This window comes from Streptomyces sp. NPDC090108 (assembly GCF_044747185.1).
GTDB lineage: Bacteria > Actinomycetota > Actinomycetes > Streptomycetales > Streptomycetaceae > Streptomyces.
This window is the reverse complement of sequence record NZ_JBIVDQ010000001.1, coordinates 473,686-529,991: the sequence shown is the minus strand read 5'-3', so window position 1 is coordinate 529,991 and position 56,306 is coordinate 473,686. Positions and strand designations below refer to the sequence as shown.

At 71.2% G+C, this 56,306-nt stretch carries 49 protein-coding genes, 1 pseudogene and 1 riboswitch (2 of these 51 only partly in view); of the genes and pseudogenes, 23 read left to right on the top strand and 27 right to left on the bottom strand.

What is annotated here, in order from left to right:
• The 5 genes from ACIPRD_RS02260 to ACIPRD_RS02240 form a co-directional block, all read left to right on the top strand.
• Window positions 1–537 carry the 3' portion of a hypothetical protein gene (locus ACIPRD_RS02260; protein WP_356405724.1) on the top strand. Its footprint begins 444 nt before the window's first position, so 537 of the gene's 981 nt are visible here — the last part of the coding sequence; the start codon falls outside the window, past its left edge; its stop codon occupies window positions 535–537.
• Between the two features lie 170 nt (window positions 538–707).
• On the top strand, window positions 708–1,358 hold the full coding sequence (gene def, locus ACIPRD_RS02255; RefSeq protein WP_401559194.1) for a peptide deformylase: 651 nt from the start codon (window positions 708–710) through the stop codon (window positions 1,356–1,358).
• Between the two features lie 247 nt (window positions 1,359–1,605).
• Window positions 1,606–2,688 (top strand): epi-isozizaene synthase, encoded by a 1,083-nt coding sequence (gene cyc1, locus ACIPRD_RS02250; protein ID WP_401559191.1) that lies wholly within the window; start codon window positions 1,606–1,608, stop codon window positions 2,686–2,688.
• A complete protein-coding gene (locus ACIPRD_RS02245) occupies window positions 2,685–4,055 on the top strand; it encodes a cytochrome P450 (protein ID WP_356405594.1) in 1,371 nt (456 codons plus the stop codon). The genes cyc1 and ACIPRD_RS02245 overlap by 4 nt, the downstream gene beginning before the upstream one ends.
• Window positions 4,056–4,218: 163 nt before the next feature.
• Window positions 4,219–5,004 carry a hypothetical protein gene (locus ACIPRD_RS02240; protein ID WP_356405592.1) on the top strand — a complete coding sequence of 262 codons (786 nt, stop codon included), beginning with the start codon at window positions 4,219–4,221 and terminating at the stop codon, window positions 5,002–5,004.
• A 24-nt stretch (window positions 5,005–5,028) separates the two neighbouring features.
• Here ACIPRD_RS02240 and ACIPRD_RS02235 read toward each other — a convergent pair whose 3' ends face one another.
• From ACIPRD_RS02235 to ACIPRD_RS02215, 5 genes are all read right to left on the bottom strand, one after another.
• A complete protein-coding gene (locus tag ACIPRD_RS02235; protein ID WP_401559189.1) occupies window positions 5,029–6,042 on the bottom strand; it encodes a ribonucleotide-diphosphate reductase subunit beta in 1,014 nt (337 codons plus the stop codon).
• On the bottom strand, window positions 6,042–8,414 hold the full coding sequence (locus tag ACIPRD_RS02230) for a ribonucleoside-diphosphate reductase subunit alpha (protein WP_356405587.1): 2,373 nt from the start codon (window positions 8,412–8,414) through the stop codon (window positions 6,042–6,044). The genes ACIPRD_RS02235 and ACIPRD_RS02230 overlap by 1 nt, the downstream gene beginning before the upstream one ends.
• Before the next feature lie 124 nt (window positions 8,415–8,538).
• Window positions 8,539–8,725, bottom strand: a riboswitch (cobalamin riboswitch).
• A gap of 182 nt (window positions 8,726–8,907) precedes the next feature.
• On the bottom strand, window positions 8,908–10,536 hold the full coding sequence (mctP, locus tag ACIPRD_RS02225) for a monocarboxylate uptake permease MctP (protein WP_356405584.1): 1,629 nt from the start codon (window positions 10,534–10,536) through the stop codon (window positions 8,908–8,910).
• Window positions 10,533–10,799 (bottom strand): DUF3311 domain-containing protein, encoded by a 267-nt coding sequence (locus ACIPRD_RS02220; RefSeq protein ID WP_401559185.1) that lies wholly within the window; start codon window positions 10,797–10,799, stop codon window positions 10,533–10,535. Before ACIPRD_RS02220 ends, mctP begins: the two co-directional genes overlap by 4 nt.
• A gap of 170 nt (window positions 10,800–10,969) precedes the next feature.
• A complete protein-coding gene (locus ACIPRD_RS02215; RefSeq protein ID WP_356405580.1) occupies window positions 10,970–11,734 on the bottom strand; it encodes a GntR family transcriptional regulator in 765 nt (254 codons plus the stop codon).
• Between the two features lie 410 nt (window positions 11,735–12,144).
• On the opposite strand from ACIPRD_RS02215, the gene ACIPRD_RS02210 reads away from it, so the two are divergent.
• From ACIPRD_RS02210 to ACIPRD_RS02195, 4 genes are all read left to right on the top strand, one after another.
• The gene (locus ACIPRD_RS02210) at window positions 12,145–13,425 is read left to right on the top strand and encodes an extracellular solute-binding protein (RefSeq protein ID WP_356405578.1); all 1,281 of its coding nucleotides are present in this window, start codon (window positions 12,145–12,147) and stop codon (window positions 13,423–13,425) included.
• Window positions 13,426–13,498: 73 nt separating this feature from the next.
• Entirely contained in the window at window positions 13,499–14,485 is a 987-nt protein-coding gene (locus tag ACIPRD_RS02205) for a sugar ABC transporter permease (protein WP_356405576.1), read from the top strand.
• Window positions 14,486–14,490: 5 nt separating this feature from the next.
• Window positions 14,491–15,333 carry a carbohydrate ABC transporter permease gene (locus ACIPRD_RS02200; protein WP_356405573.1) on the top strand — a complete coding sequence of 281 codons (843 nt, stop codon included), beginning with the start codon at window positions 14,491–14,493 and terminating at the stop codon, window positions 15,331–15,333.
• A gap of 9 nt (window positions 15,334–15,342) precedes the next feature.
• Window positions 15,343–16,875 (top strand): glycoside hydrolase family 3 protein, encoded by a 1,533-nt coding sequence (locus tag ACIPRD_RS02195; RefSeq protein WP_401559180.1) that lies wholly within the window; start codon window positions 15,343–15,345, stop codon window positions 16,873–16,875.
• A 90-nt stretch (window positions 16,876–16,965) separates the two neighbouring features.
• Here the strand turns inward: ACIPRD_RS02195 and nagB are convergent, their stop codons facing one another.
• Window positions 16,966–17,751, bottom strand: a complete 786-nt coding sequence (gene nagB / locus ACIPRD_RS02190; RefSeq protein ID WP_401559177.1) for a glucosamine-6-phosphate deaminase — start codon at window positions 17,749–17,751, stop codon at window positions 16,966–16,968.
• Between the two features lie 583 nt (window positions 17,752–18,334).
• On the opposite strand from nagB, the gene ACIPRD_RS02185 reads away from it, so the two are divergent.
• Window positions 18,335–19,801 (top strand): PAS domain-containing sensor histidine kinase, encoded by a 1,467-nt coding sequence (locus ACIPRD_RS02185; RefSeq protein WP_356405722.1) that lies wholly within the window; start codon window positions 18,335–18,337, stop codon window positions 19,799–19,801.
• A 265-nt stretch (window positions 19,802–20,066) separates the two neighbouring features.
• On the opposite strand, the gene ACIPRD_RS02180 is transcribed toward ACIPRD_RS02185, so the two are convergent.
• Window positions 20,067–20,324 (bottom strand): WhiB family transcriptional regulator, encoded by a 258-nt coding sequence (locus ACIPRD_RS02180; protein WP_016639615.1) that lies wholly within the window; start codon window positions 20,322–20,324, stop codon window positions 20,067–20,069.
• 305 nt (window positions 20,325–20,629) lie between these two features.
• On the bottom strand, window positions 20,630–21,598 hold the full coding sequence (locus ACIPRD_RS02175) for a diacylglycerol kinase family protein (RefSeq protein ID WP_356405565.1): 969 nt from the start codon (window positions 21,596–21,598) through the stop codon (window positions 20,630–20,632).
• 252 nt (window positions 21,599–21,850) lie between these two features.
• Here ACIPRD_RS02175 and ACIPRD_RS02170 point away from each other — a divergent pair, with 252 nt between their 5' ends.
• Entirely contained in the window at window positions 21,851–22,300 is a 450-nt protein-coding gene (locus ACIPRD_RS02170) for a hypothetical protein (protein ID WP_356405563.1), read from the top strand.
• A gap of 42 nt (window positions 22,301–22,342) precedes the next feature.
• Here ACIPRD_RS02170 and ACIPRD_RS02165 read toward each other — a convergent pair whose 3' ends face one another.
• The 3 genes from ACIPRD_RS02165 to ACIPRD_RS02155 all read right to left on the bottom strand — a co-directional run bounded on the left by ACIPRD_RS02165 (window position 22,343) and on the right by ACIPRD_RS02155 (window position 24,407).
• On the bottom strand, window positions 22,343–23,416 hold the full coding sequence (locus ACIPRD_RS02165; protein WP_356405561.1) for an RNA polymerase sigma factor SigF: 1,074 nt from the start codon (window positions 23,414–23,416) through the stop codon (window positions 22,343–22,345).
• A 17-nt stretch (window positions 23,417–23,433) separates the two neighbouring features.
• Window positions 23,434–23,850, bottom strand: coding sequence for an anti-sigma regulatory factor (locus ACIPRD_RS02160; protein WP_356405559.1), 417 nt, complete (start codon window positions 23,848–23,850; stop codon window positions 23,434–23,436).
• A gap of 296 nt (window positions 23,851–24,146) precedes the next feature.
• The gene (locus ACIPRD_RS02155) at window positions 24,147–24,407 is read right to left on the bottom strand and encodes a UBP-type zinc finger domain-containing protein (RefSeq protein ID WP_356405557.1); all 261 of its coding nucleotides are present in this window, start codon (window positions 24,405–24,407) and stop codon (window positions 24,147–24,149) included.
• A gap of 62 nt (window positions 24,408–24,469) precedes the next feature.
• Here ACIPRD_RS02155 and ACIPRD_RS02150 point away from each other — a divergent pair, with 62 nt between their 5' ends.
• Window positions 24,470–26,065: a Na+/H+ antiporter gene (locus ACIPRD_RS02150; RefSeq protein WP_356405555.1), complete on the top strand. Its 1,596-nt coding sequence runs from the start codon at window positions 24,470–24,472 to the stop codon at window positions 26,063–26,065.
• Here the strand turns inward: ACIPRD_RS02150 and ACIPRD_RS02145 are convergent.
• Both ACIPRD_RS02145 and ACIPRD_RS02140 read right to left on the bottom strand, forming a co-directional pair.
• A complete protein-coding gene (locus ACIPRD_RS02145; RefSeq protein WP_401559171.1) occupies window positions 26,047–26,961 on the bottom strand; it encodes a 1-aminocyclopropane-1-carboxylate deaminase/D-cysteine desulfhydrase in 915 nt (304 codons plus the stop codon). The two genes, ACIPRD_RS02150 and ACIPRD_RS02145, sit on opposite strands and share 19 nt — an antisense overlap.
• Window positions 26,962–27,027: 66 nt before the next feature.
• A complete protein-coding gene (locus tag ACIPRD_RS02140) occupies window positions 27,028–27,621 on the bottom strand; it encodes an N-acetylmuramoyl-L-alanine amidase (protein ID WP_356405551.1) in 594 nt (197 codons plus the stop codon).
• A gap of 317 nt (window positions 27,622–27,938) precedes the next feature.
• Between ACIPRD_RS02140 and ACIPRD_RS02135 the strand changes: the two genes are divergently transcribed.
• The 4 genes from ACIPRD_RS02135 (at window position 27,939) to ACIPRD_RS02120 (ending at window position 31,546) form a co-directional block, all read left to right on the top strand.
• On the top strand, window positions 27,939–29,345 hold the full coding sequence (locus ACIPRD_RS02135; protein ID WP_356405548.1) for a family 2B encapsulin nanocompartment shell protein: 1,407 nt from the start codon (window positions 27,939–27,941) through the stop codon (window positions 29,343–29,345).
• A 112-nt stretch (window positions 29,346–29,457) separates the two neighbouring features.
• Window positions 29,458–30,621 (top strand): family 2 encapsulin nanocompartment cargo protein polyprenyl transferase, encoded by a 1,164-nt coding sequence (locus tag ACIPRD_RS02130; RefSeq protein WP_401559167.1) that lies wholly within the window; start codon window positions 29,458–29,460, stop codon window positions 30,619–30,621.
• Between the two features lie 217 nt (window positions 30,622–30,838).
• The gene (locus ACIPRD_RS02125; protein ID WP_401559164.1) at window positions 30,839–31,144 is read left to right on the top strand and encodes a hypothetical protein; all 306 of its coding nucleotides are present in this window, start codon (window positions 30,839–30,841) and stop codon (window positions 31,142–31,144) included.
• Between the two features lie 66 nt (window positions 31,145–31,210).
• Window positions 31,211–31,546, top strand: coding sequence for a DUF952 domain-containing protein (locus ACIPRD_RS02120; RefSeq protein WP_401559161.1), 336 nt, complete (start codon window positions 31,211–31,213; stop codon window positions 31,544–31,546).
• Window positions 31,547–31,567: 21 nt separating this feature from the next.
• On the opposite strand, the gene ACIPRD_RS02115 is transcribed toward ACIPRD_RS02120, so the two are convergent.
• Both ACIPRD_RS02115 and sodN read right to left on the bottom strand, forming a co-directional pair.
• A complete protein-coding gene (locus tag ACIPRD_RS02115; protein WP_401559158.1) occupies window positions 31,568–32,326 on the bottom strand; it encodes a VOC family protein in 759 nt (252 codons plus the stop codon).
• Window positions 32,327–32,544: 218 nt separating this feature from the next.
• Window positions 32,545–32,940, bottom strand: coding sequence for a superoxide dismutase, Ni (gene sodN / locus ACIPRD_RS02110; RefSeq protein WP_356405523.1), 396 nt, complete (start codon window positions 32,938–32,940; stop codon window positions 32,545–32,547).
• Window positions 32,941–33,084: 144 nt separating this feature from the next.
• Between sodN and sodX the strand changes: the two genes are divergently transcribed.
• The gene (gene sodX / locus ACIPRD_RS02105; RefSeq protein WP_356405521.1) at window positions 33,085–33,519 is read left to right on the top strand and encodes a nickel-type superoxide dismutase maturation protease; all 435 of its coding nucleotides are present in this window, start codon (window positions 33,085–33,087) and stop codon (window positions 33,517–33,519) included.
• Here the strand turns inward: sodX and ACIPRD_RS02100 are convergent.
• The gene (locus tag ACIPRD_RS02100; RefSeq protein ID WP_356405519.1) at window positions 33,423–34,052 is read right to left on the bottom strand and encodes a CGNR zinc finger domain-containing protein; all 630 of its coding nucleotides are present in this window, start codon (window positions 34,050–34,052) and stop codon (window positions 33,423–33,425) included. The genes sodX and ACIPRD_RS02100 overlap by 97 nt on opposite strands.
• A 99-nt stretch (window positions 34,053–34,151) precedes the next feature.
• On the opposite strand from ACIPRD_RS02100, the gene ACIPRD_RS02095 reads away from it, so the two are divergent.
• Window positions 34,152–34,976 carry a class I SAM-dependent methyltransferase gene (locus ACIPRD_RS02095; protein ID WP_401559154.1) on the top strand — a complete coding sequence of 275 codons (825 nt, stop codon included), beginning with the start codon at window positions 34,152–34,154 and terminating at the stop codon, window positions 34,974–34,976.
• 181 nt (window positions 34,977–35,157) lie between these two features.
• Here the strand turns inward: ACIPRD_RS02095 and ACIPRD_RS02090 are convergent, their stop codons facing one another.
• Genes ACIPRD_RS02090 through ACIPRD_RS02080 form a run of 3 tightly spaced genes read right to left on the bottom strand, consistent with a single transcriptional unit; the run spans window position 35,158 to window position 37,893 of the window.
• Complete coding sequence (locus ACIPRD_RS02090) at window positions 35,158–35,964, bottom strand: amino acid ABC transporter ATP-binding protein (RefSeq protein ID WP_356405515.1); 807 nt, start codon at window positions 35,962–35,964, stop codon at window positions 35,158–35,160.
• Window positions 35,961–36,896, bottom strand: coding sequence for an amino acid ABC transporter permease (locus tag ACIPRD_RS02085; protein WP_356405513.1), 936 nt, complete (start codon window positions 36,894–36,896; stop codon window positions 35,961–35,963). Before ACIPRD_RS02085 ends, ACIPRD_RS02090 begins: the two co-directional genes overlap by 4 nt.
• Before the next feature lie 37 nt (window positions 36,897–36,933).
• Window positions 36,934–37,893 carry an ABC transporter substrate-binding protein gene (locus ACIPRD_RS02080; protein WP_356405511.1) on the bottom strand — a complete coding sequence of 320 codons (960 nt, stop codon included), beginning with the start codon at window positions 37,891–37,893 and terminating at the stop codon, window positions 36,934–36,936.
• Between the two features lie 624 nt (window positions 37,894–38,517).
• On the opposite strand from ACIPRD_RS02080, the gene ACIPRD_RS02075 reads away from it, so the two are divergent.
• Both ACIPRD_RS02075 and ACIPRD_RS02070 read left to right on the top strand, forming a co-directional pair.
• Complete coding sequence (locus tag ACIPRD_RS02075; protein ID WP_356405509.1) at window positions 38,518–39,741, top strand: NADP-dependent malic enzyme; 1,224 nt, start codon at window positions 38,518–38,520, stop codon at window positions 39,739–39,741.
• A 250-nt stretch (window positions 39,742–39,991) separates the two neighbouring features.
• Entirely contained in the window at window positions 39,992–40,957 is a 966-nt protein-coding gene (locus ACIPRD_RS02070; RefSeq protein ID WP_356405507.1) for a zinc-binding dehydrogenase, read from the top strand.
• Between the two features lie 57 nt (window positions 40,958–41,014).
• Here ACIPRD_RS02070 and ACIPRD_RS02065 read toward each other — a convergent pair whose 3' ends face one another.
• Together ACIPRD_RS02065 and ACIPRD_RS02060 are read right to left on the bottom strand one after the other, a co-directional pair.
• Window positions 41,015–42,118, bottom strand: coding sequence for a helix-turn-helix transcriptional regulator (locus ACIPRD_RS02065; protein ID WP_401559149.1), 1,104 nt, complete (start codon window positions 42,116–42,118; stop codon window positions 41,015–41,017).
• Window position 42,119: 1 nt separating this feature from the next.
• Entirely contained in the window at window positions 42,120–43,091 is a 972-nt protein-coding gene (locus ACIPRD_RS02060) for a DUF4097 family beta strand repeat-containing protein (RefSeq protein ID WP_401559146.1), read from the bottom strand.
• A gap of 187 nt (window positions 43,092–43,278) precedes the next feature.
• On the opposite strand from ACIPRD_RS02060, the pseudogene ACIPRD_RS02055 reads away from it, so the two are divergent.
• Window positions 43,279–43,959: pseudogene (locus tag ACIPRD_RS02055) on the top strand (hypothetical protein); the annotation flags it as partial.
• A gap of 979 nt (window positions 43,960–44,938) precedes the next feature.
• On the opposite strand, the gene ACIPRD_RS02050 reads toward ACIPRD_RS02055, so the two are convergent.
• The 5 genes from ACIPRD_RS02050 to ACIPRD_RS02030 form a co-directional block, all read right to left on the bottom strand.
• The gene (locus ACIPRD_RS02050) at window positions 44,939–45,118 is read right to left on the bottom strand and encodes a DUF6104 family protein (RefSeq protein ID WP_330459774.1); all 180 of its coding nucleotides are present in this window, start codon (window positions 45,116–45,118) and stop codon (window positions 44,939–44,941) included.
• 406 nt (window positions 45,119–45,524) lie between these two features.
• A complete protein-coding gene (locus tag ACIPRD_RS02045; protein ID WP_401559144.1) occupies window positions 45,525–49,319 on the bottom strand; it encodes a multifunctional oxoglutarate decarboxylase/oxoglutarate dehydrogenase thiamine pyrophosphate-binding subunit/dihydrolipoyllysine-residue succinyltransferase subunit in 3,795 nt (1,264 codons plus the stop codon).
• A 302-nt stretch (window positions 49,320–49,621) separates the two neighbouring features.
• Window positions 49,622–50,734, bottom strand: a complete 1,113-nt coding sequence (locus ACIPRD_RS02040; RefSeq protein WP_356405498.1) for a HAMP domain-containing sensor histidine kinase — start codon at window positions 50,732–50,734, stop codon at window positions 49,622–49,624.
• Complete coding sequence (locus ACIPRD_RS02035; protein WP_356405496.1) at window positions 50,731–51,471, bottom strand: response regulator transcription factor; 741 nt, start codon at window positions 51,469–51,471, stop codon at window positions 50,731–50,733. The genes ACIPRD_RS02040 and ACIPRD_RS02035 overlap by 4 nt, the downstream gene beginning before the upstream one ends.
• A gap of 109 nt (window positions 51,472–51,580) precedes the next feature.
• Window positions 51,581–52,267, bottom strand: coding sequence for a spermidine synthase (locus ACIPRD_RS02030; RefSeq protein WP_356405494.1), 687 nt, complete (start codon window positions 52,265–52,267; stop codon window positions 51,581–51,583).
• A 310-nt stretch (window positions 52,268–52,577) separates the two neighbouring features.
• Between ACIPRD_RS02030 and lon the strand changes: the two genes are divergently transcribed.
• The gene (lon, locus tag ACIPRD_RS02025) at window positions 52,578–55,004 is read left to right on the top strand and encodes an endopeptidase La (RefSeq protein ID WP_356405492.1); all 2,427 of its coding nucleotides are present in this window, start codon (window positions 52,578–52,580) and stop codon (window positions 55,002–55,004) included.
• Window positions 55,005–55,228: 224 nt separating this feature from the next.
• Here lon and ACIPRD_RS02020 read toward each other — a convergent pair whose 3' ends face one another.
• Window positions 55,229–56,053 (bottom strand): lysozyme, encoded by an 825-nt coding sequence (locus tag ACIPRD_RS02020; RefSeq protein WP_356405490.1) that lies wholly within the window; start codon window positions 56,051–56,053, stop codon window positions 55,229–55,231.
• A 220-nt stretch (window positions 56,054–56,273) separates the two neighbouring features.
• Between ACIPRD_RS02020 and ACIPRD_RS02015 the strand changes: the two genes are divergently transcribed.
• On the top strand, window positions 56,274–56,306 hold the 5' end (the start) of the coding sequence (locus ACIPRD_RS02015; protein WP_356405488.1) for a MarR family transcriptional regulator. Its footprint extends 465 nt past the window's final position; the window shows 33 of its 498 coding nt (coding positions 1–33); the start codon lies at window positions 56,274–56,276; the stop codon falls past the right edge of the window.

The following is a 56,306-nucleotide window of genomic DNA, read 5'->3' as shown; positions in this document are numbered from 1 at the left end:
CGGCGCCTGGACCCGGCCCGCATCGAGGTGCTGTCCATCCCGCTGCCGTCGTCGGGCCGGCGCTGGGGCGAGGTCGTCCTGCACGACGGCGTCCCGCACGGCGAGCGCACCACGTCCGCCGGGCACTCCTACCCGGTCTTCGACGAGATCGAGCTGTGGGCGCCCTCGCCCGTCCCCACCTGGGTGGTCCTGCTGGAGGCGGCCACCGAGGCGGACCGGGACGCGCTGGAGCAGCTCGCCGCCGACGCCGGGTTCGCCGCGGAGGACTGGTCCTCCTCGGTACGGCTGCTGTGCCGGATGTGCTCGGAGTCACGCATGCCGTCCGACGAGGGCGAGGGCGTGCACCTGGATCCGCACGACCACAGCGAGCCCGGTCATCCGGGTCCGCTGGGGCACCGGACGGACGGGCAGCTGTGGGTGCCGGAACGGGAGTGCGGGGTGGCCGCGCCGGCCGCGCTGGTGCGGGGGCTGCTGGACGGGTGGGTCGCGGACAGCCCGGACTCGCGGGACTGGCGGGACCTCGAAGAGGTGTGCTGACGGCTCCGGCGGTCGCGGGCTGAGGCCGTGGGGCGGACGCGGGTCCTTCGTGGCCGGTCGCACGGTTCCCCGCGCCCCTGAAACTCTTTCCCGCGCCCCTGAGGGGGTGGTCCACGTACCCTGTAGCAGCATTCACTCCGAGTTTCAGTGCAGGAAGGCGTACGTCGGTCATGGCTCAGCAGGACACCGATCAGCAGCACACGGGCGTGCTCCCCGTCGACGACGAGGGCTATGTCGTCGACACGCAGGACTGCGAGGAGCGCGAGAACGCCTGGCGTGAGCGCGGGACCTCGCGGCCGATCACGGTCGTCGGCAACCCCGTCCTGCACAAGGAGTGCCAGGACATCACCGAGTTCGGCGCGGAGCTGGACCAGCTCGTGGCGGACATGTTCGCCAGCCAGCGCACCGCCGAGGGCGTCGGCCTGGCCGCCAACCAGATCGGCGTGGACCTGAAGGTCTTCGTCTACGACTGCATGGACGACGACGGCGTCCGGCACGTCGGCGTGGTCTGCAACCCCGAGCTGGTCGAGCTGCCCGCCGGCCGGCGCGTCCTGGACGACAGCAACGAGGGCTGCCTGTCCGTGCCGACGGCGTACGCGCAGCTCGCGCGCCCCGACTACGCCGAGGTGACCGGCCAGGACGAGAAGGGCAACCCGGTCAAGGTCCGCGGCACCGGCTACTTCGCGCGGTGTTTGCAGCACGAGACGGACCACCTGTACGGCTACCTGTACATCGACCGCCTGTCCAAGCGTGACCGCAAGGACGCGCTGCGGCAGATGGCCGAGAACGAACCGCGCTACCCCGTCGTCGCCAACGACTGACACGGCCGCCGGCACCCCGGCGGACGCACCGGAGCAGCCACGACGCCCGGTCGGGATCCTTCCCCGACCGGGCGTCGTTCGTCTGTTCGCCACATGATTTCCGGCATCTTGGGGTGGTGAATGAAGCAAATCCGTTCCCACAACGGTCAGTTGTGGTGCTGAATGGGCAGTGCGGGGATACGCGACGGCGCACGCCCGGCACGGCACGGAGGGGTGTGCGCATCTGGCGGCTGAGAGGGGACTGCTCGTGCACGCATTCGCACACGGCACCACATCGTCGGCAACGGTGGCAGTACCGCCGTCTCTCGCCCTCCCGGTGATCGAGGACGTGTTTCCCCGGCAGCTCCACCCGTATTGGCCGAAGCTCCAGGAGAACACGCGCCGGTGGCTGCTGGAAAAACGGCTCATGCCCGCGGACAAGGTGCGTGAATACGCCGACGACCTGCGCTACACGGACCTCATGGCCGGGTACTACGTCGGTGCCCCCGACGACGTCCTGCAGGCCATCGCGGACTACAGCGCGTGGTTCTTCGTCTGGGACGACCGCCACGACCGCGACATCGTCCACGGCCGGACCGAGGACTGGGCCTGCCTGCGGCGCCGGCTGCACGCGGCGCTCGACTCACCCGGTCACCATCTGCACCACCCGGACGCCCTGGTGGCAGGGTTCGCCGACAGTGTGCTCCGGTTGTACGGGTTCCTTCCGTCCACCTGGAACCACCGGTTCGCCCGGCACTTTCACGCGGTGATCGAGGCCTACGACCGCGAGTTCCGCAACCGCGTCGAGGGCCGGGTGCCCGGCGTCGAGGAGTACCTCGCCCTGCGGCGCCTCACCTTCGCCCACTGGATCTGGACGGACCTGCTGGAGCCGAGCGCCGGCCTCCAGCTCCCGGACGCCGTACGGAAAGACCCCGCGTTCCGCCGTCCGGCCCTGCTGAGCCAGGAATTCGCCGCCTGGTACAACGACCTCTGTTCACTGCCCAAGGAAATAGCGGGGGACGAGGTCCACAATCTCGGAATCAGTCTCGTCGCGCACGAGCGGATGACACTCGAAGAAGCGGTGGAAGAAGTGCGCCGCCGCGTGGAGGAATGCATCACCGAATTCATCGAGGCCGAACGGGACGCCCTGCGTTTCGCCGACGAACTCGCCGACGGAACCGTGCACGGAAAAGAACTCGGCGCCGCCGTGCGCGCCTGCGTCGGCAATATGCGGAACTGGTTCAGCACCGTCTACTGGTTCCACCACGAGTCCGGCCGGTACATGGTCGACAGCTGGGACGACCGCTCCACACCCCCGTACGTCAGCAACGAAGCGGCAGGTGAGAAATGACCCTCGACTCCGTACGGCCCGACACGCGTGAGGTGTCCGGACTGCGCGAACCGCCCCTCGCCGGCGGCGCCGTCCCGGGCCTCGGGCACGGTCTGAAGCTCGTGCGCGACCCGCTCGCGTTCATGTCCCAGCTGCGCGACCACGGCGACGTCGTACGCCTCAGGCTGGGCCCCAAGACGGTGTACGCCGTCACCACGCCGGAGCTCACCGGCGCACTCGCGCTCAGCCCGGACTACCACATCGCCGGGCCGCTGTGGGAGTCCCTGGAGGGCCTGCTCGGCAAGGAGGGCGTGGCGACCGCCAACGGCCCCCTGCACCGCCGCCAGCGGCGCACCATCCAGCCCGCGTTCCGCCTGGACGCCATTCCCGCCTACGGCCCCGTCATGGAGGAGGAGGCGCACGCCCTCACCACGCGCTGGCGGCCCGGCGAGACGGTCGACTGCACCTCCGAGTCGTTCCGGGTCGCCGTGCGGATCGCCGCCCGCTGCCTGCTGCGCGGTGAATACATGGACGAGCGCGCGGAACGGCTCAGCATCGATCTCGCCACTGTCTTCCGCGGCATGTACCGCCGTATGGTGATCCCGCTCGGACCGCTGTACCGGCTGCCGTTCCCGGCCAACCGCGAATTCAACCGGGCACTGGCCGATTTGCATCTGCTGGTCGACGAGATCGTCGCCGAGCGGAGGGCATCCGGTCAAAAGCCGGACGATTTGCTGACGGCATTGCTGGAGGCGAAGGACGACAATGGCGACCCCATCGGAGAACAGGAGATCCACGATCAGGTCGTCGCGATACTGACCCCCGGCAGCGAAACCATCGCCTCCACGATCATGTGGCTGCTCCAGCTTCTCGCCGACCATCCGGAACACGCCGAGAAGGTGCGCGCCGAGGTCGAATCCGTCACCGGCGGCCGCCCGGTCGCCTTCGAGCACGTCCGCCGGCTCGGCCACACCAACAACGTCGTCGTCGAGGCCATGCGCCTCAGGCCCGCCGTCTGGATACTGACGCGGCGCGCGATGGCCGACAACGACCTGGGCGGCTACCGCATCCCCGAGGGGGCGGACATCATCTACAGCCCCTACGCCATCCAGCGCGACGCCCGCTCCCACGAACGCCACCTCGACTTCGACCCCGACCGGTGGCTGCCAGAGCGGGCCAAGGACGTGCCCAAGTACGCGATGAACCCGTTCAGCGTCGGCAACCGCAAGTGCCCGAGCGATCACTTCTCGATGACCCAGCTGAGCCTGATCGTCGCGGCGGTCTCGGCGAAGTACCGCTTCGAGCAGACCGGCGGCTCCGACCCCGCCACCCGCGTGGGCATCACCCTGCGCCCCCACCGGCTGCTGGTGAAGCCCGTCGAGTGGTGAACGGCTCCGCCTGACACTCGCGCGTCCCGGCACGGGGGTGTCAGGCGGACCGGGCTCTTTGTAATGAACTCGCCACAACTGAGGGGTTGTCGAGGGGTTGACGATGTCATCCCTGTGAACGGCCTGTGTACTCTCCTGCCACATCACACACAGGGGAGGGATCATGCGCGGGAAAGCGGCCGGAACGGCCTGGGCCCTGGCGGGCGGGGCGGCGGCCCTGACACTGCTCACGGCGACGAGCGCACACGCGGAGGGCCGGGGGGACGTCAGAGTCACCGCGACCGCGGTGAACAAGGGGGCCGACGTCGTCGTCGGGACCACGAACACGGTGACGTTCCCGATCGCCATCACGGTCAAGGACAACTCGGGCGTGAAGGGGCTGACCCACGTCAGCGCCTTCAACTCGTCCAACGCGTACGGCTTCTTCGACTGGACCGGGACGTCCTGCGTCAAGCAGTCGTCCACCACGTCGGTGTGCACGGCCACGATGAAGGCCGACCCGGCCTGGATCCCGGACAGCGACGACATCGACAGCAACCGGATCGCCGGTGGCTGGCAGGTGAACGCGACCGTCAAGGCGAACGACGGGGACTACTGGATCTACGACAGCATCGCCCGGTTCGAGGTGAAGCGGGCGTCGAAGCTCACCACCGACGCCTCTCCCGAGCCGGTCAGGAAGGGGGCCGGGCTCACCGTCACCGGCAAGCTGTCCCGGGCGAACTGGGAGGACCTGAAGTACCACGGCTTCACCGGACAGCAGGTACGGCTCCAGTTCAGGGCCGCCGGCGCCGCCCACTACCACACGGTCAGGACCGTGAAGACGGGCGACGCCGGGAAGCTGAGCACCAAGGTGACCGCCGACTCGGCGGGCAGCTGGCGCTGGTACTTCCCCGGCACGACGACGACCTCGCGGGTCGTGTCGGCCGGGGACGCGGTGAAGCTGAAGTAGCCCTGGGGGGTGTCTCCCCCTCGGTCAGAAGTCCTCGTCCAGGTCGACCGTGCCCTCCACGGCGACCTGGTACGCCGACGGGCGGCGCTCGAAGAAGTTCGTGAGCTCCTGGACACCCTGGAGCTCCATGAAGGAGAACGGGTTCTCCGAGCCGTACACCGGGGCGAAGCCCAGACGCGTCAGACGCTGGTCGGCGACGCACTCCAGGTACTGGCGCATCGACTCGGTGTTCATGCCCGGCAGGCCCTCGCCGCACAGGTCGCGCGCGAACTGCAGCTCGGCCTCGACGGCCTCCCGCAGCATGTCGGTGACCTGCTGCTGGAGCTCGTCGTCGAACAGGTCCGGCTCCTCCTTGCGGACGGTGTCGACCACGTCGAAGGCGAAGGACATGTGCATGGTCTCGTCACGGAACACCCAGTTGGTGCCCGTGGCGAGGCCGTGCAGCAGACCCCGGCTGCGGAACCAGTAGACGTACGCGAAGGCGCCGTAGAAGAACAGGCCCTCGATGCACGCGGCGAAGCAGATCAGGTTCAGCAGGAAGCGGCGCCGGTCGGCCCTGGACTCCAGCTGGTCCAGCTTCTCGACCTCGTTGATCCACTTGAAGCAGAACGCGGCCTTCTCCCGGATGGAGGGGATGTTCTCCACCGCGTCGAACGCGGCCGCGCGGTCCTCCGGATCGGGCAGGTAGGTGTCCAGCAGCGTCAGATAGAACTGGACGTGCACGGCCTCCTCGAACAGCTGCCGGCTCAGGTAGAGCCGCGCCTCGGGGGAGTTGATGTGCTTGTACAGCGTCAGCACCAGGTTGTTCGCGACGATCGAGTCGCCCGTCGCGAAGAAGGCCACCAGGCGGCCGATCAGGTGCTGCTCCTCCGGGGACAGCTTCGCGAGGTCGGCCACGTCCGAGTGGAGGTCGACCTCCTCCACGGTCCAGGTGTTCTTGATGGCGTCCCGGTAGCGCTCGTAGAAGTCCGGGTAGCGCATGGGGCGCAGGGTCAGTTCGAAGCCCGGGTCGAGCAGGTTGGTGTTACGGGTACTCATTACTGGCAGGCCTCGCAGGACTCGGGGTTCTCAAGGGAGCAGGCGACGGCGTCGGGGTCGGCGGTCTGCTGGACGGGGATGGTGGCCTGCGCCTGGGCGGCACGGGCGATACGGGTCGCCGGACGCGAGCGCAGGTAGTAGGTCGTCTTCAGGCCCTGCTTCCAGGCGTACGCGTACATCGAGGAGAGCTTGCCGATGGTCGGCGTCTCCAGGAAGAGGTTCAGCGACTGCGCCTGGTCCAGGAACGGGGTGCGGGCCGCCGCCATGTCGATCAGTCCGCGCTGCGGGATCTCCCACGCCGTGCGGTACAGACGCCGTACGTCCTCGGGGATCCAGACGAAGTCCTGCACCGAGCCGCTCGCGTCGCGCAGCGCCTCACGGGTGCGCGCGTCCCACACGCCCATCTCCTTCAGCTCGCGCACCAGGTAGGAGTTGACCTGGAGGAACTCACCGGAGAGGGTCTCGCGCTTGAACAGGTTGGAGACCTGCGGCTCGATGCACTCGTACACGCCCGCGATGGAGGCGATGGTGGCCGTCGGGGCGATGGCGAGCAGCAGGGAGTTGCGCATGCCGACCTCGGCGATCCGCGCCCGCAGGGCCTCCCAGCGCTCGGGCCAGTTGAGCTCCACGTCGAAGTGGTCGGGGTGCAGCACGCCCCGGGCCGTACGGGTCTTCTCCCAGGCCGGCAGCGGACCGCTGCGCTCGGCCAGGTCGGTGGAGGCCTCGTAGGCGGCCAGCATGATGCGCTCGGCGATCCGCGAGGACAGGGCCTTCGCCTCGGGCGAGTCGAAGGGCAGGCGCAGCTGGAAGAAGACGTCCTGCAGACCCATGGCGCCGAGGCCGACCGGACGCCACCTGGCGTTGGAGCGGCCCGCCTGCTCGGTCGGGTAGAAGTTGATGTCCACGACGCGGTCGAGGAAGGTCACGGCGGTGCGGACCGTCTCGTCCAGCCGCTTCCAGTCGATGTCGCCGTCGGCGACGAAGGCGCCCAGGTTCACCGAGCCGAGGTTGCACACCGCCGTCTCGCCGTCGTCGGTGACCTCCAGGATCTCCGTGCAGAGGTTGGAGGAGTGCACGACGTTGCCCGGCTCGGCCGTCTGGTTGGCCGTGCGGTTGGCGGCGTCCTTGAAGGTCATCCAGCCGTTGCCGGTCTGCGCGAGGGTGCGCATCATGCGGCCGTACAGCTCGCGGGCCGGCATGGTCTTCCTCGCGAGCCCGGCGGCCTCCGCCTCGCGGTACGCGGCGTCGAACTCCGCGCCCCACAGGTCGACCAGACCGGGCACGTCCGCCGGGGAGAACAGCGACCACTCGGCGTCGGCGTTGACCCGGCGCATGAACTCGTCCGGGATCCAGTGCGCGAGGTTCAGGTTGTGCGTACGGCGCGCGTCCTCACCGGTGTTGTCGCGCAGCTCCAGGAACTCCTCGATGTCGGAGTGCCAGGTCTCCAGGTACACCGCGGCGGCGCCCTTGCGGCGGCCGCCCTGGTTCACCGCGGCGACCGAGGCGTCGAGGGTCTTCAGGAACGGCACGATGCCGTTGGAGTGCCCGTTGGTGCCGCGGATCAGCGAACCGCGCGAGCGGATGCGGGAGTACGACAGACCGATGCCGCCGGCGTGCTTGGAGAGGCGGGCCACCTGGTGGTAGCGGTCGTAGATCGAGTCCAGCTCGTCCAGCGGGGAGTCGAGCAGGTAGCAGGACGACATCTGGGGGTGCCGGGTGCCGGAGTTGAAGAGCGTGGGCGAGGACGGGAGGTAGTCCAGGCGGCTCATCAGGCCGTAGAGCGCGGCCACTTCGTCGACCGAGCGGGCGCTGTCGTCCTCGGCGAGGCCGCTCGCCACGCGCAGCATGAAGTGCTGGGGCGTCTCGATCACGTGCCGGGTGATCGGGTGGCGCAGCAGGTAGCGGCTGTGCAGCGTGCGCAGGCCGAAGTAGCCGAAGCGGTCGTCGGCCTCGGTGTCGATGAGCGCGTTCAGCCGGTCGGCGTGCAGCCGCACGAACTCGGCGGTGCGGTCGGCGACCAGGCCCTCGCGGTGCCCGACGGCGACGGACTCGGTGAAGGAGGTCACTCCCTGCGAGGCGGCCTCGGCCCGGACGGAGAGCGTGAGCAGACGGGCGGCGAGCTGCGAGTACGCGGGGTCCTCGGAGATCAGGCCGGCGGCCGCCTCCGTGGCCAGTTCGCGCAGTTCCGCCTCGTCGGCGCGGGCCGAACGGCCGCGCAGCGCGGCCGCGGCGACCCTGCCGGGGTCCGCGTCGGGGAGGTCGGCGGTCAGCTCGGTCAGGGTCCGCAGCAGCGCGGCACCAGGACCGTCGGTCTCCACCTGGGCCTCGGTCGCCGGGGTGGCTGAAGCCGGATCGGCAGGCGCGATGGTCACGTGGGGGCTCTCCCTCGCTCGGCACGGGGGCCCGGCGGAGGGCAGCGGCAGCACGAGCGCACACGGCGTCGCGTCCACCGGCCCACTCCGCGAGGCCCGGACGTCTTGGGGCACCCGGACCGGACGGCCGGGCGCGGCTGCCGGCAGGTCCTCGGACTGACCGAGCACGCTCCGCCCCGAAGGGACGGACGCGTACAAGTACACCGTTGCGGGACAGTTCCGGATTCGCACCGGATTCCCCTGCGGCGACAGCGATGATGAGCATACATCTAGTGCCGGGCTGCGATGGCACCACCAGATGTTGTGTCTGCTGTGTGTCGTGACGGATTCAGAGCGTCATTGCGCACGGCAGCGGGCCGCCGTGGGAGATGCTCCACGACGGCCCGCTGAGGGCTGTTCACGACCGGCCGCCCACCCGTCCGGGGTGCTGTTCGGGGGGCCGTTTCCGAGGCCGTCCCGGGCCGCTTCCGGGGCCTTCGCGGGCCCCGCCGGACTAGTGGGCGCTCCCCGCCGTGGCGGGCGGAAGCTCCGCCTGGACGCCCGGGTCGCCGCGGTCCGCCGTGTAGTCCTCCGGGCTGGTCTCGTCGATGCCCTCGGGGGCCTTCAGCGCCTTCAGCGCGAAGGTGAGGACCACGGTGACCACGACGTTCAGGACGAACGCCGTGAGGCCGATGTAGCCGATCTCACCGATGCCCGGGATCTCCTTGGCCGAGCCGCCGAAGTGCGCCTGGGTCGGGGAGGCCACGCCGTACGCCGCGGCCGTGCCGTAGATCATGCCGACCGCCCAGCCGGCCAGCAGCGCCCAGCGGTGGAACCAGCGGGTGAACAGGCCGCCGACCAGGGCCGGGAAGGTCTGCAGGATCCAGATGCCGCCCAGCAGCTGGAAGTTGATGGCGACCGTCTTGTCCATGGTCAGGACGAAGACCAGCGCGCCCACCTTCACCAGCAGCGAGACCAGCTTGGAGACCTTGGTCTCCTGCTCGGGCGTGGCGTCCGGCTTGATGAAGTCCTTGTAGATGTTGCGGGTGAACAGGTTCGCCGCCGCGATCGACATGATCGCCGCCGGCACCAGCGCGCCGATGCCGATCGCCGCGAAGGCCACGCCCGCGAACCAGGACGGGAACATGTCCTCGAACAGCTGCGGGATCGCCAGCTGCCCGTTGGTCACCTTCACGCCGGCCGCGATCGCCATGAAGCCCAGCAGGGCCAGCAGGCCGAGCATGAGGGAGTACAGCGGCAGGATCGTGGTGTTGCGGCGGATCACGTCACGGCTCCTGGACGACAGGGTCGCGGTGATCGAGTGCGGGTACATGAAGAGCGCGAGCGCCGAGCCGAGCGCCAGGGTGGCGTACGTCCACTGGCCCGCCTCCGCCGGGACGAGGGCGCCGCGCGGCTTTCCGGTGGCCGGATTCACCTGCGAGAACGCCTTGTCGGCCTGGGCGAAGATGTCGTGGAAGCCGCCCAGCTTGATCGGGATGTAGATGATCGCCACCGCGATGACGAGGTAGATCAGGCCGTCCTTGACGAACGCGATCAGCGCGGGCGCGCGCAGGCCCGAGGAGTAGGTGTACGCCGCCAGCACGCCGAAGGCGATGAGCAGCGGGAGGTCCTTCACGAACCAGTTGGTGTTCTCCCCGCCGCCGACGCCCATCACGTCCAGCACCGCCTGGATGCCGACGAGCTGGAGCGCGATGTACGGCATGGTCGCGAGGATGCCGGTGACCGCGACGGCCAGCGACAGGCTCTTGGAGCCGAAGCGGCCGCGCACGAAGTCCGAGGTCGTCACGTATCCGTGGCGGTGCGAGACCGACCACAGCCGGGGCAGGAAGGTGAAGATCAGCGGGTAGACGAGGATCGTGTACGGCACCGCGAAGAAACCGGCCGCGCCCGCCGCGTAGATCGCCGCGGGCACCGCGACGAAGGTGTACGCCGTGTACAGGTCGCCGCCGAGCAGGAACCAGGTGACCCAGGTCCCGAACGACCGTCCGCCCAGGCCCCATTCGTCCAGCGACTGCTCGTTGTCGGCCTTGCGCCAGCGCGCCGCCAGGAAGCCCATGACCGTGACGGCCAGGAAGAAGAAGACGAAGACGCCGAGCGCGACGCCGTTGACACCGTCCTTCACTGCGCCGCACCCCCCTTCGCGGCGGCGCGGGCGCGCTGCTCACGCTGCCACAGCTGGTACGCCGTCATGGTGAGAGCGGTCGAGATCAGCACCCAGAGCATCTGGTACCAGTAGAAGAACGGGATCCCGATGAACGCCGGGTCCGTCTTGGCGAACGAGCCGACCCACAGCATCGCCACGAACGGCGCGACGAGACACAGGGCGATGACGATGCGCACCGGTGTCACCACCGGTGGTCTGACTTCCTCGGGTGCTTCTGACATGCGGCGCTCCGTCCCCTCGCTGATCACACGCGTAATGGGCACGCAATCTAGGTGACGGTGTCACCGCAGCGGAAGACCTCGTCCGGATATCGGTATGTCGATCTGGAGCGAGAGATGTGGAGACTCCGGGACCCGGGCCGGCGAACCGGCCGGGGCCGCGGGCGGAGCCGTCAGTCCAGCGGCCGCTTCAGCCGCGCGACGAACTTGTACCGGTCGCCCCGGTAGACCGAGCGCACCCACTCCACCGGCCGGCCCTCGCGGTCCACGGAGTGCCGGGACAGCAGCAGCATCGGCAGGCCGACGTCGGTGCCGAGCAGGCTCGCCTCGCGCGGGGTGGCCAGGGAGGTCTCGATGGTCTCCTCGGCCTCGGCGAGATGGACGTCGTAGACCTCGGCGAGCGCGGTGTACAGGGAGGTGTACTTGACGAGCGACCGGCGCAGCGCGGGGAAGCGCTTCGCCGAGAGGTGGGTGGTCTCGATGGCCATCGGCTCGCCGTTGGCCATGCGCAGCCGCTCGATGCGCAGCACGCGTCCGCCGGCGGTGATGTCGAGCAGTCCGGCGAGCCGTTCGTCGGCGGTGACATAGCCGATGTCGAGCAGCTGCGAGGTCGGCTCCAGGCCCTGGGCGCGCATGTCCTCGGTGTAGGAGGTCAGTTGCAGCGCCTGGGAGACCTTGGGCTTGGCGACGAAGGTCCCCTTGCCCTGGATGCGTTCGAGCCGGCCCTCGACGACGAGTTCCTGGAGGGCCTGGCGGACGGTGGTGCGTGAGGTGTCGAACTCGGCCGCCAGCGTGCGCTCGGGCGGCACCGGCGTGCCCGGCGCCTGTGTCTCCGTCATCTCGAGCAGATGCTTCTTCAGACGGTAGTACTTGGGCACGCGCGCCGTACGGACGGTCGCGCCGGCCTCGTTCTCCCCGCTGCTGACGTCGGTGCTCATGCTCTGCCTTCCCGGCTCCGGATGCCGAAAGCGACCGACGTCCCGTCGGTCACGGGTCACATCGTGGCACGGCCGCGTGCGCGGGGGTCCACCCGCACGTTCCGTGATCTCCCCCTGTATACCCCCGCACTTTCAGTTGGTCTAGTCCATCGCGGGCCGGGGTGCGATTGGTCTACCGGAACTGGGCAGTCCGATGTGTCGCATGCGTTATGAAAGATCCCTGCATATCTCGTTCGGGTCACGGACGCTCCGTGCCTGCTTGAACACCCTTGACAGGCCTATTGGTCTGGGCCAAGCTCCCCGTGCTGGTCTACACCATTGGTCCAGGTCCCGGCCCCATGGGCGGTACGTGCCACGACGGTCGCCGCGGGGAGCCAGGGGGGTTCGTGGGCATCCCTGAGGAGGGTGGCGTGAAGCGCAGGCTGATAGCCGCGATCGGTATCGCGGGCATGGTCGTCTCCGTAGCGGCGTGCGGCAGTGACAGCAAGGACGGCAAGGCCCAGGGGGCGGACGCCAAGGAGCTGACCGTCTGGCTCACCGTCGACGCCCAGAACAACTGGCCCGACCTGGTGAAGGCCGCCGACGCCGCCGTGCAGAAGAAGCACCCCGGCCTGAAGGTCAAGCACGAGTACTACGGCTGGCCGGACAAGAACACCAAGCTGGACGCCGTCCTCGCCACCGACAAGGCCCCCGACGTCGTCGAGATGGGCAACTCCGAGATGCTGGGCTACATGGTCAAGGGCGCCTTCGCCCCCGTCGACCCGGCGCAGTTCAGCAACTCCGGCACCTGGCTGGACGGCCTCAAGACCTCGGTGACGTACGAGGGCAAGACCTACGGCGTGCCGTACTACGCCGGCGGCCGCGTCGCCAACTGGCGCAAGGACATCGCCGCTTCGGCCGGCATCAAGGCCACGCCGAAGACCTACGCCGAACTGACCTCCGACCTGGACAGGATCCAGAAGAAGGAGGGCGGCAAGTTCAGCGCCTGGTACCAGCCCACCCGTGACTGGTACGCGGGCATGTCCTTCGTCTACGACGCGGGCGGCGCCATCGCCAAGGAGGAGGGTGGCCGGTGGAAGGCCGACCTCTCCTCGCCCGAGTCCCTCAAGGGCCTCACGGAGTTCAAGAACGTCGTCGGCAAGTACATGCACGGCGACCGGACCAAGGACGAGTCGGACCGCTACATCGTCTACGGCCAGGGCAAGTCCGCCATGATCTTCGCCGCCGCCTGGGAGGGCGCGACCGCCGCCGACCCGAAGAACGACAAGACCGGCAAGCTCAAGGACAACCTCGAGAACTTCGTCATGCCCGGTCCGTCCGGCAAGAACATGCCGGTCTTCCTCGGCGGCTCCGACCTCGCCGTGCCCGTGAAGTCCAAGGCCCAGGCGCTCGCCGCCGAGTGGATCAACGCCTTCACCGGCCCCTCCGGCCAGAAGGGCCTGATGGCCAAGGGCAACCTGCCCAACAACAAGACCGACCTCGCCACCCTCAAGAACGACCCGGCGACCGCCGTCCCGGCCACCGCCGCCGAGTCCAGCTGGTTCGTCCCCATGGCCCCCGGCTGGGGCCAGGTCGAGAAGGCGCAGGTGCTGCAGACCATGCTGCAGAACATCGGCACCGGCAAGAAGTCCGTCGAGGCCGCCGCGAAGGAAGCGGACGCCGCGATCGACAAGGTCATCAACAACAAGTGACCCGGAGCGGGGCCCCGTCCGCCGACGGGGCCCCGCTTCTCGTACGACTCCAGGGACCGCTGAGGAGCGCGCGATGAGTGCCGCAGACACGACCACCCCCGCCAAGGTGCCGCCACCGCGGCAGGCGTCCCCACCGGACCTCCCGGAGCGGCCACGGGGCTCGCGGCGGGCGGGCACCGCGGCCGCCCCCTGGCTGCTGCTCGCCCCCTGTCTGCTGGTCCTCGGCCTGGTCATGGGCTATCCGCTGGTCCGGCTGGTCACCCTCTCCTTCCAGAAGTTCGGCCAGTCCCAGCTGTGGGGCTTCCAGCCCGCCGAGTGGACCGGCCTCGACAACTTCCGCCAGGTGCTGGGCGACGGCGAGTTCTGGCAGGTCGTCCTGCGCACGGTCGTCTTCGCGGCCGGCTCCGTCGTCCTCACCATGGTCCTCGGCATGCTCGTCGCCCTGCTGCTCCAGCGCGTCTCCGGCTGGGTGCGGACCCTCGTCAACATCGCGCTGGTGGCGAGCTGGGGCATGCCCGTCATCGTCGCCACCACCGTCTTCAAGTGGCTCTTCGACGCCGACTACGGCGTCCTCAACGCCCTCGCGAGCAAGCTGCCCGGGGTCGACATGGTCGGCCACAACTGGTTCGCGAGCGGCCCCGAGGGGCTCGCCGTGATCATGCTGCTGGTGGTCTGGGGCGCGGTCCCCTTCGTGGTCATCACGCTCGGCGCGGGCCTCACCCAGGTCCCCAAGGAGCTGGAGGAGGCCGCCCGGCTGGACGGCGCGGGCGGCTGGGGCGTCTTCCGGTACGTCACCCTGCCCATCCTGCGCCCGATCGTCGTGATGCTCACGACCCTGTCGGTCATCTGGGACATGGGCGTCTTCCCGCAGGTCTTCGTCATGCGCGGCGGCCACCCCGAGCCCGAGTTCCAGCTGCTCACCACCTACTCCTACGACCGCGCCTTCGTGGTCAACGACTACGCGCAGGGCTCCGCGATCGCCCTCGTCACCGTCCTGCTGCTGCTCGCCGTCGTCGCCGTCTACATGCGCCAGATGCTCAAGATCGGAGAGGTCGAGTGACCAGCATGAGCGGTACGCGCTCCGCCCCCCGCCGGACGTCCCGGCTCGGCTGGAACCTGCTCGGACTCCTCGTCCTCGCCGGTGTCGGCTTCCCCGTCTACTGGATGCTCGACACGGCCGTGAAGCCGGCCAAGGACGCCATCGACCCCGACCCCAGCCTGCTGCCCACGGGGTTCACCCTCGACAACTTCCGCCGCGCGCTCGACATCGCCGACTTCTGGGGCCCGGTCGGCCGCAGCCTCGTCGTGTCGCTGTCCGTCGTGATCGTCGGCATCGCCGTCGGGATGCTGGCCGCGCTCGCCATCTCCCGGTTCGCCTTCCGCGGCCGCAAGGCCGTGATCGTCGCGATCCTCGCGGTCCAGATGGTCCCGCTCATCGCCATGATCATCCCGGTCTTCCTGCTCCTCAACGACCTGGGCCAGTACGACAAGCTCTCCGGCCTGGTCATCACCTACCTGACCTTCATCCTGCCCTTCACGGTGTGGACCCTGCGCGGCTTCATCGTCGGCATCCCGCGCGAACTGGAGGAGGCCGCGATGGTCGACGGCTGCTCGCGCACCGGCGCCTTCCTGCGCGTGGTCTTCCCGCTCCTCGCCCCCGGCATGGTCGCCACCTCGGTCTACGCCTTCATCCAGGCCTGGAACGAGTACCTGTACGCCCTGATGCTGCTCAGCCAGGAGCACCAGACGGCGACCGTGTGGCTCGGCAACTTCACCACCAAGCACGGCACCGAATACGCCCCGATGATGGCCGGCGCCACCATGATGGCCGTGCCGATCGTGGTCCTCTTCCTCCTCGTCCAGCGCAAGATGGCCGCGGGTCTGACCGCGGGCGCCGTGAAGGGATAACGCCACCCGATGACGACATTCGCCCGCGGCAGCGACACCCTCACCCGGGACGCGCTGACCGTCCTCCAGCCGGGCTTCACCGGCACCACCGCCCCCGACTGGCTGCTGCGCCGCCTCGGCGAGGGCCTCTCCTCCGTCGGCCTGTTCGGGCGCAACATCGCCTCGCCGGAACAACTGTCCGCCCTCACCGCACAGTTGCGCGCGGAACGCGAGGACGTCCTGGTCGCCATCGACGAGGAGGGCGGGGACGTCACCCGCCTCGAAGTCCGCTCGGGCTCCTCGTTCCCCGGCAACCTCGCGCTCGGCGCGGTGGACGACGTGGAGCTGACCCGCCAGGTGGCCCGCGCGCTCGGCCGCCGTCTCGCGGACTGCGGGGTGAACCTCAACTGGGCGCCGTCGGCCGACGTGAACTCCAACCCCGGCAACCCCGTCATCGGCGTCCGCTCCTTCGGCGCCGGCACCGCCCTCGTCGCCCGGCACACCGCCGCCTACGTCGACGGGCTCCAGTCGGCCGGGGTCGCCGCCTGCACCAAGCACTTCCCCGGGCACGGCGACACCGCCGTCGACTCCCACCACGCCCTGCCCCGCATCGACGCCCCCGCGGACGTCCTGGAAGCCCGGGACCTGGCCCCCTTCCGTGCCGCGATCGACGCCGGCACCCGGGCCGTGATGAGCGCCCACATCCTGGTCCCGGCCCTCGATCCGGACCGTCCGGCCACCCTCTCCCGGCCGATCCTCACCGGTCTGCTCCGCGGCGCCCTCGGCTACGACGGCCTGATCGTCACCGACGGCATGGAGATGCGGGCCATCGCCGGCACCTACGGCATCGAGCACGGCAGCGTCCTCGCCGTCGCCGCCGGGGCCGACGCCATCTGCGTGGGCGGCGGCCTCGCGGACGACGAGACCGTACGGCGCCTGCGCGACGCCCTGGTCGGCGCGGTCCGCTCCGGCGAACTCCCCGAGGAACGGCTCGCCGACGCGGCGGAACGGGTACGGGCGCTGGCGCGGTGGACCGCGGAGGCGGCGGGCGGGAAGAGCGGGACGGCCGCCGGGCGAGCGGAGGAGGCCGAGGCGGCGGAGGATCAGAGGGGAGCCGGGATCGGGCTGGTCGCCGCCCGGCGCGCGCTCACCGTCTCGTCCGCGAAGCCGTACGAGCCGCTGACCTCGGCCCCCTACGTCGCCGCCTTCACCCCGGTCGCCAACATCGCCGTCGGCGCCGAGACCCCCTGGGGCGTCGGCGCGGAACTGGCCCGCCTGCTGCCCGGCACCGCGACGGGCACCTTCTCGGGCGACGGCGCCGGCCGGGACGCCCTCGCGGCGGCGGGGGAGCGCCGGGTCGTCGCCGTGGTCCGGGACGAACACCGGCACCCCTGGATGGCGGCCGCCCTGGACACCCTGCTGTCCGCCCGCCCCGACACGGTCGTCGTCGAGATGGGCGTCCCGCAGTCCCCGCCCCGGGGCACCCCGCACATCGCGACGCACGGCGCGGCCCGCGTCTGCGGCAGGGCGGCGGCGGAGGTCATCGCGGGCACGGAGGTCTGAGCGGCGGGGGAGAGGGGGCTGTCCCGCGGGGGCGTCCCCGTACGGCGGGGGGCCGTCCCGTCCCGCCGGGACCGGACGGCCGGCCGGTCCCTAGATCCCCTGCCAGGAAGGCTTCGCCGCGTACGTGTGCCGGAAGTAGTCGGCCAGCTTCAGCTTGGAGGCGGCGGACTCGTCGGCGACGACCGTCGCGTGCGGGTGGAGCTGGAGCGCGGAGGCGGGACAGACGGCCGCCACGGGACCCTCGACGGTCGCGGCCACCGCGTCCGCCTTGCCCTCACCGGTCGCGAGCAGCACCAGGTGCCGGGCCTCCAGGATGGTGCCGATGCCCTGGGTGATGACGTGGTGCGGCACCTGGCCGATGTCGCCGTCGAAGAAACGCGCGTTGTCGAGCCGGGTCCGCTCCGTCAGCGTCTTGATCCGGGTCCGTGAAGCGAGCGACGAGCACGGCTCGTTGAACCCGATGTGCCCGTCCGTCCCGATCCCGAGCAGCTGGAGGTCCACCCCGCCGGCCCCGGCCAGCGCGCAGTCGTACTCCTCGCAGGCCGCCTGGACGTCCTCGGCCGCGCCGTCGGGCCCGAGGAACGCGTCCATCCCGATGCCGAGCGGCTCCAGCACCTCCCGGCGCAGCACCGAGCGGTAGGACTCGGGATGCTCGGCGGGCAGCCCCACGTACTCGTCGAGCTGGGCGATCCGCGCCCGCGAGACGTCCACGGCGCCGGAGCGCACCCGCGTGGCCAGTGCCCGGTAGACGGGCAGCGGGGTGGAGCCGGTGGCCACGCCGAGCAGGGCGTCGGGCTTGTGCCGCAGCAGCCGCGCCACGGCCTCGGCGATCAGTTCGCCGCCCGCCGCGGCATCCGGAACGATGACAACTTCCACGCTGGGCCTGCCGTTCTGAAGAGGTCGGGAGAGGTCTGGAGAGCGGGGACGGAAGAGACGGAGGACGGGCCGGGGACCTGGAGGGACACGTGGGAGAGCGGCATGTGGTTTAGACCAATCTAGCAGAACGGGTGTCCGGGAGGACCCTGTGTGACGACCTGTTCCGCCGCCCGTTCACGACCCTCCGCGCGCACCCGCCGAAATTGCCTGGGCCGTCGGCCCCCGCGGCCGTCCCCGGCGGACTAGGCTGCGTGTTGTCGCACGCCGACGCCCTTCGACGCAGCTCCTCATATCCATGGACACGCCCCGGTGGTCCAGTCCACAATGCGGGGGAGGGCAGCCGCGGAGCGGCACTCTGAGAAGCCTCCGTCTTCCCCGCACAGGAAGGCGGACCGAGGAACCGGAGCTCTCTGCCCTGACTGCTTCGGATCCTCACCTTCGGCCGGCCGGGACCGCACACCCCGCGGCCGATGATGCTCCGGGCTGCGGTGCCGGGTGGGTTGAGGGTCCCGCCCAGGCGCCGCGGCCCGCGGGTGTTTTCCGGCCGGCCAGAGCCGCGGGTACGCTCGCACATGTGCCCTCCATGAACGAACTGGTACGCCAGCACACCGACCTCGACGCCTCCGACCTCGAGTGGCTCCACCTGCTGGTCTCGGAGTGGCAGCTGCTCTCCGACCTGTCCTTCGCCGACCTGGTCCTGTGGATCCCCACCAGTGACGGAACCCGGTACGTCTCGGTCGCCCAGATGCGCCCCAACACCGGACCGACCTCCTACCAGGACGACATGGTGGGCCACCTCGTCCCGCGCGGCCGCCGGCCCATGCTGGACGCCTGCCTCGACGAGGGCCGGATCGTGCGCGAGGGCGACCCCGAATGGCGCGAAGAGGTCCCCGTACGGGTCGAGTCCATCCCCGTACGGCGTGAGGGCCGCGTCCTCGGCGTCATCGCCCGCAACACCAACCTGCTGACCGTGCGCACCCCGAGCCGGCTGGAACTGACCTATCTGCAGAGCGCCTCGGACCTCGCGCAGATGATCGCGGCCGGCACCTTCCCCTTCCCCGACCAGCAGGTCGACATGGACGTCTCGCCGCGCGCCGGCGACGGCCTGATCCGGCTGGACGCGGACGGCATCGTCCAGTACGCCTCGCCGAACGCCCTGTCCTCCTACCACCGGCTCGGCCTGGCCGCCGATCTGGTCGGCCAGCATCTCGGGCAGACCACCGCCGAACTCGCTCCGACCCGTGGCCCGGTGGACGAGGCGCTGGCCAAGGTGGCCAGCGGCTGGGCGCCCCGCGAGTTCGAGATCGAGGCCAACGACGGGGTGATCCAGTTCCGGGCCATTCCGCTCAAGCCCAAGGGCGCCCGCATCGGTTCCCTGGTGCTGTGCCGGGACGTCACGGAACTGCGTCGCCGCGAGCGTGAGTTGATCACCAAGGACGCGACCATCCGGGAGATCCACCACCGGGTGAAGAACAACCTCCAGACCGTGGCGGCCCTGTTGCGCCTCCAGGCCCGCCGCATCGATTCCGAACGCGGCCGTGAGGCGCTGGAGGAGGCCGTGCGGCGCGTCGGTTCGATCGCCATCGTGCACGAGACGCTGTCCCAGAACCTGGACGAGCGCGTGGAGTTCGACGACATCGCCGACCGGGTGCTCGCGATGGTCGCGGAGATCTCGCCGGGCAAGGTCGCCGGCCGGCGCACCGGACGGTTCGGGGTGCTCGACGCCGAAGTCGCCACCCCGCTGTCGATGGTCCTGACCGAAGTCCTCCAGAACGCCCTGGAACACGGCTTCCGGGACGGCGACACCGGCACGGTCGAGGTCTCCGCGGTCCGCGGCGGCACCACGCGGGACGCCCGGCTCCTCGTCACCGTCCAGGACGACGGCGTCGGCCTGCCCGAGGGCTTCGACCCGCACACCGCGGGCAACCTCGGCCTGCAGATCGTGCGGACGCTGGTGGAGGGCGAGCTGGGCGGCACCTTCGACATGGTCCGGGTGCCGGAGGGCGGGACCCGGGTGCTGCTCGACATCCCGGTGCGCGCGCAGAAGTAGGGAGCGCGCGCGGGCGCGCGTGTGAGGGGGGTGTGCGCGAAGGCGCCGCCCCGCCCCCGCCGGGTCGCCAGGTCGCAGGGTCGCCGGGTCGCCGGGGCAAGCAAAAAGCCCCGGACCGCCATTGGTCCGAGGCTTGTGCTCGTTGCTGTTCCGCCCTCAGGGCGAGGGCGAGCATCGGGGGGTACTGCGCGCTGCGGCTCGGGGCGGGAGATGCGCACGTACTGTGCGCGCCGCCAAGCTCAGGCTGTCAGCAGGGGTGGGAATGTCAGGCGGAAGCCTGACGAGCCCGGTTGCGGGCGGCGCGGCGCTTCATTGCGCGGCGCTCGTCCTCGCTGAGACCACCCCAGACGCCGGAGTCCTGGCCGGACTCGAGCGCCCACTGCAGGCACTGCTCCATGACGGGGCAGCGACGGCAGACAGCCTTGGCTTCCTCGATCTGCAGCAGCGCAGGACCGGTGTTGCCGATGGGGAAGAACAGCTCGGGGTCTTCCTCGCGACAAACGGCGTTGTGACGCCAGTCCATGGCTGCTACCTCTCAGATTGCTTGTGAATGTGAACGCTTTCACGAATCCCTCAACAAGTGAAGGGCCGAACGCCGAGATGTGACCGGCCTGGTCCTGAGGTTTGAAGAGGGGTTCTGGTGATCACCGAGGCCGGTGTTGCGGGCCGTCTCGATCGCCACGTAGAGACTCGCAAACCTCGGCGACGGATACAACCCCTTCCGGAAGATTTTTTTTGATTCCTCGGTGTCGACTAGGTCACAGCCGTACTTCCATGGGGTGGATCCTGGCCTAAACGTTCGAGTGAAAGGACTTTCGCCCGTTCCGCTCACACAATCACACGCAGTGCTTGGCGTACGCCTGTGAACGTCACGCTCGTTCGCAGCCCTAGGTGGTCGCCGTCCATCTGGAGGGGCAACGGGACCTTCGAATGCAAGGTGAAGCGGTCCAGATCGTGCAGTGAGACCGCATGCTTTCCCTGCGGTCCCCGCTCGGGGGACGAAGTGAGCAACTGGGTCCCATACCGGGCGACAGCGGCCGTCGACAGACGGCTGAGACCGAGTACATCGATGCCGGTATCGAACGACGCCTTAGGTGACGTGTACATAGGGCGATTGCCGAGATACGTCCAAGGGGACGTGTTCGAGACTATGGCGACAACAAGATCACCGACCGGGTCGGCGCCCGGCCGTTCCAGGGTGATCGTGCCGTGCCGGCGGTGCTGCTCCCCGAGGAACTGGCGGACCACCTGGCGCACGTACAGCGCGTGCGTCGACTTCTTGCCGCGCTCGCGCTGCTGCTCGACCCGGCCGACCACGCCCGCGTCGAAGCCCAGCCCGGCGTTGAACGTGAACCAGCGCTCCGGCACCGACTCGTCCTCCGTGCCGGGCGTCCCCGAGGTCAGCCCCAGGCCGACGACCCGCTCGCTGCCGGTCCGCAAGGCGTCCAGCAGGGCACCGGTGGCCTCGACGGGGTCGTTGGGCAGACCCAGCGCGCGGGCGAAGACATTGGTCGAGCCGCCGGGGACCACCGCGAGACCGGGCAGCCGCTCCAGGTCGGGGCCGGCGTGCAGCAGGCCGTTGACCACCTCGTTGACCGTGCCGTCGCCGCCCAGGGCCACGACCATGTCGATGTCGTCGCTCTCCGCCGCCTGCCGGGCCAGGTCGCGCGCGTGACCGCGGTACTCGGTGGTGACCGCCTCCAGCTTCATCTCGCTGGCGAGCGCGTGGATGAGGACATCACGTCTGCGTGCGCTCGTAGTGGTTGCCGCCGGATTGACCACGAGAAGTGCACGCATGACTCGCAGCGTACCTACTGGGGGGTACCCGGCCCAGACCGAGTTAGGGATCCGGTAAGAGAAGACGACGTGAGCCTGAACACGCGAGGCTCCGCGCGCGTACGGGAATGGAACCGGCGGCACGGGGAAAGCGGGGCGGGACATGGTGAGGACCGGCGGGGACACACAGGTCAGGGCGGGGCCGTCCGCGAGGCGGGTGCGGGCCGGGGACGGGGCGGCCGGGTCCGCCGCGCACAGGGCTACCCTTCTGGAGTGAGCAGCGAGCAGAACCCCGCCCCGGACACCGACGCCGTCACCGCGGACGCACCGCGCCCGCGCCGCCTGATCTGGGCGGCATCCCTGTCCGCGCTGGAGGGGATCGCCCTCGTGGCCGCCGGCGTGTGGGTCCTCGTCCTCGGACTGACCGGCGACCCGGACAACCGGCAGCAGGCCGTGACCGGCGGGATCACCCTGGCCGTGCTCGCGCTGCTGCCCCTGCTCGCCGCGCGCGGGCTGCTGCTCCGGCGCGGCTGGAGCCGGGGCCCCGCCGTCATCACGCAGATCATGGCCCTGCCGGTGGCCTACAACCTGCTGAAGGTCGACAGCATGTCCATCGGCGTCGGGATCGCCCTCGCCGCGGTGGCCGTCGCCTCCCTGGTCCTGCTGGTGAACCGGGCCACCACCCAGGCGCTCGGGATCAAGGGGCCCGGCCGGGCCGAGTAGGGCACCGGTCGGACCGCGGCTCCCGCGCCCTCCTCTCCCGCGCTACTCCTCGACCAGCAGCTTCTCCCGCAGCTGGGCCAGGGTCCTGGCGAGCAGCCGGGAGACGTGCATCTGCGAGATGCCGACCTCCTGCGCGATCTGCGACTGGGTCATGTTCCCGAAGAAGCGCAGCAGCAGGATGCGCTTCTCGCGCGGCGGCAGGTCCTCCAGCAGCGGCTTGAGGGACTCGCGGTACTCCACACCCTCCAGCGCCTCGTCCTCGGCGCCGAGGGTGTCGGCGACCGCCGGGGACTCGTCGTCGGTGTCGGGGACGTCCAGGGACAGCGTGGAGTACGCGTTGGCGGACTCCAGGCCCTCCAGGACCTCCTCCTCCGAGATGGCGAGCTTCTCCGCCAGCTCGTGCACCGTCGGGGAGCGGCCGTGCTGCTGCGACAGCTCGGCCGTCGCGGTCGTCAGCGACAGCCGGAGCTCCTGCAGGCGCCGCGGCACCCGGACCGCCCAGCCCTTGTCGCGGAAGTGCCGCTTGATCTCGCCGACGACGGTCGGGGTGGCGTACGTGGAGAACTCCACGCCGCGCTCCGGGTCGAAGCGGTCGACGGACTTGATCAGACCGATCGTGGCGACCTGGGTCAGGTCGTCCAGCGGCTCGCCGCGGTTGCGGAAGCGGCGCGCGAGGTGCTCGACGAGCGGCAGATGCATGCGGACCAGCCGGTTGCGCAGCTCCGCGTACTCCGGGCTGCCCTCCTTCAGCTTGCGCAGCTCGACGAACATCGCACGCGCCCCGCTGCGGTCGTGGGGGTCGTGCCGTGCGGCCTGCACGGCACGCGTGCCCAGCGCGTCGTCCTCGGCGTATCGCTCGTGCTCGCTCATCGTCCCGCCCGTCACCCTTCTCCGAGCCCCCGCCTCCGGCCGGGCGACGGAACCGGGTCCGCCGCGCTCCTGCGCGGGCGCGCCCTGCACGGCACCGTCCCTGCCGACCTGCGCGGAGTCGTCCTCCGGGTGTGGTCTGGCCTGCTCGGGGATGCCGTCGATGCCGTCGGTCATGCGTCGGGATCCGGTCGCCGGGCCGACGGCCTCCGACGGCAGTTCCCGTGTGCCACGCTCTTCGTCCCGCACCGGACCGTCCCCGTTCCTCACGCCGGCCCGGGACCCGCGCCGCGCTGTTTGTAGAGGCTGATCGACACGGTCTTGTCGTCGTCGACCGCGGACGAGACCTTGCCCGCGAGGGCCGAGAGCACGGTCCAGGCGAAGGTGTCACGCGAAGGGGCGTGACCGTCCGTGGTCGGCGCCGAGACCGTGACCTCCAGCGAGTCGTCGACGAGCCGGAAGACGCAGCTGAGCACGGAGCCCGGCACGGCCTGCTGGAGCAGGATCGCGCAGGCCTCGTCCACGGCGATGCGCAGATCCTCGATCTCGTCCAGGGTGAAGTCCAAGCGGGCCGCCAGACCGGCCGTGGCCGTCCGCAGCACCGACAGGTAGGCACCCGCAGCCGGCAGACGGACTTCCACGAAGTCCTGGTTCGCCGTGGGCTCGCCTGCGATCTGGGACACCCTCACCTCCATGGTGGTACAAGCTTTACGGGGCCGAGGGTCGCCCCCCGGGGTAACGCGTACATGGTTCCGCGGTGACGCTACCGCGCTCGGAACGTTCCTGTCCCCGGGACCCCGGCCCCCTGGCGTCACTCACAGTAAAGCTGTGGATACGCTCCGTGTCTAGGGGGTTCGCGAGCCCAAATGGGAAGAGCGCGCGCCGGGTTGACGTACCCAGACGTCAGGCGCTCGAACCGTCCGCGACGGCGGCTGCCGCGTGCCGTCTCCCGTGCAGTGTCACACGGGAACGCGGCGGGTCATACGAGTACGTGGTCCACGAAGCACCACCGCCAGTCCTCGCCGGGTTCGAACGTCCGCATCACGGGGTGACCGGACGTCGTGTGGTGTGCCGACGCGTGCTGCTTCGGCGAGGAGTCGCAGCAGCCGACATGGCCACAGGTCAGGCAGAGCCGGAGCTGCACCGGGTGCGTCCCGTCGGCGACGCAGTCCAGACAGGTTTCACTGAGCGGCGCGGGATCCGGGTGCGGCAGCGCCTCGGCGTGCGTGCACTGTTTCATGATTGCCAGATTACGACGGTCGCACGGGTGGCCGCGCGGAAAATCGAGGGTGGGCGAGGACCATGGACGTGATGCCGCTGCTGTTGCTGGTGGCGGGCAGTGCCGCGGTCGCCGGTGCGGCCCGGCGCAGCCCGGTGCCGGCGCCCCTGCTGCTCGTCGCGGCGGGCCTCGCGGTCTCCTACGTCCCCGGGGTGCCGGACTACACCCTCCAGCCCGACGTCATCCTGCCGCTGCTGCTGCCCCCGCTGCTGTACACCTCGGCGAGCGACAGCTCCTACCTCGGCCTGCGGGCCCAGAGCAGGCCGGTGGCGCTGCTGTCGGTCGGCTACGTGCTCTTCGCGACCTGCGTCGTCGGTCTGGCCGCCTACCGGCTCGTACCCGGGCTGCCGCTCACCGCCGCACTGGTGCTCGGCGCCGTGGTGGCACCGCCGGACGCGGTGGCCGCCACCGCCGTCGCCCGGCGCGTGGGACTGCCGTCCCGGATCACGACGATCCTCCAGGGCGAGTCCCTGCTGAACGACGCCACCGCGATCACCGCCTACAAGGTCGCCCTGGCCGCGGCCGTCGGCGAGGGCGCGACCTGGACGGGCGGCATCACCGAGTTCCTGATCGCCTCCGTGGGCGGCGTCGTCGTCGGCCTCGTCCTCATGGCGCCCCTGCACTGGCTGCGCACCCACCTGAGGGAGCCCCTCCTCCAGAACACCCTCTCCCTGCTGATCCCGTTCGTCGCCTACAGCGTCGCCGAGCAGTTCCACGCCTCCGGGGTGCTGGCCGTCGTGGTCGTCGCCCTCTACCTCGGCCACCGTGCCTGGGAGGTCGACTTCGCCACCCGGCTCCAGGAGGAGGCGGTCTGGAAGATGGTCGCCTTCATCCTGGAGTCGGCCGTCTTCGCCCTCATCGGCCTCCAGCTCCCGGTCGTCCTCAGGGGCCTCGGCGCGTACGAGGGGACCAAGGCCGCCTGGTACGCCATCGCCCTCTTCCTCGTCGTCGTCCTGGCCCGGTTCGTCTGGGTCTACCCCGCGACCTTCCTGCCCCGCGTCCTGTCGGCACGCATCAGGGAACGCGAGCAGAACCCCACCTGGAAGGGCGCCCTGGTCACCGGCTGGGCCGGCATGCGCGGCGTGGTCTCCCTCGCCGTCGCCTTCTCGATCCCGCTCACCGTGCACGGCGGACAGCCGTTCCCGCAGCGCAACCTGATCCTCTTCCTGACCTTCACCAGCGTGATCGGCACCCTGGTCGTCCAGGGCCTGACCCTGCCCCCGCTCATCCACCTGCTGAAGTTCCCCGGCCGCGACCGCCAGGCCGAGACCCTCGCCGAGGCCAACGCCCAGGCCCAGGCCTCCCGTGCCGCGGAGGAGCGCCTCGCCGAACTCCTCGCCGACGAGCGCAACACCCTGCCCCCGCCCCTCGCCGACCGCCTCCGCGCCGCCCTGGAGCGCCGCCGCAACGCGGTCTGGGAACGGCTCGGCCAGGTCAACCCGGTCACCGGGGAGTCCGTCGACGACACCTACCGCCGCCTGTCGCGCGACATGATCGGCGCCGAACGCAAGGTCTTCGTCTTCCTCCGCGACCACCGCTACATCGACGACGAGATGCTGCGCGCCCTGCTGCGCAGGCTCGACCTGGAGGAGGCGGCGGCCTACCGGGAGGCGGGCTGATCCGACGGGAACGGACGTCCGGTGATCACCGCCGCGACCGTCGCCCCGCGCGCGAAGGCGCCCTCGTCCGCCAGCGCGGCGAGTCCGTAGAGCAACTTGGCGACATAGAGACGTTCCACGGGCAGACCGTGGCGGTCCTCGAAGTCCGCGGCGAAGGCGTCCAGCTCCGGGGTGCTGCGGGCGTAACCGCCGCAATGGAAACGGTCGTCCAGGGTCCAGTCGCCCGTGCGGGCGCCGAACGCGCGCTCCTGGAGGGCCTGTACGTCCGCCTCCAGGAAGCCGCCCCTGAGGACCGGGACGCCGAGTGCGCGCTGTCCCGGGCCCAGCCCGGCGGCGAGTCCGGCGAGCGTGCCGCCCGTCCCGCAGGCCACCGCCACCACGTCCGCCCGGCCGCGCAGCTCCGCGCCGAGCTCCCGGCAGCCCCGTACCGCCGCGGTGTTGCTGCCGCCCTCGGGCACGGCGTACGCGTCCTCGGCGCCGGCCGCGCGCAGGATCGCGGCCAGTGTCTCCGGCTCGCCCTTGCGCCGGTACACCGACCTCTCGACGAAGTGCAGCCGCATCCCGTCGGCCGCGCAGCGGGCGAGGGACGGGTTGAGCGGCCGGTCCGCGAGCTCCTGGCCGCGGACGACGCCGACGGTAGGCAGCCCGAGGAGCCGTCCCGCCGCGGCCGTGGCCCGCAGGTGGTTGGAGTAGGCGCCGCCGAAGGTGACCAGCGGCCGGCCGCGCGCGGCCTCGATGTTCGGCACCAGCTTGCGCCACTTGTTGCCGATCAGCTCCGGGTGGACCAGGTCGTCCCGCTTGAGCAGCAGCCGCACACCCCGCGCGGAGAAACGATCGTCCTCGACCTCCTGGAGAGGTGAGGGGAGCGCGGGCGCGAGCGGGTCGGGGCTGGTCACGGGCCCATTGTCGCCCGGACCCGGACGCCCGGCGCACCCCGGGCGCTTCCCGCGTATCCGCGCCGCTCAGTCCTTCAGGCGCTCCTCGATCCGGTCCCGCAGGGACGCCATCGTGAAGCCCCGCGGGTCCACCTTGCCCGGCTGCCACTCCTTGTGGCCGATGACCGACCGCTGTGTCCAGCCGTGGTGGCGGCAGACGGCCGCGGCGGTGCGGACGACCGCCTCCATCTGGGCCTCGGGCCAGGGGTCCTCGCCGTCGCCGAGGTTCTCGCACTCGAAGCCGTAGAAGTACCGGTTGCCGTCGGTGTCCGCCTCGTTGTCCGGCGGCAGCCGCTTCTCGGCGATCACCGCGCGCAGGACGTCGTCGTCGCCGAGCCCCGCGTGGTTGGTGCGGCCGTAGCCCACCAGATGGACCGTGCCGTCCTTCGTGATCACGCCGTGGCACAGCGGCCCCGGCAGGTCCGCGCGGCCGTCCCGGCAGACCTCCACGGTGTGCGCGCTTCCCCGCGTCGCCGTGTGATGGATCATGACGCCGTGCACGGGTCCCCACAGACCCTTGTGGCTGCGGTTGTGATGGCGCCAGTCGTCGACCTCGACGACCTTGACGCCCTCGGCCTTGAGCGCTTTCAGAAACCCGCTCGCGGACATGGGGAGGGCCATGACCGCCTCCTTCGTGCCGTGCCGGTGGGCGCTGTGCGCGGCCCACTCCCGATCGTGCTGTTCTCAGCGACGCTTCTACCGAGAACGGGACGCCCCGGACCATTCGTTCGGACACTGTGCGAGCGTTTCCGGACAACTCGGGGCGGGTGGGGCGTCTGTGCGAGGTCCCTCTTTCTGCCCACTAGTCGGATGATCCATTCCCGCTCTTTCGGGTAATAGTGCGGACACACTCCGTGATGAAAGGCTCCCCTCCGTGAGACCGGTGCACGGCACGATCCGGTACCGGGCGTACGGCAGACATGGGAGGGCGTTTCGTTATGTCGGTAGGCGAAGAGGTCCGCACGGATCAGGACAAGCCGCAGCAGTCCCTCGGTACAGCGGCCGCGCGGAACCTGGCCACCACGACCAAGTCCGTACCCCAGATGCAGGAGATCAGCTCCCGCTGGCTGCTGCGCACACTGCCCTGGGTCGACGTGCACGGCGGCACGTACCGGGTGAACCGGCGGCTGACCTACGCCGTCGGAGACGGCCGCATCACCTTCGTGAAGACCGGGGACCAGGTCGAGGTCATCCCGGCGGAACTCGGCGAACTGCCCGCACTGCGCTCGTACGAGGACGACGAGGTGCTGACCGAGCTGGCCCGGCGCTGCCGGCAGCGGGACTTCGCACCCGGCGAGGTGATCGCCTCCTTCGGCAGCCGCACCGAGGAGGTGTACCTGCTGGCCCACGGCAGGGTCGAGAAGGTCGGCACCGGCCCCTACGGCGACGACGCGGTCCTCGGCGTCCTCGCGGACGGCGCCTACTTCGGCGAACAGGCCCTGCTCGACCCGGACGCCATCTGGGAGTACACCGCGCGCGCCGACACCGGATGCACGGTGCTGATCCTCAGCCGCCAGGACTTCGAGCAGGTCGCGGAGCGCGCCGACTCGCTCCGCGACCACCTCCAGCAGCTGCGTGCCGTCCCGGAGCAGCGCACCAACAAGTACGGCGAGAAGGAAGTCGCGCTGGCGGCCGGCCACTCCGGCGAGCCGGACATCCCGAGCACCTTCGTCGACTACGAGGGCCGCCCTCGCGAGTACGAGCTGAGCATCGCCCAGACCGTGCTGCGCATCCACTCGCGCGTCGCCGACCTGTACAACCAGCCGATGAACCAGACCGAGCAGCAGCTGCGGCTCACGGTCGAGGCGCTGAAGGAGCGCCAGGAGCACGAGCTCGTCAACAACCGGGAGTTCGGCCTGCTCCACAACTGCGAGTACGACCAGCGGATCCAGCCGCACGACGGCGTCCCCGGCCCGGACGACATGGACGAGCTGCTGAGCCGTCGGCGCAGCACCAAGATGTTCCTCGCCCACCCGCGCGCGATCGCCGCCTTCGGCCGTGAGCTGAACAAGCGCGGCCTGGTCCCGGAGAGCATCGACGTCGGCGGCAACCGCATCCCCACCTGGCGGGGCGTGCCGATCTACCCCTGCAACAAGATCCCGGTCACCGAGGCCCGTACGACCTCGATCATCGCCCTGCGGACCGGCGAGGACGACCAGGGCGTCATCGGACTGCGGCAGTCCGGGATCCCGGACGAGATCGAGCCGAGCCTCTCGGTCCGCTTCATGGGCATCAACGAGCAGGCCATCATCAAGTACCTGGTCACGGCCTACTACTCGGCCGCCGTCCTCGTGCCCGACGCGCTCGGGGTGCTGGAGAACGTCGAGATCGGCCGGTGGAGGTGACATTCCCGCGCTTCGCCGCCGTGCCCCCGCCCTCCGGGGCGGGGGCACGGCGGGGGTGTGCGTCCAGCCGGAGCGGACGCCCCGGCGCCCGCGGACTCCGCGAGGGGGAGCCATGGCCGAGTTCATGACGGGGACCAGACGGCGTACGCAAGGGGCCAGGCGCACCGGCGGCGCCGGGGGAGAGGAGCCCGCTCCACCGGCACCGCACGAGCGGCGGGAGCCGTACGGAGACGCCGGGGCGCTCGACGGGCAGGAGGCGCCGGTCCTGCTGGAGCGGACCCGGGTCCTGGTCGACCCGGTGCTGCGCGCGGCCGTGGACACACTGCCCGGCTCCATGCGCCGGGTCGCGCTGTACCACTTCGGCTGGCAGCGGGCGGACGGAACGCCGGCCACCGGGAACGCGGGCAAGGCGATCCGGCCGGCGCTCGTGCTCGCCGCGGCCGCCGCGCTCGGCGGCCACGAGGCGAGAACGGCGGCCGTGCGGGCCGCCGCCGCGGTCGAACTGGTCCACAACTTCACGCTGTTGCACGACGATGTGATGGACCGGGACACCACGCGCCGGCACCGTCCCACGGCCTGGACCGTGTTCGGGACACCCGACGCGATCCTCGTCGGGGACGCCCTCCACGCGCTGGCCGCGCGCCTGCTCGCCGACGACCCGCACCCGGCCTCCGTGCGGGCCGCCGCCCGGATCGCGGACTGTGTGATGGAGCTGTGCGAAGGACAGCACACGGACACGGACATGGAGTCGCGCGCACCCGACGCGGTCACCCTCGACGAGGTGCTCGTCATGGCCGAGGCGAAGACCGGTGCCCTGCTGGGCTGCGCCTGCGCCCTCGGCGGGCTCTACGCCGGCGCGGGGGACGAGGCCGTGGCCGCGCTGGACAGCTTCGGCCGGCAGGCGGGGCTCGCCTTCCAGCTGATCGACGACGTGATCGGCATATGGGGCGACCCGGCGCGCACCGGCAAGCCGGCCGGCGCGGATCTCGCGGTCCGCAAGAAGTCCCTGCCCGTGGTGGCGGCACTCGCCTCCGGCACCCCGGAGGCGGCCGAACTGGCCGCGCTGTACCGGGAACCGCACGACGAAAGGGACACCGGCGGCATCGCACGGACGGCCCTGGCGGTGGAACGGGCGGGCGGCCGGGACTGGGCACAGGCCGAGGCCGCCGACCGGATGGCTCTCGCCGTGCAGGAGCTGGCGCGGGCGGTGCCCGCCCCCGAGGCGGCGGGCGGACTGCTGGCCCTCGCGGAGTTCGTGACCCGGCGCAGCAGCTGAGCCCGCGCGCCGGGCGGCCGCCGAAGACCCCGGAGCCCTCGGGCCCGTGCGGCTCCTGACCCCGCACGGCCCTCGGGGGCTCCGGCCCGCCGGTACCCGCACACCCCCACTGTGTGCGGGTACCGGCGCTGCGCGCGCCGAACCGGCACCCCGGCCACGGCCCGCCCGGGTACCAGTGAGGGAAGCGCCGTCACCCGGGCGGTCCTACGCTGGTGGCATGGGCAAGCAGGTCCACGTCTGTCCCGCCTGCGGACAGCCCGTCGACACGGTCGCCGGGCGGCACAAGACCCTGGGCGCGTGGGTGCCGGTCTGGAAGCCCGGTCCCTGCCGCGACCCGCGCTGCGCGGCCTACGGCGACCCCTCCGGCCCACCGGCCACGCTGTCCGCCCCGCCGCCCGGCGCCGCGCGGGCCGGTTCCGCCGGGGCCGGTGCCTCAGAGGCCGGGGCCGGCTCCGCCGGTGAGGACGCGGCTCCCCAGGAGAGCGCGGAACGACCGGACGATCCCTTCCCCGGGAAGCCCTGAGGGCGCGTGCCCGCTCCCGCTCCCGGTCCGGCGCGGGCCGGCCGGCGGGAGACATAGCGTGGGCGCATGCCGAAACTGCCGAACATCCTGCACATCACCGAACGCTCCCTGTGGGAGGCGGCCCGTGAGCGGGGCGTCTACGAGGTCTCCACGCGTGGCCGCACCCTCCAGGAGGTGGGGTTCATCCACTTCTCCACCCGTGAGCAGCTCCCGCGCGTCGCCGCCTTCCTCTACGGCGACGACCGCACGGGGCAGGACGACCTGGTGGTGCTGGTCGTCGACCCGGCGCGCCTGGAGGCGCCGGTGCGCTACGAGGCCATGCCGCCCCACGGGGAGGAGTTCCCGCACGTGTACGGACCGGTGCCGGTGGACGCCGTCGTCGACGTGGAGCGGTGGGGCTGAGAGCACGGGGGCCCGCGCGGCCTACACGTCCTGCGGGTCCCCGGCGGCCGGGATCTCTCCGGTGACGGGATGCCGGCCGGTCAGGCAGTACGTGCCGCCCGACGGGTCGCGCATCACCGCCCAGTGGGGATGACCGGCGACGAACACGGCCCCCAGGCCCTCGTGCCGGGCGCGCGTCTTCTGGAGGTCCGCGCAGGCGAGGTCCAGGTGGGCGGAGGGCGCCCGTTCCCCGGCCAGGCGCTGCAGGAGGATGCGCACGGGGAGCCCGGCGGGCGGCACCAGGGTGAGGAACTCCGGCCGCGTGCCCCGGACCCGGTCCCAGCCGGTCAGCGCCGACCAGAACGCGGTCTCCGCGTCGTACACCGACGGCGGCACGTCGAGGCACACCTGGTCCGGCCGGCTGCCCTCGGCCACCGGCTGCCGTACCGCCTCGCCGTGCCAGGGCACCGCGCAGAACAACTGCCCGCCGGGAGAGCGCAGTACGGTCCAGTCGCCGTGGTCCGCGACGAGCGTCGCACCGAGCTCCCGCGCCCCGCGGACGAGCGCCGGGACGTCGTCGACGCAGAGGTCGAGGTGCGCCCCGCCCTCCCCGTCCACCCCCTGGAGCTTCAGGCACGCGTCCGACCCGGCCTCGCACGGCAGCAGCGTCATGAACTCGCCCTGGTCACCGCGGGGTTCCGACAGCCGGGTCCCGGTGACGGCCGTCCAGAATGCCCCGGCGTCGGCAAGGCGCGCGGCGGGCCGGTCGGCGAAGGCGTACGTCCAGCGAATGGAGAACATGGCCCCCGAGCATAGGCACGGCCGGAGACGCGGCCGTCCGGAGGCCGGGGAAACCACCGGGGATCGGCCGCGGATCGACCGGGCATCGGCCGGGCATCGGCCGGAAAAAAGACCGCACCCGGACCGAAGCGGCCGCCGTGGGCGGCGGCTGTCGGACCGGGTGCGGGCAGGAGGACCGGGGAACCCAGGAGGTCACCGGCCCGAAAGCGCGACCGGGGTCAGGCCTTCTTGGTCTCCCAGAAGATCTTGTCGATCTGGGCGATGTAGTCCAGCGCCTTCTGGCCCGTCGCCGGGTCGGTGGACGCCTTGGCCGCCGACAGGGACTTCACGGCCTCGTTGAGCAGCGTGTGCAGCTCGGGGTAGCTCTCGAAGTGCGGGGGCTTGAAGTAGTCGCTCCACAGCACGTCCAGGTGGTGCTTGGCGAGCTCGGCGCGCTGCTCCTTGATCACCGTGGCACGGATCTGGAAGTGCGGGTCGTCGTTGGCGGCCATCTTGTCCTGGATGGCCTTCACCGACTCCGCCTCGATGCGGGCCTGAGCCGGGTCGTACACACCGCAGGGCAGGTCGCAGTGTGCGCTGACCTTGACCGTGGGGGCAAACAGGCGGGAAAGCATGGAGCATTCCTTCCTCGTGATCGTCTTCTCAGGTGGGACATTACTCCCTGCGGTAGGGGTTTTCCCGAGTGCCCCCCAGGGCTTAGGACAAAAGTCCAGGGTGAGACTGAGACTGTGGAGGAACGGAGCGGGGAGGTGCCGGGGATGCCGGAGCTGTCGCAGGAGACCGAGCGGGGGAAGGCCGTGGCGCCCTTCGGGCTGGCCGAGGTGACGGGGCCGTCCATGGTGCCCACGCTGCACCACGGGGACCGGCTGCTGCTGCAGTACGGCGTCCCGGTGCGGCCGGGGGACATCGTGGTGCTGCGCCATCCGTTCCAGCAGGACCTGCTGGTGGTCAAGCGGGCCGTGGAGCGGCGCGAGGGCGGCTGGTGGGTGCTCGGGGACAACCCGTACGCCGGCGGGGACAGCACCGACTACGGCGTCGTGCCCGAGGAACTGATCCTCGGGAAGGCCCGCTTCCGCTACCGGCCGCTCCCGAGCGGTCAGCGTTCGCCGCTGGCGCTGGCCCGCTGGGCGTTCTCCGCCGCCAGGCCGCTGCTCTCCGGCCGGTCGGCCTCCAGGCGCTTGCGGGCCCGGTAGGCGGCCACGTTGGCGCGGGTCGCGCAGCGGTCGGAGCAGTAGCGCCGGGAGCGGTTCGTGGAGGTGTCCAGGTAGGCGTTGCGACAGGGGGCCGCCTGGCACAGGCCGAGGCGGTCGACGCCGTACTCGGTCAGATGGAAGGCCAGGCCCATCGCCGCGATGGCCGCGTATCCGGCGGTCGCGTTGGACGGGTGGTCGGCCAGGTGCATGTGCCACAGGGGGCGGCCGTCGTCGTCGCGGTGGTCGTGGCCGGAGATCTGGGGGCTGACCGGGAACTCCAGCAGCAGGGAGTTCAGCAGGTCCACGGCCAGGGTCTCGTCGCCCTGGTCGGCCGCCTCGAAGACAGCGCGCAGCCGGCCGCGGACCGAGCGGAACCGGGTGACGTCGGCGTCGGTGGCGCGACGGCCCGCCGACGCGTTGCCGCCGAAGAGATCGCGGACGGCCTCGACGGAGGTCAGCGCGTCCTTGCCGCGGACCGGCTCCTCGCTGTTGACGAGCCGTACCGCGTAGTCCGAGTAATAGGCCAGTTCCACTTGTAGTCCTTACGGGGGCGCTCTAGGGTCATGTCTGCGGTCGGGTAACAGCCGGTCGTGCTTCCAGGGTATTACGCGTGCATGAGGGGGCAGGGACCGATGAACATCAATACCGGCACCACCGGTCACAACGACACCGACGGCAGCACCGGCACCGACAGCACCACCGGCAGCGTCAGCGCCACCGACTGGGCCGCCTGGCAGGCGAGCTGGGACCGGCAGCAGGAGTGGTACATGCCGGACCGCGAGGAACGGTTCCGGATCATGCTCGACATGGTCGAGGCGCTCGTCGGCACCACGCCGCGCGTGCTCGACCTGGCCTGCGGCACCGGCAGCATCACCGCCCGCCTCCTGGCCCGCTTCCCCGGGGCCACCAGCACCGGCGTCGATCTCGACCCCGCCCTCCTCGCCATCGCGCGGGGCACCTTCGCGGGCGACGGACGCGTCTCCTTCGTCACCGCCGACCTCAAGGACCCCGGCTGGACGTCGGCACTGCCGTACGACTCCTACGACGCCGTCCTCACCGCCACGGCGCTGCACTGGCTGCACGACGGACCCCTCGCGTCCCTCTACGGCCAGGTCGCCGGCCTCACCCGCGACGGCGGGGTGTTCATGAACGCGGACCACATGATCGACGGGAGCACCCCCCGGATCAACGCCGCCGAGCGTGCCCGGCGGCACGCCGGCATGGAACGGGCCAGGCGGGACGGCGCCCTGGACTGGGCGCAGTGGTGGGAGCTGGCGGCGAAGGACCCCGTGCTCGCCGGGCCCACCGCCCGCCGCTTCGAGATCTACGGCGAGCACGCGGACGGGGACATGCCGTCGGCGGCCTGGCACGCGGACACCCTGCGCGCCCAGGGCTTCGGCGAGGCCCGGCCGGTGTGGTGCTCACCGTCGGACACCCTCCTCCTCGCGCTCAAGTAGCCCCGGAGGAACGGCCGTCGCGGGCGGTCACGGGAGAGGGGCGGTACGAGGATCCTCGTACCGCCCCTCTCCCGTGGGCCGTGGGCCCGCGGACCCGCAGGCCGGTGGACCCGTACCCCGTGGGCTCGTGGGCCCGTAGACCCGTAGACCCGTGGGTCCGTGGGACCGACCCCCGGAGTGCCTACAGCACCTTGGACAGGAACGACTGCGTGCGCTCGTGCCGGGGGTTCGTCAGCACCTCGCGAGGATGGCCGGATTCGACCACCACGCCGCCGTCCATGAACACCAGGCTGTCGCCCACCTCGCGGGCGAAGCCCATCTCGTGCGTGACGACGACCATCGTCATGCCGGACTCGGCGAGGTCGCGCATGACGTCGAGCACGTCACCCACCAGCTCCGGGTCCAGGGCCGAGGTCGGCTCGTCGAACAGCATCAGCTTCGGGTCCATCGCGAGGGCGCGGGCGATCGCCACGCGCTGCTGCTGGCCGCCGGAGAGCTGCGAGGGGTAGTTCCCGGCCTTGTCGGCGAGGCCCACCCGCTCCAGCAGCTGCGCCGCGCGCGCCTTGGCCTGGCTCTTGGCGACGCCCTTGACCTGGACCGGAGCCTCCATGACGTTCTCGAGGGCCGTCATGTGCGGGAACAGGTTGAAGCGCTGGAAGACCATGCCGATGTCCCGGCGCTTGAGCGCGACCTCGCTGTCCTTCAGCTCGTACAGCTTGTCGCCCTTCTGGCGGTAGCCGACCAGCTCGCCGTCGACCCAGAGCCGGCCGGCGTTGACCTTCTCCAGGTGGTTGATGCACCTGAGGAACGTCGACTTGCCCGAGCCGGAGGGGCCGATGAGGCAGAACACCTCGCCGGGCTTCACCTCCAGGTCGATGCCCTTGAGGACCTGGACGGAACCGAAGGACTTGTGGACGCCCTCGGCCTTGACCATCGGGACGGAGGACCGCTCGGGCACGGCGTCCTCCTTGCTCAGCCTGTCGCTCATGCCATGCCTCCCTTCGGACGGCCCAGGGACAGCATGTTGGCCTTCACCTTCTGCCACGGGGTCGGCGGCAGGCTGCGGCTGGAGCCGCGGGCGTAGTACCGCTCGATGTAGTACTGGCCCACGCTCAGCACCGAGGTCATGATCAGGTACCAGGCCGCGGCGAGGAAGTACATCTCCACCGGGGCACCGGAGTTCTGCCCGATGTCCTGGGCGTAGCGGAACAGTTCGGGATACTGGACGGCCGCGACGAGCGAGGTCGTCTTCAGCATGTTGATGACCTCGTTGCCCGTGGGCGGCACGATCACGCGCATCGCCTGCGGGATCACGATCCGCCGCAGGGTCTTCGCGTGGCTCATGCCCAGGGCGTGGGAGGCCTCGGTCTGGCCCTCGTCCACCGCGAGCAGACCGGCCCGGCAGATCTCGGCCATGTACGCGGCCTCGTTCAGACCGAGGCCGAGCAGCGCCGTCAGCAACGGCGTCATGAAGTCCGACCAGTAGTTCTTGTAGATCGGGCCGAGGTTGATGTACTCGAAGACCAGACCCAGGTTGAACCACAGGAACAGCTGCACCAGCACCGGGGTGCCGCGGAAGAACCAGATGTAGAACCAGGCGATCGACGAGGTCACGGGGTTCTTCGACAGCCGCATCACCGCGAGGACGATGCCGCCGACGATGCCGATCAGCATCGACAGGACCGTCAGCAGGAGGGTCTTGCCGACGCCGGTCAGGATCCGGTCGTCGAAGAAGTAGTCCGGTACCGCCTGCCAGTTGATCTTTCCCTGGCCGAACGCGTAGACGATCGCGCCGAGGAGCGCGATGGCGACGACCGCGGAAACGTATCGCCCGTAGTGCCGGACCGGGATGGCTCTGATGGCCTCCGGGCCGGCCGGGGGAGTGTCCCGCTCCCCGGCCGTCTTCTCGATGTCAGTCACGGGTATTGCCTCTCAGTGGCCGCTCGTGGTCCGCGGGTCACTTGCCGCCGTTGACGACGGACTCCTTGACGGCGCCGTCCTCGGCGCCCCACTTCTGGAGGATCTTGGCGTACTCGCCGTTCTTGATGATCGCGTTCATCGCGGCCTGGAGGGCGTCCCGCAGCTGGGTGGCGTCCTTGGCCACCGCGATGCCGTACGGCGCCGCCTCGACCTGGTCACCGACCAGCTCGAAGTCCTTGCCGCCGCCGGAGGTCTTCACCGCGTAGGCGGCCACCGGGAAGTCGGAGGAGGCCGCGTCCACGCCGCCCGAGCGCAGCCGGGTCTGCGACTGCTGGTCGTCGTCGAAGGGCTCGATGGTGAGCTTCTTGCCCGCCGGACACTTCTTGGCCTCCTGCTTGGCCAGGTCCTCGGAGACGGTGCCGCGCTCGACGGCGATCTTCTTGCCGCACAGGTCCGTCCAGGACGCGATGCCCTTGGTGTCGCCCTTGCGCGTGTAGATCGAGACGCCGGCGGTCAGGTAGTCGACGAAGTCGACGCCCTCACCGACCTTCTTTCCGGTGTCGCCGTCCACGCCCTCCTGGCGGTTCTTGTTGTCCGTCATCGCGGACATCGCGATGTCGTAGCGGCCCGAGCGCAGACCGGTGAGCAGGCCGTCGAAGGTGCCGTTGTCGAACGTCAGCTTCACGCCGAGCTGCTTGCCCATGGCGGCCGCGAGCTCGGGGTCGAGGCCCGTGACGTTGCCGGACGCGTCCTTGAACTCGACCGGGGCGTAGGCGATGTCGGAGCCGACCTTGATCTCGCCCTTGTCCCGGATGGACCGGGGGAGCTTGCCGGCCAGCGGGGCGCTGCCCGCGGACGCGCTGCCGGAGTGCTCGTTCTTGCCCTTGGTCTGGTCACCGCAGCCGGTGAGCAGCAGGGCGCCTGCGACCGCGATCGCACCGACCGCAGCTAGCCGGGAGTGCGCGGCGGTCGTACGACGGGGGGAGCTTGCGGTCATCGTGGTTCCTCCGGCGGATGGAAGAGGTGCCGATGGGTCGACGAGAACACACACCATCGGGTGTCGCGACCTCGTGGGTTTACGGCATCTTGCCAGTCGGACTACGCCATTCAGGGGCGTCTCCATGTCAAAATCGGATAACGGGTGACCCCCGAACCGCAACAGGTCGGTACATCCTCGGTTCACCGCAGGTGAACGGTGAACGGGAATCCGTCCTTCCGGCCGGAGGATCTCCGGCCGTACCGGGACGCGGACGCGAGGACCGGAGCTTTTTGGCCATCCGCTCTCCATGCGGTCAGGTCCGGACCAGGCATCCCCCGCGGCGCCCTCGGTGCCGTAGACCCCCGTCCGGCACGTCATCGGTGCCGTCCCGCATCCGTCCGGCACCCGTCCGTGGCTTTGTGGTCCGTAGATGTGACCTTGGACCTAATGGACTCGTCGGCGGAGCCGTCCGTCCGGTAAGAAGGTTCTTTACACCCCTCATCCGGGGCTCAGGGCGCGTGTGCGGCGCGCCCGTCGCGTATGCGTCCGTGCCCATCGGCGATCGGGGCATGCGCGGTGCCCGCCCACTCCTCACCCGGAGTGGACGACCCTCAACCATGCATACCTAAGGGGTACAACAAAGTGGCAGCGGAGATCGTCAATCCTCGCAGCGACAACGGTACGGACCAGGAGCGCGGGGCCGAGCCCCTCGATTCCTTCGACCCGGTGTTCGCGCTGCACCGCGGCGGCAAGATGGCTGTGCAGGCCACCGTGCCGGTCCGCGACAAGGACGACCTTTCCCTCGCGTACACGCCCGGTGTGGCGCGCGTGTGCACCGCGATCGCGGAACAGCCCGACCTGGTCAACGACTACACCTGGAAGTCCAGTGTGGTCGCCGTCGTCACCGACGGTACGGCCGTGCTCGGGCTCGGGGACATCGGTCCCCAGGCCTCCCTCCCCGTGATGGAGGGCAAGGCCATCCTCTTCAAGCAGTTCGGCGGAGTCGACGCGGTGCCGATCGCGCTCGACTGCACCGACGTGGACGACATCGTCGAGACCGTCGTGCGGCTCGCTCCCTCGTTCGGCGGAGTGAACCTGGAGGACATCTCGGCCCCCCGGTGCTTCGAGATCGAGCGCCGGCTCCAGGAGCGGCTGGACATCCCGGTCTTCCACGACGACCAGCACGGCACGGCCGTCGTGACGCTCGCGGCGCTGCGGAACGCTGCGCGGCTGAGCAGGCGTGAGATCGGACAGCTCCGGGTCGTCATCTCGGGCGCCGGCGCGGCCGGTGTCGCCATCGCCAGGATGCTGGTCGAGGCCGGCATCGGAGACGTCGCGGTCGCGGACCGCAAGGGTGTCGTCTCGGCGGACCGCGAGGACCTCACGCCGGTCAAGCGGGAGGTGGCCTCCTTCACCAACAAGGCCGGCATCACCGGCTCGCTGGAGGACGCGCTCGCGGGCGCCGACGTCTTCGTCGGCGTCTCCGGCGGCACGGTCCCGGAGGAGGCGGTCGCCTCCATGGCCGAGGGTGCCTTCGTCTTCGCGATGGCCAACCCGAACCCGGAGGTCCACCCCGAGGTGGCGCACAAGTACGCGGCCGTCGTCGCGACCGGGCGCTCGGACTTCCCGAACCAGATCAACAACGTGCTGGCCTTCCCCGGGATCTTCGCGGGCGCCCTCCAGGTGCGGGCCACGCGGATCACCGAGGGCATGAAGATCGCCGCCGCGGAGGCGCTGGCCGCCGTCGTGGGTGACGACCTCGCGGCCGACTACGTCATCCCGTCGCCGTTCGACGAGCGCGTCGCTCCCGCCGTGACCGCCGCGGTCGCCGCCGCGGCCCGCGCCGAGGGTGTCGCCCGCCGCTGAGGTGACGTGACATGAGATGGCCCCGTCCTTCCGGACGGGGCCATCGCCGTCCCCGGGCCCGGTCAGCCGCCGTGCGGTGCCACGCGGCACCGGGCCGCGAGAGTGTCGTCGAGGGGATGCGGCCGCGGCAGGCCCGAGGGGCCGAGCGTGTTCCGGATTTCTCGCGCACCGGTGTGCGGGTCCGCAACAGGGCGTGTGTCACAGGGCTTTCTGGTTCCGCACGCCGCACGGCCCGCCTATCGTCGAGCCCATGTTCGCCGTCTACGCCGCCCGAATCGACCGCGACCAGCCGCTTTCCGGCCTTGAGCTGGGGGAGCGACCGGCCCCGCAGGCCCGCTCCGGCTGGAGCACCGTCGATGTCCGTGCCGCCTCCCTGAACCATCACGATCTCTGGTCCCTGCGGGGGGTGGGACTTCCCGAGGGACGGCTGCCGATGATCCTCGGATGCGATGCCGCCGGGATCGACGAGGACGGCAACGAGGTCGTCCTGCACTCCGTCATCGGCCAGACCGGGCACGGGGTCGGCGCCGACGAGCCCCGCTCGATCCTCACCGAGCGCTATCAGGGCACGTTCGCCGAGCAGGTCGCCGTGCCCACCTGGAACATCCTGCCCAAGCCCAAGGAGCTGTCCTTCGAGGAGGCCGCCTGCCTCCCGACGGCGTGGCTCACCGCCTACCGCATGCTGTTCACCAATGCCGGGGTACGACCCGGTGACTCGGTCCTCGTGCAGGGCGCGGGCGGAGGCGTCGCCACGGCCGCGATCGTGCTCGGCAAGGCGGCCGGCCTGCGTGTCTTCGCCACCAGCCGCGACGAGGCGAAGCGGAAGCGGGCCCTGGAACTGGGAGCCGTGGAGGCGGTGGAGCCCGGAGCGCGGCTGCCGCAGAGGGTCGACGCGGTCATCGAGACCGTGGGCGCCGCCACCTGGTCCCACTCCGTGAAGTCCCTGCGGCCCGGCGGCACCCTCGTCATCTCCGGCGCCACCAGCGGTGACCGGCCCTCGCACGCCGAGCTGACCCGGATCTTCTTCCTGGAGCTGAAGGTCGTCGGCTCCACCATGGGCACCAAGGACGAGCTGGAGGACCTGCTCTCCTTCTGCGCCGCGACCGGCGTGCGCCCCGTCATCGACGAGGTGCTGCCCATGGACCGGGCCCGCGAGGGCTTCGAACGGCTGGCCTCTGGCGAGCAGTTCGGGAAGATCGTCCTCACCAACTCCTGATCCTCCCGGGCGCCGGAGAGACGGTCACGGCCGCCTCTCCGGCTTCGCCCTTGCGGCTCAGACCTTCGGGCCGCGGAGTATCGCCCCGATGTGGGCCGCCGTCGCCGACAGGCGGCGGCGCGCGTCGCCGAGCTGGTCGGCGGTGACGCCGTGGTCGCGGGCCGCGTCGCGGATGTCGTCGCGGAAGCGGTCCAGCAGGCGGTCCAGGTCCCGGGCCGGGTCGCCCGACGGGGCCTCATGGGCCCAGGCCGGCTCGTACTCCGCGGGGAAGTCCTCCGGGGCGGCCGAGTACTCGGGCGTGGCCGCCGGAGCCGGTCCGGGGGCGGGCGCCGGCTTGCGGAAGTCCGTCGCGGGCCTCTCCGTGGCCTGGCCCGCGGGCTTCTCCGCGCGCCCGAAGTCCCGCCCCTTGCCGAACTCCTTCCCGAACTCGCCGAACTCCTTGGCCAGTTCGGTCAGTCCCTCGCGCACACCGGTCGGCCAGTCACCACGGGTGAAGTGGTCCTGTACGCGCTCCTGGACCTGGCGGGCGATGCGCTGCATCTCCTCCTGCGCCTGGGCCGCCGCCCGGGTCTGCGCCTCCTGGGCGTGACGTCGGGCCCGCTGGGCCTCCTCGCGCGCCCGGCGGCTCTCGTCCTTGGCGCGCCGCGCCTGTTCCTTCCACTCCTGCTTGACCCGGCGCATCTCCTCCTTGGCGGCCTGCCAGGACTCGCTCTCGCCCCGGTCGCCGAACTCCCCGGAGGCGCCCGCCCGGCCCGTGCCGGCCCGGGTGCCCCTGCGCGCCTCGGAGGCCGCCGCCCGCATCTCGCGCCGCAGGTCGCCGGCCGCGCCGCGCACGTCCGCCTGGATCTCGGCGGCGAGTTCCGCGACGGACTCGCGGATCTCCAGCTCGAGGTCGGCCAGCTCGCCGCCGCGGTCGGCCAGTTCGGCACGGCCGGCGTCGGTGATCGCGTAGACCTTGCGGCCGCCCTCGGTGGTGTGGGTGACCAGCCCCTCGGCCTCCAGCTTGGCCAGGCGGGGGTAGACCGTGCCGGCGGAGGGGGCGTACAGGCCCTGGAAGCGTTCTTCGAGGAGCCTGATCACTTCGTAGCCGTGGCGCGGCGCCTCGTCCAGCAGCTTGAGCAGGTAGAGGCGCAGGCGGCCGTGAGCGAAGACGGGAGGCATGTCAGAGCACCTTCTTCTCGGTGGTGCCGTCGGCCGGAGCGCCTGCGGCGTCCGTGCTCTGGCTGGACACGGAATTGTCCCCCGGGCCGCTCCCGACTCCGGGCATCGGGCCGCCGGCCGTGGGCCCGGACCTCTCGGGCGCGTCGTCCTCCCAGGGGGTGTCGTCCTCGCCCGCCGGGCGGCGGAGCAGGGCGATCGAGCCGGAGACCGTGGTGGCCCTGAGCCTGCCGTTGCCCGGGCCCAGGCGGCCGGTGACCTTGTGGGCGCCCCACTGGCCCCGCACCCGCAGATCCTCGAACGCGCTGGAGATGGTGCCGCTGGCGGTGTTCGCCTCGACCTCGGCGTCCGCCGGGTGCGGGAGCCGGATGGCGATCTCGCCGGAGACGCTGGTCAGGCGGATGTCGGTGGGTCCGTCCGGGGCGAGGTCGATGATCATCGAGCCGCTGACGGAGTCGGCGCGGACGGTCGAGCCCGAGCCGTCGATCACCGTCAGGTCGCCCGAGACGGAGTTGAAGCGCAGGTCGCCGGTGACGGCCTGGGCCTCCAGATTGCCGGACACGGTGTCCGCGCGGACCGGGCCGGAGAGTCCGACGAGGGCGGTGTCGCCGGTGACCCCCTTGACCACCGAGGGGCCGCTGATGCCGGAGACGACCGCGCCGGCGCCGACCACCCCCACCTCCACGCGCGTGTCCGCGGGCACGGCGAGGGAGACGACGGCGCTGCGCCGCCAGCCCTTGCGGTCGAGCCACTTGAGGAAGCCCTTCCAGGGCAGGTCCTCGTACGCCACCGTGAGCCTGCCCGCCTCCTGCGTGACCACCAGGGGTGGGCCCTCGATGTCCGAGATCTCCAGACGCGCGGCCTCTTCATCCGTGCCCACGACGTTCACCGTGCCGTTGACGATGCGGACCTGCAGGTCCCGCACAGGGGTGTCGAAGGCGAGCTTCTTGGGTTCGGCGACGGACCACTCGGACATGGGTGCCTCCTCGGCGCGACACGGTCCCGACACGCCATATCGTGTCTTCCGTGAAACACGATATATCGTGGTCGCGGAAAGTCAAGACACTCATTTGTGCGAGAGCGGCCGCCCGTCGCGCGGGTGCGGGGGTGCCGTCGTGGCGGCCGGGTGGGCGGTCGGCCCGGTTTCTGCCTAGCGTGAGGTCATGCCGACGGATGCGATGCGCGGTGGTCCGGGGGCGGCGGCGACCGCCGGGCTCCTGCTGCTGTGCGGGGCCGAGCCCGACTCCGTCGCGCCCGTCGCCCCGCTGCTGCGGGAGCGGATGGTGCTCACGGGCGCGGGCCGCGAGTGGAGCGTGCTCGTGCCCGAGGGGAGCCCGTGGTGGTCCTGGCGGCCGGAGGGCTCCGAGGAGGCCGAGACGGTCGCGGGGGCCGGACGGCGTGAGGCGCACAGGAGGGGCGAGGGCCGTGCGGGCCGTGCCGGGGGTGCCGGCGGTGAGCCGGTGGACCGGGTGGCCGCCGGCTGGGCCGTCGCGCTCGCCGTCGGGTCCTCGTGGCCGGTGCTCGCGCTGTGGTGGGCGGCAGGCCGGGCCGGTTACGTCCTCACCGGCGGGTTCCGGCGCCCGGTCAGCTGTGTCTGGGCGGCAGGCGGCACGGCCACCGGTGACGCCGAGGCGATGCGCGTCCTCGTGGCGCGTCTCGGGCTCGACCCCGTGCGTGACGGACAGTCGCTGGAGCAGCTGATCACGTCCGGCTCCGGGGCCGACGCGCTGGCGCGGCTGCGCGGACTGATCGCCGTCCTCACGCGCGCGGGCATCGATCTGCCGCGCGGCCTGACACCGGGCGCGTCCCCCGGGCGGCTGCTCGAAGCGGCCGCGCGTGCGCCGGGCGGGACACGGTGGATCGCGGGCGAGGGCTGGTGGGAGGCGGTGCGGGCCGACTTCGGGCCCGCTGCGGGAGCGGTCACCGGCACCGACGTCCGGCGCGAGGCCGGCGACATCTGGCGCCGAGGGCCGGCGGAGACCGGGCGCAGCGGGGGAGATCCGGCCGACGGGGCCCGTGCGGACGGCCCTGGGAGGGCCGGCGGACCCACGGAGAACGGGCCCGGTGCGGGTGGCGGATCCGAGGCGGGCGGGCCCAAGGCGAACGCGCTCCGGGCAGGTGGCGGACCCAAGGCGGACGGACCCAGCGAGGACGGGCCCAAGGCGGACGGACCCAGCGAGGACGGGCCCAAGGCGGACGGGCCCGGTGCGGGCGGCGCCAAGGCGGACGGGCCCTGGACAGGCGGCGGGTACGAGGCGGGCGGGGCCGGGATGCCGGAGAGTTCCAGGAGTGCTGAGAGGCCCAGAGGTCCTGAAAGCTCCGGGCGCTCCGGGAGCCGTGGCCGGCCGGTGCCGCCCCGGGCGGCCGGGACGAGGACGGGCGGGCCGCGTCGGGCGTACGACGCTGGAGCGCTCGCGCCCTGGGCCCCCGGCTCGGGGGACCCGCGTGCCCGCTGGCTGGGCATGGCCCAGGTGGCGGCCGGGGTGCCGGCCACCACGTGGGGCGTGTGGCGGCACAGCGGGGGATGGGCGGCGGCGGGTGCGCTGCTCCTGGCCCATGGGGCGCTGGGCATGCGGTACGGCACCTCGGGCCCGCGGCCCCCGGCCGTCGTGTACCGCCCGTGGGACTGAAGCGCGCGGCCGTGTCCGTGACAGCCGGTGGGGCTCCCCGCGCCTCCTGACCCGGCCGCCGTCCGGCCCGTACCGAGGGGGCGTGGTCCGAGGCCGGCGCGCCTCGTACCGCTCAGACCGCTCGTACCGTCGGGCCGGAAGCCGGAAGCCGGAAGCCGGGTTCCCGTGGCCGCAGAAGCGTGCGGGCCTGCGGCTACTCGTCGTCCTCGTCGTCCAGGCGGGCCAGCCAGGTGGCCAGGCGTTCCACCGGGACCTCGAAGTCGGGGTTCAGGTCGACGAACGTGCGCAGCTGCTCGGCGAGCCACTCGAAGGTGAACTCCTCCTCAGCGCGCCGCTTCTCCAGTTCTTCGATGCCTCGGTCGGTGAAGTACATGGATGCCGCTCCGTCGGTAGTGCAGGGGTGGGGCCGCTCCGGGGCGGGAGGAACCCTCGTCCCGCTTGGGGGAGAGGATGCCGCGCTGCCGCCGCGGGAGCCGGGCGAGAACAGGAAAATCATAGGCAGCCGCACGGCCCTGCGGGCAGCCGGTGCCCCGAAGGACCCCGAAGCCCCCTGAAGGACCGGTGTCCCCGAAGGACCGGTGCCCCTCAAGGACCAGGTCGCCGGAGTCCGAGGCACCGGAAGGCGCCGTGCCGCCGGAGTCCAGACTGTCCGGGCCGGCCGAGCGGCCCGTACATACGCCGTACGCCGTACGCCGTGCGCCGGACGCCGTACGCCGAAGGGCCCGGCCCCGAGTCCGTGGGACTCGGGGCCGGGCCCCTTCACGTGCGGTGCCGGGGCCTTACGCCTCGAACACCTCACGCACCAGCTGCTCCTGCTCGGCCTGGTGGCGCTTGGCCGAGCCGACCGCCGGGGACGAGCCGTGCGGGCGCGAGATGCGCCGCAGACGCTCGCCGGCCGGGACGTCCGCGCCGACCGCCAGGTCGAGGTGGTCGATCAGGTTGAGCGCGATGAACGGCCAGGCACCCTGGTTCGCCGGCTCCTCCTGCGCCCAGAGGTACTTCTGGACGTTCGGGTACTTCTTGATCTCCGCCTGGAGCTCGGCACCCGGCAGCGGGTACAGGCGCTCGACGCGGATGATCGCCGTCTCCGTGTCGCCGCGCTTCTGACGCTCGGCCTCCAGGTCGTAGTAGACCTTGCCCGCGCAGAAGACGACCTTGCGGACGGCGGCCGGGTCGACCGTGCTGTCACCGATGACCGGACGGAACTCGCCCGAGGTGAACTCCTCCGCCTTCGACGCCGCGGCCTTCAGACGCAGCATCGACTTCGGGGTGAAGACGATCAGCGGCTTGTGGTCCGGGTTGTGGACCTGCCAGCGCAGGAGGTGGAAGTAGTTCGACGGGAGCGTGGGCATCGCGACCGTCATGTTGTTCTGCGCGCACAGCTGCAGGAAGCGCTCCGGGCGGGCCGAGGAGTGGTCCGGGCCCTGGCCCTCGTAGCCGTGCGGCAGGAGCAGGGTGACACCAGAGGTCTGGTTCCACTTCTGCTCGGCGGAGGAGATGAACTCGTCCACGACCGTCTGGGCGCCGTTGACGAAGTCGCCGAACTGCGCCTCCCACATCACGAGCGCGTCGGGACGGGCGAGCGAGTAGCCGTACTCGAAGCCCATGGCCGCGTACTCGGACAGCAGGGAGTTGTAGACGTTCAGCCGCGCCTGCTCCTCCGAGAGGTACTGCAGCGGCGTGTACTCCTCGCCGGTCTCCCGGTCGATCAGCACCGCGTGGCGCTGGCCGAAGGTGCCGCGCTGGGAGTCCTGGCCCGCGAGGCGGACCGGGGTGCCCTCCAGCAGCAGCGAACCGACGGCCAGGGTCTCGCCCATGCCCCAGTCGATCGTGCCGTCCTCGACCATCGACGCCCGGCGCTGCAGCTGCGGCAGCAGACGCGGGTGGACGGTGATGTTGTCGGGGATGTTGACCTGGGACTCGGCGATCCGCTTGACGACCTCCGCGGAGATCGCGGTCGGGACCGCCACCGGGAAGTTGTCGCTCGGCGCCTGGGACTCGCCCTGCGCCGGCTGCGCCGTGGCCTCACGGACCTCGGTGAAGACCTTCTCCAGCTGGCCCTGGTAGTCCTGCAGCGCCTGCTCGGCCTCTTCCAGCGTGATGTCGCCGCGACCGATCAGGGACTCGGTGTAGAGCTTGCGCACCGAGCGCTTCTTGTCGATCAGGTCGTACATCAGCGGCTGGGTGAAGGCCGGGTTGTCGGACTCGTTGTGACCGCGGCGGCGGTAGCAGATGAGGTCGATCACCACGTCCTTGTTGAACGCCTGGCGGAACTCGAAGGCGAGCCGCGCGACGCGGACCACGGCCTCCGGGTCGTCGCCGTTCACGTGGAAGATCGGGGCCTCGATCATGCGGGCCACGTCCGTCGCGTACATGGAGGAACGCGAGGACTCGGGGGCCGCGGTGAAGCCGACCTGGTTGTTGATGACGATGTGGACCGTGCCGCCGGTGCGGTAGCCGCGCAGCTGCGACATGTTCAGGGTCTCGGCCACCACGCCCTGGCCCGCGAAGGCCGCGTCGCCGTGGATCGCCACCGGCAGGACGGTGAAGTCCGTGCCGCCCTTGTTGATGATGTCCTGCTTGGCGCGCGCGACGCCCTCCAGGACCGGGTCCACCGCCTCCAGGTGCGAGGGGTTCGCGACCAGGGAGACCGCGATCTGCTCGCCGTCCAGGCCGGTGAAGGTGCCCTCGGCGCCCAGGTGGTACTTCACGTCGCCGGAGCCGTGCATCGACTTCGGGTCGAGGTTGCCCTCGAACTCGCGGAAGATCTGCGCGTACGACTTGCCGACGATGTTGGCGAGGATGTTCAGGCGGCCGCGGTGGGCCATGCCGATGATGACCTCGTCCAGGCGGGACTCGGCGGCGGAGTCGATGACCGCGTCCAGCAGCGGGATGACGGACTCGCCGCCCTCCAGCGAGAAGCGCTTCTGGCCGACGTACTTCGTCTGCAGGAAGGTCTCGAAGGCCTCCGCCGCGTTCAGGCGGCGCAGGATGCGCAGCTGCTCCTCGCGCTCCGGCTTGGAGTGCGGGCGCTCGACGCGGTCCTGGATCCACTTGCGCTGCTTGGGGTCCTGGATGTGCATGAACTCGATGCCGATGGTGCGGCAGTACGAGTCGCGCAGCACACCGAGGATGTCGCGCAGCTTCATCAGCGACTTGCCGGCGAAACCGCCGACGGCGAACTCGCGCTCCAGGTCCCACAGGGTGAGGCCGTGCTCGGTGATGTCCAGGTCGGGGTGCTTGCGCTGCTGGTACTCCAGCGGGTCGGTGTCGGCCATGACGTGGCCGCGGACCCGGTAGGAGTGGATCAGCTCGAAGACACGGGCGGCCTTGGTGACGTCGTCGTCGTGGCTGGCGTCGATGTCCTTGAGCCAGCGGACCGGCTCGTAGGGGATGCGCAGCGCCTCGAAGATCGAGTCGTAGAAGCCGTTCTCGCCGAGCAGCAGGTTCGCGACCTGGCGCAGGAACTCGCCGGAGGCGGCGCCCTGGATGGTCCGGTGGTCGTAGGTCGACGTGAGCGTCATGACCTTCGAGACACCGAGCTTGTTCAGGGTGTCCTGGCTCGTGCCCTGGAACTCGGCCGGGTAGTCCATGGAGCCGACGCCCATGATGACCGACTGGCCGGGCATCAGGCGCGGGACCGAGTGGACGGTGCCGAGGCCGCCGGGGTTGGTCAGGGAGACCGTGACACCGGTGAAGTCGTCCATCGTGAGCTTGCCCTCGCGGGCGCGGCGGACGATGTCCTCGTAGGCCTGCCAGAACTCGAAGAAGTTCAGCGTCTCGGCCTTCTTGATCGCCGCGACGACGAGCTGGCGGTCGCCGTTGGGCTTGACCAGGTCGATGGCGAGACCGAGGTTGACGTGCTCCGGCCGGACCAGGGTCGGCTTGCCGTCCTTCTCCGCGAAGGACCAGTTCATCGACGGCATGGCCTTGATCGCCTGCACCATCGCGAAGCCGATCAGGTGCGTGAAGGAGATCTTCCCGCCCCGGGCGCGCTTGAGGTGGTTGTTGATGACGATCCGGTTGTCGAACAGCAGCTTCACCGGGACCGCGCGCACCGACGTGGCGGTCGGCAGCTCCAGCGAGGCGTTCATGTTCTTGGCGACCGCGGCGGACGGACCGCGCAGCGTGACCAGTTCGGGGCCCGCGGGGGCCTCGGTGGCCGGAGCGGCCTTCGCCTTGGGCTGGGCGGGCGCGGGCGCCTGCTTGGCCGGGGCGGGGGCGGCCGGGGCGGCCGGGGCGGCGGCGGCCGGAGCCGGCGCCGCGGCGGGCTTCTGGGCCACCGGCGCGGGCGCGGGCTGAGCCGCGGGCGCGGACGGGGCCTGAGGAGCCGTGGTGGTGGTCTCTGCGGCCCCCGCGGCCGCAGTACCCGCCGGAGCCGGCGCGGCAGGCGCGCCCGGCTTGTAGTCGGCGAAGAAGTCCCACCAGGCACGGTCTACCGAATTCGGGTCCTGGAGGTACTGCTGATAGATCTCGTCGACGAGCCACTCGTTGGCACCGAACGCGGCAGCGGGATTCTTCCCGGCTTGGTCGTCGGCAGAGATGCTCGAGTTACTGGGGGACTGTGGCGACACGGCGGCAACCGCCCTCTTCCGCTTCACAAGGTGATGGACAGCGGGAATAAAGGCTACGCCTCCAAGAGCACGTAGGTCAGGTCGGGCCCGTTCATCGTCGCGTAAGTCACATCGGCGGGGGTGTTTCGGCGCTGGATATGGCGGGAAACAAGCGGGGTTCCGCACGTGAGAGCGAGCAGGAGGGTGCGCCGAGGGAGCACCTGCGCGTGATCGTCCGACGCGCGGCGCGGGGCCTTCCCTGATCACACGTGTCCGACTGTGCGAACGCTCGTGGATCTTGGTCTTCCGCTTCGAACTTTACGTCAACTTGGCGTGGAGGAAGGCCCCGGGAGGGTGACGATGATCCGGCATCCGCGGTCGGATTCGGCCACACCGATCCGGCCGCCGTGCAGATCCACCGCCCAGCGGGCGATGGCCAGGCCCAGGCCCGTGCCGCCGTCGCTGCCCGGGCCGTGGGGCCGGGTCACGGAGCCGCGGTTGAACCGCTCGAACACCCGGTGCCACTCCGACCTGGGGATCCCCGGACCCTCGTCCAGGACCTCCAGCTCCAGCGACTCCGGCAGCGCGCCGCGCCGCGCCCTGACCGTCACCCGGCCGTAGGGCGGGCTGTGCTTGACCGCGTTGTCGATCAGGTTGGCGACGACCTGGTGGATGCGCTCGGGGTCCGCGTGCGCGGTCAGCTCCGGCGGGGAGACGTCGAGGTGCAGATGCACGTCCGTGCGGGTGTGGCTGCCCGAGCCCGAGGAGAGCCCGGCGCGCGCGGAGGCGACCATGTTGGCCTCCTTCAGCACACCCGACAGGTACGGCCACACCTCGAACCGGCGCGTCTTCAGCGGGACGACGCCGTTGTCGAGCCGGGACAGGTCCAGCAGCGTCTCCACCAGCCGGCCGAGCCGGTCGGTCTGTTTCAGCGCCGTCCGCATGGTCTCGGGATCGGCCTCGGTGACGCCGTCGACGATGTTCTCCAGCACCGCGCGCAGACCCGCGATGGGGGTGCGCAGTTCGTGCGAGACATTCGCCACGAGTTCCTTGCGCTGGAGGTCCTGCGCCTCCAGCTCGTCGGCCATGACGTTGATCGTCCCGGCCAGGTCGCCCAGCTCGTCGCGCCGGTTGTCGCGCACCCGGCGGGTGTAGTCGCCCTGCGCGATCGAGCGGGCCACCGCGTTCATCTCGTCCAGCGGCGCGGTCAGCGAGTGCGCCACGAACTGCGTTATCAGCAGCGTGGCGATCATCGAGAAGACCGTGATGAAGCGCAGCTCGGTCTTGGTGTGCACCGCGATCATGGACAGACCGGTGGTGATCAGTACCGAGATGACGACCAGTGCGCCGAGCTTGGTATTGATCGAGAACGGGCTCACGCCGCCCCAGGGGTCGTCCCCAGGGCTCCTCCGTGCGGTATCCCGTCCGTCGCTCATGGCGTCGGCGTCTCCAGCGCGTAACCGACGCCGTGCACCGTGCGGATCCGTTCGGCCCCGATCTTCCGGCGCAGCGCCTTGATGTGGCTGTCGACGGTGCGGGTGCCGGAGGCGTCCGCCCAGTCCCACACCTCGGCCAGCAGCTGCTCCCGGGAGAGCACCGCGCGCGGGGTGTTCGCCAGGCACACCAGCAGATCGAACTCGGTGGGCGTGAGGTGCACGTCCTCGGCCTTGACCCGCACCCGGCGCTGCGCGTGGTCGATCTCCAGCTCGCCCAGGCGCAGGATGCCCGAGCGCGGCGTGGTGGCGGCGAGCGCGGCCCGCTCCACCCGGCGCAGCAGGACGTGCACGCGCGCCGCCAGCTCCCGCATCGAGAACGGCTTGGTCATGTAGTCGTCGGCGCCGACCCCGAGCCCGACCAGCATGTCGGTCTCGTCGTCGCGCGCGGTGAGCATCAGCACCGGCACCGGGCGCTGGGCCTGCACGCGGCGGCAGACCTCCAGGCCGTCGAAGCCGGGCAGCATGATGTCGAGGATCATCAGGTCGGGCTGCCAGGCCTCGGCCGTGTCCACGGCGGACGGACCGTCGCCCGCGGTTTGCACGAGAAATCCCTCAGCGCGCAGCCGGGCCGCGATGGCGTCGACGATCGTGGGGTCGTCCTCGACGACCAGAACCCGGCGCTGCGAGCCCTGGGTGGCCGCCGCCGCGCCGTTCTGGGAGGTGTGTGTCTGCTCCATCGCCCGCCCCTGTTGCTTTCCGGAATCCGTGGGGTGATCCCATGACTGCGTTTGACGCTTGAATGATCGGCGTCACGGCAGCACATTACGGGGACTCACCGTGCCGTCGCTATCCAGGCCGGACGGCGAGGTGCACCGCGTCCGGAACGCCCCGGGCAACGGGGACCTCTTCGGTACGCACCTGTCGGAACCCGGCATTCCGCAAGGTTCCTTCAAATTCCGGAGAGGGCTGCGCCGACCAGACGGCCAGCACTCCACCGGGCCTCAACACCCTTGCGCAGGCGGCGAGTCCGGACGGCGAGTAGAGACCGCCGTTGTCCTCGGTGACCGTCCAGCCGGGGCCGTTGTCGATGTCGAGACACAGGGCGTCGAACGTGTCCGATGTCTCATTGACGTAAGCGACGAGATCATCCTCGATGATCTCGGTCCGGGAGTCGGCGAGCGCCGCGGCGGACAGTGCGGACAGCGGCCCGGAGCGGTGCCAGCCGATGACGGCGGGCTCCCGCTCCACCACGGCGATCCGCCCCCAGCGGGGATCGGCCGCCGCGTGCGCGAGGGAGAAGCCCACCCCCAGGCCGCCGATCAGCACCGCCGGCGCCGGACGGCCGTCCAGGGCGTCCCGGGCGGCGTCGACCAGCAGCCGCTCGGAGCGGCCGTCGGAGGTGTCCATCAGGAAGCAGCCGTTCGCGATGATCTGCAGCAGCGTGCCGTGCCTGCGCAGCACCACCTCGCCGTAGGGGCCCTCGCGCCGGTCCAGGACCACGGGTGTGTCTGGGGAGTCGTGCACGGCAGTCATCCGGCCATCCTGCTTCAACTCGGGTGTGCGGTCACTGGAATTACGGAGTGCCCCCGATTTCCGATGCGCACGCTCCGTCCTTGCACTCGTTCGTGGGACGCGCGGGGGCGTGGCCGCGGTCACGCCGGGACGTGGCCGTGGTCCGCCCTCCGTGTCGGCGCGGTCCCCCCACTGCGCCGGCGCGGGCCGCCCCTGGTGCGGGCGGACCTCGCGGCCGCTGATCGCCCAGAGCGAACAGCCTCCGGGGAACATTCCCGGGCTCACGTGCATTGAGTCGGTATTGCTCAAGTTGACTGCCAAAGGGGAGATCATGGCTGATGAGGCCAAGGCGTTCACGCTCGTCCTGCCCGTGCTGCCGCTCGACGACGAGGTCGTCCTGCCCGGCATGGTGGTTCCCCTGGATCTGAGCGACGCCGAAGTACGGGCCGCCGTCGAGGCCGCGCAGTCCGCCGCGCGGGCGGAGTCCGGCAAGCCCAGGGTGCTGCTGGTGCCGCGCATCGACGGGACGTACGCCACCACCGGTGTGCTCGGCACCGTCGAGCAGGTCGGCCGGCTGGCCGACGGCGACCCCGGTGCCCTGATCCGCGGCCGGGCCCGGGTGCGGATCGGCGCCGGTACGACCGGACCGGGCGCCGCCCTGTGGGTCGAGGGGGCCCGGGTCGAGGAGACCGTGCCCGAGCCGCTGCCCGGCCAGGTCACCGAGCTGGTCAAGGAGTACAAGGCGCTCGCCACCACCTGGCTGAAGAAGCGCGGGGCCTGGCAGGTCGTGGACCGCGTCCAGGCCATCGAGGACGTCTCCGCGCTCGCCGACAACTCCGGCTACTCGCCCTTCCTCACCGTCGAGCAGAAGACCGAGCTGCTGGAGACCGCCGACCCCGTCGCCCGCCTCCGGCTCGCCACGCAGACGCTGCGCGACCACCTCGCCGAGCAGGACGTCGCCGAGACCATCGCCAAGGACGTCCAGGAGGGCGTCGACCGCCAGCAGCGCGAGTTCCTGCTGCGCCGCCAGCTCGAAGCCGTCCGCAAGGAGCTGCGCGAGCTGAACGGGGACGGCAAGGACGCCGCCGAGGAGTCCGACGACTACCGCGCCCGTGTCGAGGCCGCCGACCTGCCGGAGCACGTCCGCGAGGCCGCCCTGAAGGAGGTCGACAAGCTGGAGCGGTCCAGCGACCAGTCGCCCGAGGGCTCCTGGATCCGGACCTGGCTGGACACGGTCCTGGAGATGCCGTGGAACGAGCGGACCGAGGACGCCTACGACATCCAGGGCGCCAGGACGGTCCTGGACGCCGAGCACGCGGGCCTGGAGGACGTGAAGGAGCGCATCACCGAGTACCTGGCCGTGCGCAAGCGGCGCGGTGAGCGCGGCCTCGGCGTCGTCGGCGGCCGGCGCGGCGGCGCGGTGCTCGCGCTGGTCGGGCCGCCCGGCGTGGGCAAGACCAGCCTCGGCGAGTCCGTCGCGCACGCGATGGGGCGCGAGTTCGTCCGCGTCGCCCTCGGCGGCGTCCGCGACGAGGCCGAGATCCGCGGCCACCGCCGTACGTACGTCGGCGCGCTGCCCGGGCGGATCGTGCGGGCGGTCAAGGAGGCCGGGTCCATGAACCCGGTCGTCCTGCTCGACGAGATCGACAAGGTCGGCTCGGACTTCCGCGGCGATCCGGCCGCGGCGCTCCTGGAGGTGCTGGACCCCGCGCAGAACCACACCTTCCGTGACCACTACCTGGAGGTCGAGCTCGACCTGTCCGACGTGGTCTTCCTCGCCACCGCCAACGTCCTGGAGGCCATCCCGGAGGCGCTCGCGGACCGCATGGAGATCGTCCGCCTGGACGGCTACACCGAGGACGAGAAGGTCGTCATCGCCCGCGACCACCTGCTCCCGCGCCAGCTGGAGCGGGCCGGCCTCGGCGCGGACGAGGTCACGGTCGAGGAGGGCGCGCTGCGCAGGCTCGCCGGGGAGTACACCCGGGAGGCGGGCGTGCGCACGCTGGAGCGGTCCGTCGCCCGGCTGCTGCGCAAGATCGCGGCCCAGCACGAACTGGGGGAGCGCGAGCTGCCGTTCACCGTCCGGGACGAGGACCTGCGCGCTCTGATCGGGCGCCCGCACCACGTGCCCGAGTCCGCCCAGGACCCGGCCGAGCGCCGTACGGCCGTCCCCGGGGTGGCCACCGGCCTCGCGGTCACGGGCGCCGGCGGAGACGTCCTCTATGTGGAGGCCTCCCTCGCCGACCCGGAGACGGGCGCGGCGGGCCTGACCCTGACCGGCCAGCTCGGCGACGTGATGAAGGAGTCGGCGCAGATCGCGCTGAGCTTCCTGCGCAGCCACGGCGCCGAACTGGAGCTTCCGGTGGGCGACCTGAAGGACCGGGGCGTGCACATCCACTTCCCGGCGGGCGCGGTCCCCAAGGACGGTCCGAGCGCGGGCGTCACCATGACGACGGCGCTCGCGTCCCTTCTCTCCGGCCGCCTGGTCCGCACGGACGTGGCGATGACCGGCGAGGTCTCGCTGACCGGGCGGGTGCTGCCCATCGGCGGCGTGAAGCAGAAGCTGCTCGCCGCGCACCGCGCCGGGGTGACCACCGTGATCATCCCCAAGCGCAACGAGCCCGACCTGGACGACGTCCCGGCCGAGGTGCTGGACACGCTCGACGTCCATGCCGTGACGGACGTGCGCCAGGTGCTGGAACTGGCGCTGGCGCCCGCCGGGCACGGCGTGACGCCGGAGGTCCCGGTCGCGGCGTGACGACCCCGCGCCGGCGCCGGTCACGGTGACCGGCGCCGGCGGCGACGAGGCCCGGTGCTCCCTCGGGAGCACCGGGCCTCCGCCGTCCCCGGCCGCACGGCCGGGGCAACTCCCGGCCGGGAGCCCGGGTCAGCCGAGGGCCAGGGCCTGGACCCGGTCCAGCGCTCCGTTGCTGTGCTTGTCCGGGGGCGACCCCCGTACCCCCGGCCGGGAGGGTGCCGGGGTCAGCCGAGGGCCAGGGCCTGGACCCGGTCCAGCGCTCCGTTGAACTTGTCGTGGTCGCCCACGGTCGGGCCGCTGGAGGTGTACTGCCACATCGTGTAGTACGGCCACCCCGCCGGCAGCGTTCCGGGGTCCGCGGCGTACCGGGCGATCCACAGCGGGTTGTTCGCGGCGAAGCCGGCGTAGTTGCCGGTGCACTGGGTCCACCAGCTGGTGGCCGTGTAGATCACCGCGTCGCGGCCGGTGCGGGCCTTGTACGTGTTCAGGAAGTCGGCGATCCAGCCGACCATCGCGCTCTGCGAGAGGCCGTAGCAGGCGGCGCCGTACGGGTCCCACTCGATGTCGAGGGTACCGGGCAGCGTCCGGCCGTCGCGGGACCAGCCGCCGCCGTGGTCGACGAAGTAGTTCGCCTGGGTCGCGCCGCTCGTGGTGTCCGGGGTCGCGAAGTGGTAGGCGCCGCGGATCATGCCGACGTTGTACGAGCCGTTGTACTGCTGCGCGAAGGAGGGGTTCGTGTAGTACGTGCCCTCCGTCGCCTTCGTGTAGGCCCAGCGCACCCCGCTGTTCCACAGCGTGGTCCAGTCGACGCTGCCCTGGTGGCCGGAGACGTCGACGCCCTCGGTCTGGGTGGCGGCGGTCATGCCCGGGGCGGCGCCGCGGCCGTCGTGCGCGGCCACCCCCATGCCCATGAAGGCGGAGCCGCGCGCGGGCGTGGTCGCGGCCTGGGCGGGAGCGAGGGACAGGGCGAAGGAGAGCGCCGCGAGCAGGGCCGTGACGAGGGCGGCGAGAGCGCGCGGGCGGAAGGAACCGGGTCTGTGCACGGGCATGGCGTGCCTCCGGGTGAAGAGGTGGGGGGAACAGGCGCTGACCTGCCTACTGGCGTGGGCATGTCACCACCTGTTCCCGAAGCTACGCACGTAGATGAGCCCAGGGAAGAGGGTCCGGATGCCGCCGTTGGTCTACGCCTGCGAAATACTGACGGAGCTGGGGCGATGACGGGGTTTGACGGAAACTTTCAGGACCGCGAAACCGGGCAGGGGTGCTGACGTGCACGAGGACGGAAACGGCGAGGCGGGACGC

Bases quoted from the DNA above. Each gene is read 5' to 3' on its own strand.
- ACIPRD_RS02200 (WP_356405573.1), top strand. From the start codon at position 14,491: ATGAGCGGTACGCGCTCCGCCCCCCGCCGGACGTCCCGGCTCGGCTGG.
- ACIPRD_RS02245 (WP_356405594.1), top strand. From the start codon at position 2,685: ATGACCCTCGACTCCGTACGGCCCGACACGCGTGAGGTGTCCGGACTG.
- ACIPRD_RS02195 (WP_401559180.1), top strand. From the start codon at position 15,343: ATGACGACATTCGCCCGCGGCAGCGACACCCTCACCCGGGACGCGCTG.
- ACIPRD_RS02090 (WP_356405515.1), bottom strand. From the start codon at position 35,964: ATGAGCGACAGGCTGAGCAAGGAGGACGCCGTGCCCGAGCGGTCCTCC.
- ACIPRD_RS02120 (WP_401559161.1), top strand. From the start codon at position 31,211: ATGCCGAAACTGCCGAACATCCTGCACATCACCGAACGCTCCCTGTGG.
- ACIPRD_RS02240 (WP_356405592.1), top strand. From the start codon at position 4,219: ATGCGCGGGAAAGCGGCCGGAACGGCCTGGGCCCTGGCGGGCGGGGCG.
- ACIPRD_RS02135 (WP_356405548.1), top strand. From the start codon at position 27,939: ATGTCGGTAGGCGAAGAGGTCCGCACGGATCAGGACAAGCCGCAGCAG.
- ACIPRD_RS02125 (WP_401559164.1), top strand. From the start codon at position 30,839: ATGGGCAAGCAGGTCCACGTCTGTCCCGCCTGCGGACAGCCCGTCGAC.
- ACIPRD_RS02140 (WP_356405551.1), bottom strand. From the start codon at position 27,621: ATGGCCCTCCCCATGTCCGCGAGCGGGTTTCTGAAAGCGCTCAAGGCC.
- ACIPRD_RS02235 (WP_401559189.1), bottom strand. From the start codon at position 6,042: ATGAGTACCCGTAACACCAACCTGCTCGACCCGGGCTTCGAACTGACC.
- ACIPRD_RS02180 (WP_016639615.1), bottom strand. From the start codon at position 20,324: ATGGACTGGCGTCACAACGCCGTTTGTCGCGAGGAAGACCCCGAGCTG.
- ACIPRD_RS02215 (WP_356405580.1), bottom strand. From the start codon at position 11,734: ATGAGCACCGACGTCAGCAGCGGGGAGAACGAGGCCGGCGCGACCGTC.
- ACIPRD_RS02065 (WP_401559149.1), bottom strand. From the start codon at position 42,118: ATGCCTCCCGTCTTCGCTCACGGCCGCCTGCGCCTCTACCTGCTCAAG.
- ACIPRD_RS02220 (WP_401559185.1), bottom strand. From the start codon at position 10,799: ATGTCAGAAGCACCCGAGGAAGTCAGACCACCGGTGGTGACACCGGTG.
- ACIPRD_RS02070 (WP_356405507.1), top strand. From the start codon at position 39,992: ATGTTCGCCGTCTACGCCGCCCGAATCGACCGCGACCAGCCGCTTTCC.
- lon (WP_356405492.1), top strand. From the start codon at position 52,578: ATGGCTGATGAGGCCAAGGCGTTCACGCTCGTCCTGCCCGTGCTGCCG.
- ACIPRD_RS02150 (WP_356405555.1), top strand. From the start codon at position 24,470: ATGGACGTGATGCCGCTGCTGTTGCTGGTGGCGGGCAGTGCCGCGGTC.
- ACIPRD_RS02185 (WP_356405722.1), top strand. From the start codon at position 18,335: ATGAACGAACTGGTACGCCAGCACACCGACCTCGACGCCTCCGACCTC.
- ACIPRD_RS02060 (WP_401559146.1), bottom strand. From the start codon at position 43,091: ATGTCCGAGTGGTCCGTCGCCGAACCCAAGAAGCTCGCCTTCGACACC.
- ACIPRD_RS02080 (WP_356405511.1), bottom strand. From the start codon at position 37,893: ATGACCGCAAGCTCCCCCCGTCGTACGACCGCCGCGCACTCCCGGCTA.
- ACIPRD_RS02040 (WP_356405498.1), bottom strand. From the start codon at position 50,734: ATGAGCGACGGACGGGATACCGCACGGAGGAGCCCTGGGGACGACCCC.
- ACIPRD_RS02035 (WP_356405496.1), bottom strand. From the start codon at position 51,471: ATGGAGCAGACACACACCTCCCAGAACGGCGCGGCGGCGGCCACCCAG.
- def (WP_401559194.1), top strand. From the start codon at position 708: ATGGCTCAGCAGGACACCGATCAGCAGCACACGGGCGTGCTCCCCGTC.
- ACIPRD_RS02095 (WP_401559154.1), top strand. From the start codon at position 34,152: ATGAACATCAATACCGGCACCACCGGTCACAACGACACCGACGGCAGC.
- ACIPRD_RS02115 (WP_401559158.1), bottom strand. From the start codon at position 32,326: ATGTTCTCCATTCGCTGGACGTACGCCTTCGCCGACCGGCCCGCCGCG.
- ACIPRD_RS02020 (WP_356405490.1), bottom strand. From the start codon at position 56,053: ATGCCCGTGCACAGACCCGGTTCCTTCCGCCCGCGCGCTCTCGCCGCC.
- ACIPRD_RS02175 (WP_356405565.1), bottom strand. From the start codon at position 21,598: ATGCGTGCACTTCTCGTGGTCAATCCGGCGGCAACCACTACGAGCGCA.
- ACIPRD_RS02205 (WP_356405576.1), top strand. From the start codon at position 13,499: ATGAGTGCCGCAGACACGACCACCCCCGCCAAGGTGCCGCCACCGCGG.
- ACIPRD_RS02030 (WP_356405494.1), bottom strand. From the start codon at position 52,267: ATGACTGCCGTGCACGACTCCCCAGACACACCCGTGGTCCTGGACCGG.
- ACIPRD_RS02050 (WP_330459774.1), bottom strand. From the start codon at position 45,118: ATGTACTTCACCGACCGAGGCATCGAAGAACTGGAGAAGCGGCGCGCT.
- sodX (WP_356405521.1), top strand. From the start codon at position 33,085: ATGCCGGAGCTGTCGCAGGAGACCGAGCGGGGGAAGGCCGTGGCGCCC.
- ACIPRD_RS02155 (WP_356405557.1), bottom strand. From the start codon at position 24,407: ATGAAACAGTGCACGCACGCCGAGGCGCTGCCGCACCCGGATCCCGCG.
- sodN (WP_356405523.1), bottom strand. From the start codon at position 32,940: ATGCTTTCCCGCCTGTTTGCCCCCACGGTCAAGGTCAGCGCACACTGC.
- ACIPRD_RS02130 (WP_401559167.1), top strand. From the start codon at position 29,458: ATGGCCGAGTTCATGACGGGGACCAGACGGCGTACGCAAGGGGCCAGG.